The following is a 57,671-nucleotide window of genomic DNA, read 5'->3' as shown; positions in this document are numbered from 1 at the left end:
GGAGAGCGCGCTCGGGAACGTGGAGTTGTCACAGATCCACAGGTTGTCGATGTCGTGCGATCGCCCATCCCCGTCGACCACGCCGTCACTCGGATCGTCGCTCATCCGACACGTGCCGAGCGTGTGCGCCGTGCGCGCGAGCACCCTGGTGCTCCGCGCGCCGGCTGCCGTGAGGATGTCCTTCATCGTGCGGATGGCGTGGCGGTCGATGGCCTGCTCGTTGTCACCGGGCGAGAACGAGACGGTCGCACGCGGCAGACCCCATTCGTCCTCCTCCGACGAGAGCTCGAGCCGGTTGCCGTCGGCGGGCAGACACTCGGCGTTCATCCCGATGCCGGCGTTGTACCGGGACGCGTCGAGCTCGTCGACCAGCTCGGCGCCCCAGAGACCACCGCCGCGCACGAGGGTCGTCGCGTAGTTGAACGGCATGACGCCGAGGCTCTGCAACAGATACCCTCCGGCGAAGTCAGCACCTTCGGGGCGGACGAAGTCCTCGGTGATGAGCGCAGACGGGTAGCCGCGGTAGCCGCGGATCTGCTCGTCGAACCGTCCCCACACCTGCACCGCCCCGTGGGCCAGGAAGTTCCGACCCACCTGACCGCTGGCGTTCGCGAGGTCGTTGTGCAGCAGGAGCCGAGGGGTCTCCACCCCGCCGCCCGCCAACACGAGCACCTCGCAGCGCTGCCGCTTGTCGACACCGTCCTGGCGATAGACGACGCCCGTCACCCGACCGCGGGCGTCCCGCTCGATGGTGTGCACGACGGCGTCCGGTCGGATCTCCGCCCCCGCCGCGACCGCAGCCGGCAGGTAGGTGATGGCCGTCGTCGCCTTCGCACCGTGGCGCTCGCCCTGGTGGATCGAGCCGACGTTCGTCGTGGCACGTCGCAGGCCGTGGTGCGGCTGATCCCGGTCGCGGGTGATGATCGCGGCGGGTGCGTCGGTGGCCCGGATGCCGAGCGACTCCGCGCCCTTCGCCATGAGGTCGGCAGGCGCGTTGCGCTTCGGCGGCGCGTACAGATAGGTCCGCGATGGGTCCCACGGATACGGCGTCGGCCCGGAGACACCGATGGTCGCCTCGACCTCTTCGACGTAGCGCGTGAACTCCGCGTGATCGACGGGCCAGTCGCGTCCGAAACCGGTCTCGCTGCGCAGACGCAGGTCACGGGCGTCCGGCCGGGGCGTGAACGCGCCCCAGTGCACGGTGCCACCGCCGACGCCGAACCCGCTGTTGTTCGGGCCGAACGCCGTCGGAGCGTCTCCACCGCTGAACCGGCTGGACATCCAGTTGATCGTCGTCGCGTCGACCTCGTCCGGGGTGGACTCGGCAGGGTCGTGATTCGGCCCAGCTTCGAGGGCGACGACGCGAAGTCCCGCTGCAGCGAGTCGCGCGAGCAGTGGTGCGCCACCCGCACCGGTACCGACCACCACGACGTCGACGCTGTCGTCGAGGTCGTAGGTCTTCATGGTGTCCAGGTTCACGCTGCGTCCTCCTGCTGCTGTGCGGGCGCGACGCCGAGTTCGGAGGGCTCCCAATCGTCTCTGGTGCCGGCGCCCAACTCGCGGTAGCCGGCGAAGTCGACGTCTTCAGCGCCGGTCGCGAACCCGTCGTAGCCGACGCGGGCCAGCGACGCGGGATGGATGAGCCACTCCCGCGTGACGTCCACGCGCAGGTCCTCGAACCAGCGCCGCAGATCGTCTCCGTCGATGGCGCCCCCGTGGACGCCCTGGCCGTCGATCACGGCACGGATCACGGCATCCTGGTCATCGGCCGAGTCCGGCCACGCGGTTCGGAGATCATCCAATCCGGCGCGGTAGGCCTCGTCGTCCGTGAGCCCTCCGACCGGCCGCCATCCGTCGCCACCACCTGCTGCGAGGTCGGCGTCGACCCGGGCGGCGAGATCGATCCGCCCCTCGGTCGCCTGGGGAACCAGGCGATCGGCGACGGAACGGAGCAGGTCCAGCTGTTCCACGCTCAGGACGCGGGGCCGATACTCGGGGTCATCCGGCAGGGCGCGTCGTGCCAGCGCGCTGCGCACCCGCGGCGTGGTCCGCAGGGACGCGATGACGAGCCCCCACTCGGCTGGGACGATGGCGCTGTGTGCGACGATCTCGTCCCAGAACTCGGTGAGCGCGCGCGCGACCGTGACCGGACGCTCGTACGAGAGCAGATGTCCGGCTCCTGCGAGCGACACGAATCGTGCACGGGGGTAGACGTCCGAGAGCAGCTCGGGCTGCACTGCGGCTCCGAGCGCCTCGTCCTGATCTCCGGCGAGCACGATGCACGGGAGGTCGAGCTTGCCGACGGAGGACGCGATGTCCTCCTCGCTGCCCTGCTCGAGCCAGCGGCGCCACGCGACGGGCGACATGGCCTGCACGGACGCCACGGCGGCGGCCTGTAGCTCGGCCGGAAGGGATGCACCCACGTTGTCGTCGACGAAGGTCTGCGCGTCCGCCTCGGCGATGGGCCCGTCCTCGACCCATGTGAGCATCTGGTGGCGCTTGGCGTCAGGCATCGGCTCGGGCGTGGGCGGTGACGGTGCCAGGAGCACGACGCCGAGGAGCCCGAACACGGGGACGACGCCGTCGTGGACCCGGGCGGCGATCCCGGCGGCGACCTTGCCACCCATGCTGTGCGCACACAGCATCCAGGGTCCGCCGTCGGCCTGCTCCGCGATCACGGCGAGGGCAGCGTCGACCTGCGAGTCGACCGAGCCGTCCGGTGCGTCGGCCGTGTCGCCCTGTCCGGGCAGCTCGACGGCGATCATCCGGAACCGAGCGTCGAGCTCGCGAGCCACTGGTGCGACCGCGGCGGCGTCGAGCCCGAGCCCGGGAAGGAAGAAGACCGTGCACGCAGCCGCGGTCACGGGGTGACCATGCCGCCGTTGACGTTCAGCGTCGCCCCGGAGACGTAGCCGGACTCCGCCGAGGCGAGGTAGACGTACGCCGGCGCGAGTTCAGCCGGCTGCCCGGCACGCTGGTAGGTGTTCTCGTCGTCGAAGTTCGTCATCTGCTCGTCGGAGACGCCGTCGGAGACCTGCAACGCGGTCCACACCGGGCCGGGGGCGACGACGTTCACGCGGATCCCCCGGGAGGCGAGCTGCAGCGCGAGCCCCTTCGAGAGGTTGTTGATCGCGGCCTTCGTCGCTGCGTAGTCGAGGCGGTCCGGTGACGGCTTGTACGCCTCGAGCGACGCGGTGTTGACGATGCTCGACCCCTCGCCCAGGTGAGCGAGTGCCGCCTTGGTGATCCAGAAGTTCGCGAAGACGTTCGTGCGGAACGTCTCCTCGAACTGCTCATCGCTGAGGTCCTCCACCCGGTCGATGGCGATCTGCTTGCCGGCGTTGTTGACCAAGATGTCGAGGCCGCCGAGGAACTCGGCTGCCTCCGCCACGAGCCGACGGCACTGGTCGGCGTGTGAGATGTCGGCGACGATCGCCTTGCCCCGGCGCCCGGCGTCGGCGATGAGCGAGAGGACGTGCTCGGCGTCCTCCTCCTCACCCGGCAGGTGGGCGATGACCACGTCCGCGCCTTCGCGGGCGAACGCGATCGCCGTGGCGGCACCGATACCGGAGTCGCCGCCCGTGATGAGCGCCTTGCGACCCGTGAGGCGTCCACTCCCCCGGTAGCTCGCCTCTCCGAGGTCGGGCACGGGGTTCATCTTGGCCTGCACGCCGGGCTCCGACTGATGCTGCAGCGGGGGCTCGACCCGGTCGTACTGGGTCACGGGGTTGGTCAGTTCGTACTGGTCGCGCGGAGACATGACGACCACGCTAAACGAGACCTCGGCCGGAACCGGTGGGGTTGCACTCAGCGCGTCCGGTGGTGCAGTGGTTCGACGGAGGGCCTGCGTTCGGGCCGCGTGATCCTTGCGCGGAGCACGTCGTCGCCGATCGGGTCAGCAGAACGACGAGGGTCCACCCCAGCCGCCGACCCAGGCCGCCACCCGGGGATCAGGCCGGAGCTGCCGGACGCCGTCGGCGACGAGCTGCTGCGTCTCGAAGGCGGCGGATGTGGCCCAACGTTCCTCACGCCGCCTGGCCCGCCGGGATCGCACGCGGCCGAGCGACGCGCCGTCCGGGTCGACGAGCTCGACGGTGCCCACGTCTCCGGTGCCGAGGCGGTCGACGAGACCGACGATCCACGTCGGGTCGAGGATCACGATCGGGCGGTCGAACTCCCACGTCACGCGGGCGTCGACTCCGGCTACTTCACCGAGGATGCGCGGGTCTCCCCCGAGCCCCTCCGCTCCCCCGCCGTCGAGGACGAGCCGAGCCTGCGGGAAGGCGGCGAACAACGAGTCCGCCGCGACGAACCGAGCGGCCGCCGTGTGGTCGCCCCGTAGCCGCACGAGGAGATCGACCGCGGCCGACCACAGCGCCCGCGGCGCGGACCCCGCGACGGGGATCGACGAGAGGAGCCGCATGGTCTGGGCGTTCGCGCGGTCCATGCCTGAGCCGTCCCGCTCCGCCCACTCGGGGCCGTCGTGCCAAGCCACCGCGCCCGGGACATGGGCGAAGACCGCTCCCGCCTGCCACATGCGGTGCGCCCACTCCCAGTCCTCTCCGCCGTACGAGGTGAACGACTCGTCGAATCCGCCGACCTCGTCGAACATGCTCCGCGAGCAGGCGATGACCGCGCCGATCATGAAACGATAGGACCTATCGTCCGCGTCGCGCAGATCCCGACTGCGCGCGTACGCCTCGGCGAGCCATGCCGGTTCGGCGAGCTCACGGCCGGCGGCCGCCTCGACGACCGGAGCCTCCAGGGCGACCCCGGTGAAGTCGGCATGGCGACGCCGCCCCACCGTGACCGCCTCGGGCAGCAGGGCGGGCAGCCGCGTGAGCGCGCGCACGTAGCCCGGCTCTGGGACCGTGTCGGCATCGAGGAAGCACAACACCTCGCCACTGCTCGCCCGCACGCCCAGGTTGCGGACGGCGGCGAGGCGGAACCCCTGGTCCTCCTGCCGGACGAGGATCACGTTCTCCGGAACCGACACGTCACCCGGCGATCCGTCGTCGGCGACGATCACCTCCAGGAGGTGACGCGGGTAGTCCTGCGCGGCGAGGGCATGCAGGGTCCGGAGCAGCTCACCGGGCTGGTCGTAGTGCGCGACGATCACCGAGACGCGTGGCAGCGGATCAGGATGGACGTCGTCGAGGGTGTCCCACCGGTTGCCGACGACCCACGGCTGCGCACTCCCGTTCACGCGTCGCGCCACACGGAGAGCAGGGCCGCGAGCCGGTCGACGGCGACGACGACGAACTCGGGGTGGGACGCGTACCAATCGGTGTGGGCGGCACGCACCTCGGCGTCGTGGACCTCGACGCCCTCGATGATCCAGTGGTCGCGGGGCTCGTCCGGCAGGGCCCAGGCGTCGACGACCTCTGGTGCGATGGGTGCTCGCACCGCGTTGAGCAGGGGGCGTCCGGGGTCGGTGACGCCACCAGGGGCCCCCAGGGCCTCGAGGATGCGGGCGCCGAGCGGCAGCCAGATCGCGTTTCCCGGGTGGTTGACGGTGCGCGCGTGGTCGGCGGTGACCGCGTCGAAGAGGTCGGACACCGGCACGTCGGTCGCGGCCTCGCGTCGCCGCAGTTCCTGGACGGAGGCTCGGCCGATCGCGCGCACGGCGTCCGGCTGGAGGGCAGGCACGACGGGGATGCCTGCGGCGGCCGCGAGCGTCCGGACGTCGTGGTACGCCACGAGCGGCGGGTTCTCCTCGACGCCGGGGACCCGGACGGCGGCCTGGAACGGATGCAACCCCCCGAACCGCACCGGAGTCACCGTCAGCACGCTCGCGCTCGTGGCGGCGGCGACCTGTCGTGTGCCGAGCGGCAGTCCGTGGTAGTCGTCCCGCACGGGTTGCGACACCACGGTGTGCGCCGCCCCCACCACCTCGTGCAGCCGCTCCGCGTCCTCGGCGGTCATCTCGTGCACGGCCGGAACGCGCACGAACCGGCGGTCCGGCGCATCCATCACGGTGCGCAGGGATTCGGCCTGGCAGTTGCCGAGCACCACCCCGAACTCCGTCGGCAACGGCGCGAGGCCGTAGAACTCCGCGTAGTGCCTGCGGCGTGCGTCCACCGGCGACCCGGCGGGCGCAGCGGTCGTGCCCGGTTCGAGGGTGTGGCTCATGCGTCGACGCTATACCGTAGCCGTGCGTGGCGTGTTCCTGCCACATCGGGGTTGCGCCGGGACGCCGGGGTCTGCCATCAGTTTGACGTCCTCCTCGGACTCCGAACCCGCGTGCGGTCGGCCGAGGCAGGCTGATCGATGAGGAGAGGTCGCGCTGCGTGGATCAGGCGGTGACGACCGCGATGACGAGCAGCACGACGGTCACCGCGAGCACCCCCAGGGTCACGCCCCGCGTTCGGCTCCGTCGCTCCGGCGGCACAGCCAGCGGCAGCGAGACCGCCACGACCAGACCGGCGACGAAGGCGATCGGGGTACCGAAGAGCAGGCTGTAGCCGTGGACGTCGCGGTCGTCCCAGCCGAAGCGGCTCGACACCACCATCCAGATCGCCAGTAGGTACACGGAAGCGGCGGAAGCCGCGATGATTCCGGCGATCACCCGGAGGACGAGACGTGCTCGGGTGGTCGCCCGCCGTGCTTGCGGGTCGGCCATACGGCCACCCTAGAGCGGAAGCCGACGCATCGGCCAGACCGACGGAGACGGTCGGTCTGCTCAGAGCGCCTGAAGCCGCACCCGTCTTCGGATCAGATGAGGTCCGCCGTCCGACTGCGCGCGGCGTAGACGGCGGGGGTCACGGAGAACCGGGTGCGGAACGCCCCGATGAAGCTGCTCACCGACTCGTAACCGACCGCGGGTGCGACCTCCTGCACGGCGACACCCCGACCGAGCATTCCCGCCGCTGCATGCAGGCGCACGCGGACCCGCCACTCACGGAAGGTGCATCCCGTGCCGTCCACGAACGCCCGGCCGATCGTCTTCGGGCTGACACCCGCCGCCGAAGCCCAGTCGTCGAGCCCACGCGGGTCGGCGGGGTCCGCCATCAGGGCCGACGCGATGGCACGCGCGCGCGGTTCACGGGGCATGGCCAACGCCTCATCGTCGCGAGCCGCAGCCGAGAGCAGATCGATCAGCAGCGACCAGCATCGCCATCGCCGGCGCCCGGTCGGGTCGGCGTCGAGCAGGTGCGCCAGCAACGCTCCTGAGAGGTCGTCGACCCGGACGGTCCGTGCGCCGTTCCAACGGCCGCCCTGTGGGCGTAGTATCGGGTCGGCATAGACGCAGATGAGCTCTCCTGGCTCGCTGAAGCTCATCTCGTGAACCATCCCCGCGGGGATCCAGGCGAGGTGCTCTCGCCGCAGTCGCCGTCGATCGCCGAGGACCGACACCTCCATCGCGCCGGAGCTCATCCACGCGAGTTGGTCCTCGCGGTGCGAGTGCTCGTCGAACCGTGTCGTCGCGTCGACCCGCGAGCGGGAAACCCGGAACTCGCCCGATGTCCCTTCGGCGTCATCCAGTGGGCCGAGGAGCTTGATCCCGCCGTCCGCGTGATCGCGACCAGACATACAGCTGTCTCCATTCGACAAGTCCTGTCCACTCAGCGCGATAGCGCGAAGCGATTAGGCAAGGCTAACCTGACTGTCGTCATCCCGCCAGCCGAACCGATGAAGGACCCAATGACCGTTCCGAAGCACCACCGCGCCCCGAGCGCGAGGACCGCTCGCCTGCTTGCCGCGGTGAGCGCGCTCGCCCTCGTCGGCGTCGCGCTCTCCGCCTGCTCGAGCGCCTCCTCGACGACCGCCGAGAACCCGAACTACACGACCGAGCCGAGCGACTCGTTCCCGGTGACGATCGAGCACGAGTACGGCGAGACGGTCATCCCCTCGGAGCCGCAGCGGATCGTCGTGGTCGGACTGACCGAGCAGGACATCCTCCTCGAACTCGGTGTCACACCGATCGCGACGACGGAATGGTACGGCGAGCAGCCCTATGCGGTGTGGCCGTGGGCGACGGACCTCCTGGGCGATGCCGAGCCGACCGTCCTCACCACGACCGACGGGTTCGAGTACGAGAAGATCGCGTCGCTGCGGCCGGACCTGATCATCGGGACGAACGCCGGCATGACCGAGGAGAACTACGGGAAGCTCGCGGAGATCGCGCCGACCGTGACCAACGAGGAGGGCGCGGGGCTCTACTTCGCGGATTGGCGGGACCAGACCAGGATGGTCGCCCAGGCAGTGGGTCGGTCGGCGGAAGGCGAGGCGCTCATCACGGGCGTCGACGAGGCCTACGCCGCGGCGGCTGCAGCGCACCCGGAGTTCGCGGGCCTCACGGCGACCTTCTCGCAGGGTGGGCCGTGGGACGGCAACCTGTGGGTCTACCCCGACGGCCTCAACACCGACTTCCTGACGGATCTCGGGTTCACGATCACGCCCGGGTTGCAGCAGTACGTCCCGAGCGAGGGCGGACAGGCGCAGATCGCCGCGGAGAACGTCGGTGTCATCGACGCTGACGTGATCGTCTTCGCCACGGAGTCCGCGGATTCCGTTCAGGAGGTGCTGGGCTTCGGCACCACCTCGAGCCTCGACGCCGTGACCGGCGGGCGAGCGGTCTTCACCGACGGCGAGCTCGCTGGTGCGATCTACTTCCTCACCCCACTCAGCCAGAAGTACGTCCTCGAGCAGCTGGTGCCGCGCCTGGTGGACGCCGTCGCCGGCACAGCTCCGCAGAGCGTCGACGGCTGACCCGTCGGTGACCTCGCGCACCCCTCGCGGGCGCCGTTCGCTGGGGCTCGGGATCGCGGTCGCGGCACTCGCGACCGCGATCCTGCTCAGCGTCCTCGTGGGGTCCCACCCCGTGGACCCGACCGACGTCTGGCGGGCACTCACGAGGCCCGCGGGGTCCGTCACCGATCTGGTCGTCCTCGATCTGCGGATCCCCCGCACCGTGGCCGGACTCGTCGTCGGCGTCGGACTGGGCGTCTCCGGCGTCCTGATCCAGGGCCTCACCCGCAATCCCCTCGGTGATCCGGGAATCCTCGGCGTCGACGCGGGCGCGGCACTCTTCGTCGCGATCGGTGTCCTGTTCGGCGCTCGCACGCCCGTGCAGTACCTGCCGTTCGCGTTCCTGGGAGCCCTGGTCGTGACAGCACTCGTCTACGTGATCGGATCGGCAGGACGTGGTGGCGCGGATCCCGTCCGGCTGACCCTCGCCGGCGTCGCCCTTGCAGCGGTGCTCAGCGGCATCACGACCGCCATGATGCTCCTCGATCCGGTCACCTTCAGGCAGCTCCGCGGGTGGAACGCCGGGTCCTTCGTCGAGCGCGGCTTCGACGTCGTCCTGCCGGCGCTCCCCTTCGTCGTCGCGGGCGTCGTCATCGCGTTGTTCAGTGCGCGATCGCTCAACGCCCTCGCGCTGGGCGACGATCTCGCCTCCTCACTCGGCACCCGCCTCGCGACCACCCGTGTGCTCGCCGTCGTCGCGATCACCCTGCTGGCGGGAGGGGCGACCGCGATCGCCGGACCGGTCGGCTTCGTGGGGCTCATGGTGCCGCACATCGCGCGGTGGATCGTCGGTCCCGACCAGCGGTGGATCGTGGCGTACTCGATCCTGATCGCGCCGGCTGTGCTGCTCACCTCTGACGTGATCGGTCGCGTGATCCTCTGGCCGAGTGACGTCCCTGTCGGGATCGTCACGGCGTTCATCGGTGCGCCCGTGTTGATCCACCTCGTGCGGCGCGCGAAGGCGAGCGCACTGTGAGTGGGGCCGAGGCCGGACCGCGCACGGTCGTGTGGCGGAGGCGATCGCTCTCCGTCCGCGTCCGGCTGCGCACGATCGTCGTGTGCGGGGTGCTCGGTGTGGTCGCGCTCGCGTTGGTGTTGCTCGCGCTGTGTCTCGGCGACCTGCCGCTCTCGGTCAGTGAGGTCGCGTCGGCGTTCCTCGGCGGGCCAGGCGGTCTGGTGCAGACGGTGGTGCTCGAGTGGCGCCTCCCGCGAGTCCTCGCCGCGCTGCTCTTCGGCGCCGCCCTCGGACTCTCCGGCGCGATCTTCCAGTCCCTCACCCGGAACCCGCTCGCGAGCCCCGACATCATCGGGCTCACCGCGGGATCGTACGCGGGCGGTCTCATCGTGATCATCGTGATCGGTGCGGGCGCCGGCTCGGCCGCTGTCGCGGGCGGTGCCGTCGGTGGCGGGCTGATCGCCACGGCGCTGGTCTCCCTCCTCAGCTACCGTCGAGGCATCCAGGGCTTCCGCCTCATCGTCGTGGGCATCGGCGTCTCGGCCATGCTCGAGGCGCTCAGTTCCTACCTCGTGCTGCGCGCGAAGCTCGAGGTCGCGATGCTCGCCACGGTCTGGGGCGCAGGCTCGCTGAACGCCGTCGGGTGGGCCCAGCTGCTCCCGGCCGCCGTCGTCATCCTGGCCGTCACCATCGTCCTCGGGCCGCTCGGCGGCTCGCTCCGCCAACTCGAGCTCGGCGACGACGCGGCGAAGGCGCTGGGATCGCGGGTCGAACCCTCACGGCTCGGTCTCGTGGCGTGCGCCGTCGCGCTCACGGCTGTCGTCACGGGCGCAGCCGGACCCATCGCGTTCGTCGCCCTCGCCGCCCCGCAGATCGCGCAGCGGATCACCCGCACCGCCGGCATCGCGCTGGTGCCGTCCGCCCTGCTCGGGGCCCTCGTGTTGCTGGCATCCGATATCGTCGCGCAGCACCTGCTGCCGACGTCGCTCCCGGTGGGGGTCGTCACCGTGATCGTGGGTGGCGGCTACCTCGTCTGGCTCCTCGTCCACGAGATCCGCAGACGCTCGTGACCGTTCTGTCGTGAGGACCGGGGATACCCCCTCACCGCATCGATCGGCGGCCCTCTAGCCTGATGCCGAAGAGCCGAAGCAGACGACGCGACGGCGGAAACGAGTCACGATGTCGCTCCCTCCCGCTCCCGATCCCACCAGGACCGCCAAGCGCTTCATCCTCGCCGTCTTCAGCTTCGTCGGGCTGATGGCGTCCGGTGTCGGGGTGGTCTCGTGCTCGATCGGGCTCGCCGACACCGGTCACCCCGCCATGATCGTCGGGCTCGCCGGAAGCGTACTCGGCATCGCCGCCGCCTTCGTCGTGATGTGGACGGCCCTGCGCTCCGAACGCTGATCACGCCAGGCACCTCGGCTGGTCTCCTGGAAACCCCGGGTCCGTCGGACGGCGGTCGCCCGGACCAACGGTGCCGCCGGAACGTTCAGGTCGGGAACGGCGAGGCTGATACGCTCTCGCAGGTCTGCGTTCGCGTCGCCACCCGGATCGTGACCGGGCTCCCGAGGCGTCGTCACGCGCGCAGCGGGGCGTGAGGAATCGCAATGAGCATGGAAAGCGCGGCTTGGAGCTCGCTGTACAAGATCTCGAGCGCCAAGGACGGCAAGCACGGGATCTCCCGCGCGTCCGTGCGTCGGATCATGACCTTCGCGGTGCCCTACCGCGCCAAGCTGCTGGTCTTCATCGCGCTCTCCGTCGCCGGAGCGTTCCTCGCGGTGGCGACGCCGGTCCTCGCCGGGCAGGTGGTCGACGTCATCGTCGCCCGGGGCGAGGTGGCAACGATCGTCCGGCTCGCGGTCGTCATCGCCCTCGTGGCCGTGGCGGACGCCGCCGTATCGCTGCTGACGCGATGGTACTCGGCTCGGATCGGCGAGGGGGTGATCCTCGACCTCCGCACAGCCGTGTTCAACCACGTCCAGAAGATGCCGATCGCCTTCTTCACCCGGACCCGGACGGGCGCCCTCGTGAGTCGCCTCAACAACGACGTGATCGGCGCTCAGCAGGCCTTCAGCGGCACCCTGTCCGGCGTGATCACGAACCTCGTCGCCCTGATCCTCACCCTGATCGTCATGCTCAGCACCTCCTGGCTCGTGACGGTCCTCGCGGTGGTGATGCTCCCCGTCTTCCTGGTGCCCGCGCGCCGTATGGGTGGCCGCCTCGCCGCGCTGCGTCGCGAAGCCGCCGACCACAACTCGGCCATGAGCACGCAGATGACCGAGCGCTTCTCGGCTCCCGGCGCCACGCTCGTCAAGCTGTTCGGCCGACCGGACCAGGAGGCCGAGGAGTTCCGTGTCCGCGCCGCCCGCGTCCGCGACATCGGTGTCCGGACGGCGATGCTGCAGTTCGTCTTCTTCACCGCGCTGATGCTCGTCTCCGCCCTCGCGCTCGCCCTCGTCTACGGCCTCGGCGGCTCCCTCGCCCTCGCCGGGCAGCTGGACACCGGTGAGGTGGTCACCCTGGCGCTCCTGCTGACCCGCCTCTACGCACCGCTGACCGGCCTCGCGAACGCCCGGGTGGAGATCATGAGCGCGGTGGTCAGCTTCGAGCGCGTCTTCGAGGTGCTCGACCTCGAACCGCTCATCCAGGAGAAGCCCGACGCCGTCACCGTCTCCGAGGGTCCGGTGTCCGTGGAGTTCGACGACGTCCGCTTCGCCTACCCCTCCGCGGACAAGGTGTCCCTCGCCTCCCTTGAGGAGGTCTCCACGCTGGACACCCGCGGCGGCGAAGAGGTGCTGCACGGTGTCTCCTTCCGGATCGAGCCGGGCCAGACCGTCGCCCTCGTCGGGACGTCCGGAGCAGGCAAGTCCACGATCGCGCAACTCCTCTCGCGGCTGTATGACGTCGACGAGGGCGCCGTGCGCCTCGCCGGGACGGACGTCCGCGACATCGCCTTCGCCTCCATGCGGCACACCCTGGGCATGGTGACCCAGGACGGCCACCTGTTCCATGAGACCATCCGCTCCAACCTGCGACTCGCGCGTCCGGAGGCGTCCGAGGACGAGGTGTGGGACGCCGTCCGCCGCGCGCGGCTCGAGCCGCTCATCCGATCCCTGCCGGACCAGCTGGACACCATGGTGGGCGAGCGTGGCTACCGACTCTCCGGTGGTGAACGCCAACGGATGACCATCGCGCGACTGCTCCTCGCTCAGCCGCGCGTCGTCATCCTCGATGAGGCGACAGCGGCACTGGACTCGACCTCGGAGGCGGCGGTGCAGGCCGCGCTCAGCGAGGCGCTCGAGGGACGCACGGCGATGGTCATCGCGCACCGGCTCTCGACCATCCGCAGCGCGGACCTGATCCTCGTGGTCGAGGACGGCTTGATCGTGGAGCGCGGGACGCACGACGAACTCCTGGCTGCCGGCGGGCGGTACGAAGAGCTGCACCGGACGCAGTTCGCCGTCCAGAAGAACCTGTCAGCGGATGAGGACACACCGAGCGGGACCTGACCGCGGTCGCTCCGCCCGAGCCCGCATGCGGCTCGCCTAACGGAGACGCCTGCGCAGGAGCAGGGCGGCGCCGCCCGCGAGCAGGCCGGCGGCGACGACGCCGGCTCCGCCGAGCTTCCAGCCCGTCAGCGCCAGGTCTCCGTCAGCGGAGGGTCGTGCTGCGGCCGACGGGCTCGGCGACGCGATCGCCCCTGCTCCAGGACCTCCCGAGGGCGGGCCAGCGGTCGAAGTGGCCGTCGGAGGGACCGGCTCGACTTGAGCGCCGGGAACCGACCAGGTTCCCGCGGCGAACGTGACGGGCAGGGTCGCCGCCGTGACCACCGACGACGGGATGCCTGACTCGAGGACGAGGCACTCGAGCGCGAGGGTCGCGTCGCCCTCTTCGACGCCGGCGTCCACGACCTCCTGGAACGAGATGGCCATCGGCACCTCGACCGGCTGCCCGGCGGCCACCGTGACGGTCGGAGACGTGACGACGGTGATTCCTCCCGCCGTCACGGAGAGGCGGGCGGCGTCGTCCGCATCGGCGGGGCAGCCCGCGGCGAGCAACGCGGAGCCGAACGACGGGACGGCGCGCGCGTCACCTGACGTGACCGCGGCGCCGGCGGTGTCGCGCAGCGTGAGCGGTGCCGGGGCCGAGGCTGCGACGGCAGCACCGGCGCCGGCGAGGCAGAGGACCGCGCTGGCGCTGAGCGCTGCCGTGACGAGCAGAGCGCGCCCTGCAGCACGGAACGGAGAACGGCGGATGACGGGGACAGTGGAAGACATCGGGACCTTTGGTGGGTGCGGTGGGCCTCCGGGACGGGGATACCCGGCGACGCCAGGACTATCGCCCACGCACGTGAATGGGTTGTGAACGCCGGGTGTCGCCCACGGCACCGGCCGTTGGGCCGAGGTTCACCTCCGCTGCCTACGATCGGCGCGTCCGTCCGATGAAAGTGATGCCATGCCCTTCGACCCCCGCCCCGAGCAGCCCGCGCCCACCGGTGGCGCACCCTCCGTGACCGAGGAGCAGCGGGGCGCATCGGCCCGGTCCGGTCTCTCCCGCCGGTCCTTCCTGGGGGCATCCGTCGCTGCGACGGTCGCAGTGGGAGCGACCGCCCAAGGGCTCGGGAGCGCGGCCTCCGCCCAGGCCGCGCCGCTACCGTCCGCGTCGGCAGTCGTCGACCCGGACGCAATCTCCTGGCTGGTGTTCGACCACCACGTGCACTCGGTCTACTCGCACGACGCCAAGTACCCGATGACGACGATCCTCGACCAGGCGCAGCGTTTCGCGGTCGACGCGATCGCCTTCACCGAACACAGCAACAAAGGACATGCCAACGTTGGCGGGGTGTTCAACGCGGCACGCGAGATCGACACCGCGCGGGCGGCTCGCCCCGACATGCTCGTGCTGCAGGGGCTCGAGTGGTACATCCCGGGAGCCGAGCACGCGACCGTGCTGATCGCGCCCGGGCCCCAGACGACCCTCGTGTTACGCCGCTTCGAACTCGACCACGACGGCAAGCTCAACGGATGGGAGAAACCGCGCCCCGGCACCGAAGACGCCGCCGAGTGGCTCGTGCACGCGACCGACGGTATAGCCTGGCTCGGCGCCCAGAAGCGTGCCGGCGTCATCGACGACGTGATCGTCCTCGCGAACCACCCGAGCCGCCTCGGCATCGACTCGCCCGGAGAACTCCGTGCCTGGCAGGACGCCGACCCGGAGGTGTTCGTCGGCATGGAGGGCGCTCCCGGCGCTCAGGCCGGAGCGATCGCCGCGAACGCGACCGAACGCTCGCGGCGCGGCGAATACGAGAACGCCCCCAGCGAGTTCTCGTTCCCCGGCTACCCCGCGGAGGCCTATCTGACTCACGGCGGCTTCGACTGGACGACGGCTGTCGTCGGCGGTGTGTGGGACTCGCTGCTGAGCGAGGGGCGGCGCTGGTGGATCACCACGAACAGCGATCTGCACCTCAAGGAGTCCGACGCCACACGCGTCGGCGACTTCCCGACCGGGCCGGGCTGGGAGGCCGGGGCGACCCTCGCGAACTTCAACCGCGCCGGCCGTCGACCCGACCCGATCGCCACGGACACACCCCAGAACGGCGCCGACTTCTGGCCGGGCGAGTTCAGTCGGACGCACGTCGGGGCCGTCGACCGGTCGTCCGCCTCCCTCCTCGACGCGATCCGCGCCGGCCGTGTCTGGGTCGACCACGGACACCTCGTCGCCGGACTCTCCGTCGTGCTCCGTGCCACCGACCAGCCGGAGACCGGCGTCACCCTGGGCGGGACCCTCACCGTCGCAAGCGGCACCGCCCTCGAGCTCGTGGTCGACGTCACGCCCACCACGACGCCCACCTCGCGGGGCACGACGCCGAGACTCGCGCACCTCGACCTGATCCGCGGGCGTGTCACCGGGCCCGTCGCCGACCGTGACGAACAGCGCGCACCCGGCACCCGAGTCGTCGAAATGCTCGACGTCACCGACCGTAGCGATTCCCCGTTCCGTGTCGTGGTGCCGCTCGAGCCGGCCGCTGAGGACGGCTATGTCCGCCTTCGTGGCAGCGATGGCCAGGTGCACGGGGTCGGTCCGCTCGGCGCCGAGATCGACCCGCGGGCACCCCAGCCGTACCCGCTCTCCCCAGCCGACCCCTGGGCCGACACCTGGCTGTACACGAACCCGATCTTCATCAGCGTGCGCTGAGCCCGGTCGGGCCCGGTCTGTGCCAGCGGGGCTCGCCGGATCGGAAGCAGGGTTCGCCCTCGCTGACGCGATGCTCGAAGCCGTACTCAGGGTGATTGAAGACGAACCCTCCCACCTCGACGTCGTCCTGCGCCACTCTCCGCGCGCCCGTCGGTCCATCCCTCGTGGCGCATTGCGTCGCAAGCAGGTCAGCGAGATCCGTCTCACCGACGCGGATCCGAGCCGGCACCGTCAGGTCGCGCGAGACCCAGTCGAGGTCGGCAGTCGATCCCGGTCGTAGGTCGTATCGGTGTACCCGTGCGGAAGCGGTTGTCCGTCGTCGTCGAGACTCACGAACACGATGCGGTCGATCGTGAGGATACTTCGTCGGGTGACCATGTTCCTGACCTCTGCCCGCATCGTGAGGGACGTCCGCCCGAAGGCGGTCGCGCGGAGGCCCATCTCGATCAGGTCGCCCTGCAGCGCCGAGGAGACGAAGTCGATCTCCGAGATGTACTTCGTCACGGCCCTGGGGTTGCCGAGTTGCAGGATCGCGTAGATCGCCGCCTCCTCGTCGATCCACCGCAACAGACTGCCCCCGAAGAGCGTGCCGTGTGCGTTGAGATCCTCGGGCCGCACCCAGCGCCTCGACCGGAAGGTGATGCGCTCCCCGTCGTCGACTCCGTCGGCGACGGCCGAATCCTTCGAGGTGGTCACGCGTCTCTCCTAGATCACCGGAAGGATGATGTCACGAACCAGCGCATCCAGCTGGGCATCCGCCTCAAGGAACTGACGGAGGGTCCGCCGGGTCGCACCGAAATCGTCGAACTCGTCGATCGACATGCCGTCGACGAGGTAGGCCTTCCGGAACTCCGGGACGCGCTCGAGCAGCGTGTCCACGATGTGCTGCGCGACCGGCACGTCGATACGGTGCGGGTCGACGGGGATCCGGTTCTCGTTGATGCGCAGCTGCCAGTCGAACGGCGGGGAGACCACGAGATCGCCGCCGACCAGCTCGGACCACTGCAGGTGGTTGCGGAAGGCGGCCGAGAGGATCCTCGATCGGAATCCGCGCTCCGTGAAGATGCGGTGGGCCTCCTTCAACGCGGCGACGCCGGCCCACTCGAGGTACCCGGGATCGATAAGGATGCGGTCCTTGGCAACGGACGCCTTCAGCCAGTCGTCGAGCCGCCCGCCCATGATGGTGACGACGGAGCCGAACTCCCAGTTCGGCAGCCCCCCAGCGGCCCGTCGATCGAGACCACGCTCGATCGCCTCGCCGACCGCGACGGCCTGCGCCACAGTGAAGGAGACGGTCGCATTGATGCTGACGCCCCGATAGGTCGCCTCCTCGATCGCGCGAATCCCGACGGCGGTGGCGGGTATTTTCACGATGATGTTCTCTGCCAGTGCCGAGAACCGAACGGCCTGCTCGACGAGCGCCTCAGCGTCCCGGTGCAGGCGTGGATCGGTCTGGATCGACAGACGACCATTCCGGCCGTTGCTCTCCCGGAACGCCGGCTCGAGGAGCACGGCGGCCTGGATCGACAACTCCTCGACCACCTTCCAGCCGAGCTCGGCCTCCCCCGCCGCCGGGAACTCGGCAGCGAGTTCGGCGATCCGCGGCGCCCAGACGTCGAGATTCTGGGAGATGACCGCGAGGGCGATGACCGGATTGCAGGTCGCGCCGACCGCACCGAACGCGATCGACCTGGCGAGCTCGTCGGGGTCGGCGGAGTCGTTCCACAGGCTTGTGGGCGTCGAGGCCGCCGCGGTTGCGAGCGGAAGCGTGTCGGCAGGGGTGAGGGTGTCGGTCATCGAAGTGCCTCCGGGAGTCGAGTTGGCGATCGCCAGAGCTGCGGCGACGCAGTCCGATCAACATACCCGAAGTTTGACAGCATGTCCTAACAATCTGCGCGCAACCCGGCGTGACCTGACATACCCCCGTTTTGGAAAGCCCTGATATTGTCAGGACAAGTCCTCTCTCGCAATCGAAGGAGCCGCATGGCACAGCCCGAGCAGACGCTCCCCGTCGAACTCTTCCTCGACCTCGATCGATCCGGACCGGTGCCGCTGTACTACCAGATCGCAACCAGGCTCGAGCAGGCCATCCATGATGAGACACTGCCAGCGGGATCACGTCTGGAGAACGAGGTAGCGCTGGGCACCCGCCTCGGGCTCTCCCGCCCCACGATCCGTCGGGCCATCCAGGAACTCGTGGACAAGGGCCTTCTCGTCCGTCGCCGAGGTATCGGCACACAGGTCGTCCACGGAAAGGTGACGCGCAACGTCGAGCTCACCAGCCTGTTCGAGGACCTGGAGCGTACGGGGCAGAAGCCGCAGACGGACATCCTCTCCGCCGAGATTACGACGGCGGACGAGAAGGTCGCGGACGCCCTCGGCGTGGCGACCGGGAGCCCGATCGTCCACATCAAGCGGCTGCGCCGGGCGGACGGCGTCCCGCTCGCGATCCTCGAGAACTTCCTCCCCGAAGACCTCACGGACCTCAACCTCGGAGCCCTCGAGCACCACGGTCTCTACCAACTCCTCCGGGCGCGCGGCGTCACGATGCGTGTCGCCAAGCAACGCATCGGCGCACGGGAGGCGTCAGGCCCGGAGAGCGAGATGCTCGACGTCCGGAAGGGCAGCGCACTGCTGACCATGTCGCGAACAGCCTTCGACAACTCCGGTCGGGCAGTGGAGTTCGGCCAGCACGTCTACCGACCCGACCTCTACTCCTTCGAAGTCACCCTCGTCGACCGGTAGCGAGCCGATCGCGCGACCTCAACGCGTCGGAACGGCGAGCTCCCCGGTCAGGTACTGCGCGCGGCCGAAGCCGAAGGACCAGTCCTGTGGGCCGTTCTCGACATAACCGATGAAGACGTCCGAACCGTCGACGCCGGCCTCGGAGAGGCGGTCGGCCACCGCCGCGTAGAGCGTCTGCTTCGTCTCATCGCTTCGACCGCGCTGCGTGAAGATCTGGATCATGACGACGCCTTCGGAGCGTGCGAAACCGAGCCCCGCATCCTCGGCGATGATCTGGCCAGCCGAGTGTTCGGTGACGATCTGGAAGCGGTCTCGAGGCGGAATCCCGTAGACGGAGACGATCGCCTCATGGACGGCGTCTGCGATCTGCTGGATGCCCGCGGCGTCGCGGCCTGCGGCGAGGTCGATCCTGACGAGCGGCATGAGGGTCTCCTGATCGGTTCACGTTTGTTAGGACATGAGAACGCTACCTCCCCAAGTCCCGCTTGTCATTAATAAGTAAATATGTCCTGACTTACTATTGCCCTCTTGTCCGTTCTTCACTAGCTTGAGCCCTGCAATGATGCACGGGCCGCCCGAGGCCCGACCCTCGAAAGGACACAACGAAGTGAAAACCTCAGCACGACGCTCGCTCTTCGGCACGATCGCCCTTGTCGGCGTCGCCGCACTCGCCCTCTCCGGCTGCACCGCCACCGCGGGTGCGAGCAGCTCCTCGGACGCCGGTCTCGCGTCCGGCTTCGGATCGCGCGCGGACAACCGCGACGCCTACTTCTTCACCTACTACAACCCGGCGAGCGACCCGTTCTGGGCGCAGATCCTGAAGGGTGGCGAGGACGCGGCCGAGCTCGGTCACCTGAATCTGACGCACCAGACGGCCGAGGGTGACCCGGACAAGATGGTCGACCTCGTCGGCACCGCGATCGCGACGAAGCCGTCGCTGATCTTCATGCCGTTCAACGAGGGCGAGAAGTGGTCGAAGGTCGCCTGCGACGCCCATGACGCCGGCATCACGGTCATCGCCTACAACGTCCCCGCTCCGGACAGCGCCAAGGACTGCGTCTCGGGCTTCGTCGGCCAGGACTTCACCGAGGTCGGCAAGCTCGTCGGTGAGCGCCTCCTGAAGGAAGTCGACCTCAAGGAGGGCGACAAGGTCATGTTCCCGGCCGAGGAGCCCGAGCAGGACTACGCGATCAAGCGCGGCGGCGGCGTTCAGGACGCCCTGGATTCGGTCGGTGCGACGGGCGAGTACCTCCGTACCTCCGGTGCTGACGAGGAGGCGCTCAACTCCATGACCTCATGGCTGACGGCGAACCCCGATGTCAAGGCGATCGTCCCGCTCGGCGGAACCCCGCACCGCAACGTCGTCGCGGCTATGGAGGCCGCTGGGGTCTCGGTACCGGTCGTCGGCTTCGACACCTCCCCGCAGGTGATCCAGGGGATCAAGGACGGCAAGATCCTCGCGACGGCAGACCAGCAGGGATACGTGCAGGGGTACCAGTCGGTGATGCAGGGCATCCTGTCGATCGACTTCGGCCTCTCCCCCGCCAACATCAACTCCGGTGGCCTCGGGCTGATCGACAAGTCCAACGTCTCCTTCCTCGAGGAGAAGGATCTGCAGGGCGTCCGCTACTGACACTCGTCCGTCGTGTGCCGGGGATCGCTCCACGACCCTCGGCGCACGGCACCCCTCCCCGAACCGACCGCGATCCGTCGCGCACCGAAGGACCCCCATGTCTCAACCACCCACGCGCGATCCCGCGCCCATCCTGACCGCCCCGCTCTCCACGGAGAGCATCTCGCAGCCTCGTAGACTGTCGGACAACCAGCCACAGGGCTTCGCCGACCGCCTCCGTGACACGATCACCTACACCCGCGGACGCGGCGCGCTGGAGATCGGCATCATCTTCGCGATCGTGCTCCTCGGCTTCGTCATCGCCGGCATCGTCGCCCCCGACGCGTTCCCGTTCCTCTCGCCGAGCAACCTCTCCGGAGTGATCTCCCAGTCCATACCAGTGCTCGCGATCCTCGGTATCGGTGCCGGGATCCTCATGATCGCAGGCGAGTTCGACCTGTCCCTCGGCGCGAACATCGGCTTCTCCGCGATCATCTTCATCCACGTCTCAGAGGCGGTGGGCTGGGGATGGGGTGCTCTCGCCGCGATCGCCTGCGGCACAGGCATCGCGCTCATCAACGGCCTCATCGTGGTCGTCACCAAGATCCCGTCCTTCATCGCAACGCTCGGCATGGGCTTCTTCTGGACCGGGGCGAGCCTCTTCGTGAACGGCACGTCACCGGCGATCCTGTCCAGCGCGAAGGACGACACCCTGGTGACGCTCTTCGCCGGCGACTTCGGGCTCTTCCGCTCACAGTTGGTCTGGCTGCTCGTCATCGGCGTGATCGCCTGGCTCTTCCTGCACCGGCACAAGCGCGGCAACCACGTCTACGCCGTCGGCGGCAACGCTGCAGCAGCGAAGGCGATCTCGATCAACCCTTCGGCGGTCCGACTCATGGCCTTCGGCATCTTCGGCGGACTCGTCGGCTTCGCCGCGATCCTGATCGCCGTCCGCACGTCGTCGATGCAGCCGGGTAGCACGGACGACTACACGCTCATGGCCATCGCGGCCGCCGTCGTCGGCGGGACCTCCCTGCTCGGTGGCCGAGGAAGCATCGTCGGCATGATCATCGGCGCCGCGCTGATCCGGATCATCGAGAACGGCCTCATCCTGGCCAAGGCCCCCGGTTTCTACATCCAACTCTTCGTCGGGCTCATCATCGTCATCGCCGCCATCTTCAACAAGCTCATGGAAGGAAAGGCATCGTGACCATCGACGCCACCATCGACACCGCGACGCCGCTCCTACGAATCGAGGGAGTCACGAAGCGCTATGGGGCGAACACCGTCCTCAACGACGTCTCCTTCGACATCGGCCACAGCGAGGTGGTCGGCCTGCTCGGCGACAACGGAGCGGGCAAGTCCACCCTCGTCAAGATCCTGTCCGGTGTCGTCCAGATGACGTCGGGTTCGTACACCTGGGAGGGACAGCATCACGACACCGTCAACCGGGCACTCACCGAGCAGCTCGGCGTCGAGACGATCTTCCAGGACTCGGCCCTCGTCCCGCAGATGTCCATCACCCGGAACCTGTTCATGGGCCGCGAGATCACCAACCGCCTCGGACTCATGAAGATGAAGCAGATGGACGCGATCACCTCCGAGATCCTGGACACCGTCGTGACGATCGAGGGCATCAAATCGTCGAAGCAGCTCGTCGCATCACTGTCGGGCGGCCAGGCGCAAGCGGTCGCCATCGCGCGCGCCGTCCACTTCAAGCGCAGCCTACTCATCCTGGACGAACCCACCTCGGCCCTCGCGGTTCGGGCAACCGAGGCGCTGCTGAACTACCTCCGGCAGCTGAAATCGGAGGGCGTCAGCTCGGTGCTCGTCACCCACAACCTGCACCACGCCTACCAGGTCTGCGACCGGCACATCGTGATGAACCACGGTCGGAAGATCCTCGACGTCCGTCGCGAGGACACGAGCGTGGAGGAGCTCACCGCCGCGGTCGTCGAGGGCGCCGTCGGTGTCGAACGGTTCCGGGCCGGTCGCTTCTGAGCTGTCCCCGCCCGGCCGCTGCGGTCGCCCTGCTGTGACGGCGGGGTGGCCGCAGCGGTCGTCGGCCCTGATCACGTCAAGGCGTCAGGTCCGAGAAGCACGCGGATGTGCGATTCGATGAGCGCTCGGATGTCGAACGGCGGGCCCTGCATCCACCGCAGCTGGAGCCCCTCCCACGCGGCGAGCAGGAGCTGCGCCGCCTGATCCGCATCGACCTCCCTCGGCACCTGTCCCGCCTCCTGCAGGCGCTCGATGTCCGTGGCGACCACCCGCACGGACCGCTCCCAACGTCGCTGGAAGTACCCGTTCGCCGGATGCTCGGGATCCGCCGCCGCTCCGGCGAGCTCGTTGTAGAGTCGCCCGAAGTTCGTCCGCTGCACGCCGAGCGCGGCACGGTCACCCATGTCGGCGATCGCTCCGGCCTCGGCCCCTCGCTCGCGGATGTTCTCGTCGTCGTGCTGTTGGAGGGCCGCGATGAGCAGGCTCTCCTTGGTCGGGTAGTGGTAGTAGACCGTCGGCTCACTGGCTCCGGCGAGCGCTGCGATCTCCGAGACGGCGACCGCCCGGTGCCCTCGCTCCTGCACGAGCTGCAGTGCGGCCTCGCTGAGTGCCCTCCGTCGCTGATCGGACTTCGCGTACGGCCCGCGCTTCTCTCGCATCCAGACTCCTCGTCGACTCTTGAACGTCTGCCGGTGCAATGATATGTTCAACGCACCAAAGTGATAGACGACTCAGAATTAGCTTAGAGGATTGGTGGTGACGGCATGGCGATCGATCGACGGAGACTCGTGCGCCGACACAACCCCGTGATCACCTCCGCCCACCCCACCGAGGTGTTCACGGTAGGCAACGGCGACGCCGCCCTCACGGTCGACCTCTCCGGGCTGCAGTCCTTCCCCGAGGTCCACCGGCTCCGGCCCGACCCGCTCCGCGTGCCTCGCGACGGCCTCGACGCCCTCCCCGAGCAACGACCTCGCGCGTTCGACCGCGACGACTTCCAGATCCCGCTGCAGACCCAGTCCGGTTGGGGCTGGTACGAGACGCGCCCCACCCGGCCGCTCGAACTCGCCGAGGCCGAGACCACCCATGCCACCGAGCGAGGCCCGGTCCCCTACCTGGACCGCATGGGACTGCAGCGCCCGCGAGACCCGATCGCGCCTGAGTTCACCGCCGGAGCCTGGTTCCACTACAACCCGCGCCGCGCCCACCTCGGTCGGCTCGCGCTCGTCCGCCTCGACCACCCCGGGCCACTCGACCCCTCGATCATCGACGACGCCCTGACCACCCTCGACCTCTGGTCGGGTCGGGTCGACGCGGGTTACTCGGTGCTCGGGCACCGCGTCCAGGTGACCACCGTCGGCGACCCCGACGCCGATCGGTTCGCGGTCCAGGTGCGCTCGTCCCTCCTGGCCGAGGGCTGGGGCGTCGCGTGGGTGTTCGACCCGCAGCCCGATGATCTGGCCCCGTTCGAACATCCACTGGAGGAGACCACAAGCTGGGAGGCTCGGTCGCCGCAGGACTGGATCGCACGACGGACGGTCGAGGCCACCGCGTATGCCGTCCACGTGACCACGACCGGCGAGCTGCGCGAGCACGGCCCCGATGGCGTCGTGGCCGCGACGGACCGCCCCGAGCTGGACGTCGTGGTGGCGCTCCGACCCGGTCCCGCAGCGTTCGATCGCACGGAGCGCTCCACGTTCACCGACGTATGCTCCACCGCCGCCGAATGGTGGTGCCGATACTGGGAGGACGGCTCCGCGGTCGACCTCGGCGACAGCACCGACGAGCGGGCGACCGAACTGGAACGTCGACTCGTCCTCTCCCAGTACCTCCTCGCCGTCAACTGCGCCGGCCGCACACCTCCAGCGGAGACGGGCCTGACGTACAACAGCTGGTCCGGCAAGTTCCACCTCGAGATGCACTGGTGGCACGCCGCGCACTTCGCCCTGTGGAACCGTGGCGCACTGCTCGAACGCAGCCTCGACTTCTACCACCGGTCGCTCGATGCGGCTCGCGAGACGGCTCGCCACCAGGGGTATCGCGGGGCGAGATGGCCGAAGCAGACCGATCCGTCCGCCCGAGAGTCCCCGAGTAACATCGGGGTGTTCCTCGTCTGGCAGCAGCCGCACGTGATCCACCTGCTCGAACTCCTCCACGCGAGCGGCCGGGACGAGGCGTTCCTCCGCCGGCACTATCCGCTCGTCGAGGCGACGGCGACCTTCATGGCCGACGTCGTCGCCGAACGGAACGACTCCTTCACGCTCCCCCCGCCCCTGATCCCCGCCCAGGAGAGCTATCTCGCCGAGCGGGAGACGACGGCCGACCCGACCTTCGAGCTCGCCTACTGGTCCTGGGCCCTCGCTGTCGCCAACATCTGGCGGGAGCGGCTCGGGCTTGCTGAGGACCCCCGGTGGCGTCGGGTCTCCGAGGGGATGCGATCGCCGACCGTGCTCGACGACGGGACCTACGCCGCCGTCGCGACACCGCCGTTCCTGGTGCGAAAGGACCACCCGTCGATGTTGATGGCGTACGGCTGGCTGCCTCCGACCGAGCTCATCGATCCGTCGATCATGTCCGCGACGCTCGACAGCGTGTGGGAACACTGGGACCTGCAGTCGAGCTGGGGATGGGACTACCCCGTGATGGCGATGACCGCGGCACGGTTGGGCGACCTGTCGCGCGCGATCGACGGGCTGCTGATGTCGTCACCGAAGAACGTCTACCTGAACAACGGCCACAATCCACAGATGCCGGGCTTCCTCTCGCTCTACCTCCCAGCGAACGGCGGGCTCCTGGCCGCGACGGCCCACCTCGTCGCGGCCCACCGCGACGGCGCGGAACTCCCTCCGGGCTGGTCGATCGTCGCCGAGGGGTTCGAGTCGGTGCACGCCGGCATTCCCGATCGCGGCCTCGCAGCCTCTCCCTGACGCCGACCAGACCGACTCAACAACCCACACACCGACACGAGACGAGGCATAGCTTGGCAACCGGTTGACATTTACCATCCGCGGTGACGCACCGCACACCGTCACCAGCACCACCCGAACGACGGCGACCGAACGGATCGCCGGACTCCGATCGCCCGACCGGAGTCATCCCTGGCTTTCAAAGGTGAGGACCATGCACAGTTTCCAGAACACCCCATCCCCGACCGGTGGAGCGCGCAGGCGCGCCACGATCGTCGCCGGCGGCTCGATCGCAGCCGTCGCCGCCCTCCTCCTCAGCGGCTGCTCCGCCGCCGAGCCCGCAGCCGACGGTGAGGTCGAACTGACCTTCATGAACCAGTCGCGCGGCCAGGAGGCCGCCCTGACCCAGCTCGCGGAGCAGTACACGACGGAGACGGGCGTGAAGATCACGATCGACTCACCCGGACCGGCCGACTATCTCCCCAAACTGCAGGCGAAGGCGCAGTCGAAGTCCATGCCCGACATCTACTCGTCGTTCAACGCCACCGACATGGCGCCCTTCTACAAGGCCGGGTGGGCGATGGACCTGACCAAGGAACTCGACGGCGACTGGGCGGACGACTTCAGCCCCGCCGTCATCGAGATGTCGACCTTCGACGAGGGGAACAACCTGGGTGTGCCCGCCGGGATCTACACGGTGCACTGGGAGACACAGACCTACGGATTCCTCGTCAACCCGGCACTCACTGGCATCAGCCAGGACACCGCACCCACCACCGGCGCCGAGTTCGTCGACGCCCTCGCGGCCTCGACCTCTGGCGATAAGTTCAGCGTCGCGGCGTCACTCACCCCGCAGCTCATCCAGGGGCTGGCCTCGAACTGGCTGAGCGACGAGGAGATCGAGGCCACCTTCAACGGCGAGGCGAGCTGGGAGGCCGACGGCTGGCGCAACGCCTTCCAGTTCTTGGTCGACCTCAAGGACGCCGGCGTCATCGCGAACAACGCGCTGCCGGGCGGCCAGGATGACAACCCGAACGTCGAGACGTCGTTCTTCACCCAGGCGACCGGCTCCATCTTCGACGCCTCCCCCGGCGTCTCCGTCGGGCTGCGGACCAACCCCGAGTTCGAGGACTACTTCTCCCTCCCCCTGCCGAAGCTCGACGGTGCGACCCTCGACCCACGCTCCCCCGGCATCCCCGGGAAGGGCGCTGTCATCAACCCGAAGGGCGCACACCCCGAGGAGGCACTCGACTTCGTGAAGTGGCTGACCGAGCCGGAGCAGCAGAGCGTCTTCGCCGAGGTCGGACGCATCCTGCCGACGAACCCCGAGTTGCTGGCCGCAGGTGACGTGCCGCAGCAGTTGGCCGGGTACGCCGCCGGTGTCGAGGACGTCCAGGTCATGTCTGCGACGTTCACGACCGACGTCAAGACGGCCATCGTCGCAGAGGCGCAACGACTCGTCCTGGGCGAGGCGACGGTCGACGAGGTGCTGGCGAACATCCAGGCCGCACAGGACCGCACGCCATGACCTCGCAGCCGATCCTGGCCCCCGCCGCCGTGCGCGTGACCCGCGCGCGCGGCGGGGGCCGCCCCCTGCGCCGGAACCTCACCGGCTGGTTGTTCCTCGCTCCGGCGATCGCCCTGATCGGCGTCTTCACGATCACGCCGTTCGCCCAGGCGATCCTGCTCAGCTTCCAGTCGTGGGACGGCGTGAGCCCGGACACCCCGTGGGTGGGCCTCGCCAACTACGAGTTCATCGCCGGAGACGTCGTCTTCTGGGCCTCGATGCGCAACGTCCTGTTCTTCGGCATCGTGGGGTTCTTCCTCGGCAACGGCATCGCGCTCGGCATGGCGCTCGCCGTGAACCGCATCACCCGGGGCAAGACCTTCTTCCGAACGGTGTTCTACTTGCCTGGCGTGTTGTCGGTCGTCGTCGTCGGACTGCTGTTCTCGTTTATCCTCGCCCCGGGAAATGGGGTCCTGAACCGGGTGCTCGAGAGCGTCGGCCTCGGAGCCCTCGCCGAGAACTGGTTGGGTGACCCCGCCGTCGCGCTCCCCGCCGTCGCAGCGGTGTTCATCTGGTTCCACTGGGGGTTCGGGTTCCTCCTGTTCCTCGCCGGCCTGCAGGACGTGCCGAAGGAGCTCTATGAAGCAGCGGAGCTCGACGGCGCGGGCCCGTGGACCACGTTCCGATCGATCACCTGGCCGCACCTGGCCCCGGTGACGTCGATCGTGAGTCTCCTGACCCTCCTCGCGGCCCTCCAGATCTTCGGCACCGTGCAGGTGTTGACGAACGGTGGGCCCGGCTACCACACCATGGTGCCGACGCTCGCCATCTACAACGAGGCGTTCGTGAACTGGCGGTACGGCAGCGCGGCCGCGATGTCGGTCGTCTTCGGCGGCGCCCTGGTGCTGCTCTCCGTCTTCCAACTCGCCATCACCGGATGGAGGTCACGCAAGTGACGATCACCACCGACACCGACCAGCAGAGCACCCGGTCACTCACGACGGCTCGACGCCCGGGCGACCGCGGTCCGCTCCCGAAACCTCCCCACCGGCGGAAGAAGATCCGCCCGGACCAGATCGGCCTCTACGGCCTCCTGGTCGTCGCGGCCCTGACTGCGCTCCTCCCCCTGCTGTGGATGCTGTCCGGGTCGCTGCAGAGCCTCACGGAGTTGCTCTCCAACGACAGCCTCCTCCCGGCGTCCCCGCAGTGGACGAACTACGTGACCGCGTGGGTGCAGGGCGACCTGGGCACGTACCTGCGGAACAGCGTCATCTACACCGGCTGCGCAGTCGTCGGCATCCTCGTCGTCTCGAGCCTCGCCGGGTACGCGCTCGCCCGCCTCGACTTCGCCGGGAAGGGCGTCTTCACCGTCGTCATCCTGGCGGTCATGATCATCCCGGCACCCGCGATGTTCCTCGCGCAGTACAAACTCCTCATCTCGCTCGGGCTGACCAACAACCCCGTCGGCTACATCCTCATCCTGATCACCTCCGGCATCCCCATGTCGACACTCATCATGCGGAGCTTCTTCGTGAGCCAGCCACGCGACCTGGAGGAGGCGGCCTCGCTCGACGGTGCGGGGCCGGTTCGCACCTTCTTCAGCGTCATCCTGCCGCTCGCGCGTCCTGGCCTCGCTGCGGTCGCGGTCATCCAAGGCCTCGGGGCGTGGAACGAGTACCTGATGGCGCTCGTGATCTTCGACGACAACGCGCTCATGCCGATCCAACGGGGCCTCACCGCGTTCACCTCGGCCGACACCCCGCAGCAGCAGATCCTGTTGGCGGCGACGACGATCTCGATCGTCCCCGTGGTCGTGTTCTACCTGCTGGCGCAGCGGCACATCGTCAAGGGCATCGGCGCCGGCGCCATCAAGTAACCCATCACCGGAGCGGGGCGGTCGTGGATCGACCGCCCCACGGAACGAGGATCACGACCCATGCGCTCAGCATTCGCAGCAACCCCCTGGTTCGGCGGGGACTACAACCCGGAGCAGTGGCCGCGCGAGGTCTGGGACGAGGACGTCTCGCTCATGCAGCAGGTCGGCGTCACGCTCGCGACCGTCGGGGTCTTCTCCTGGGCGTTACTCGAACCGGAGGAAGGCATCTACGACTTCGCCTGGCTCGACACCGTGCTGGACACGCTGCACGCGGGCGGCATCCGAGTGGACCTGGCGACCGCCACGGCATCGCCGCCGATGTGGTTCTCCCACCGGTATCCCGAGTCCCTTCCGGTGACGGCGGACGGCGTTCGCCTGCACGCCGGTTCCCGGCAGGCGTACTGCCCCAGTTCACTGGCCTACCGCCAAGCGGCGGTCCGCCTGGTCACCGCCCTCGCCGAGCGGTACGGCGACCACCCCGCCCTCGTGCTCTGGCACGTCAACAACGAGTACGGATGCCATGTGTCGCGCTGCTACTGCGAGGCGTCGGGGAGCGCGTTCCGCCGTTGGCTGATCAGGAGGTACGGCACGGTCGACGCTCTGAACGAAGCATGGGGCACGACGTTCTGGTCGCAGCGCTACACCTCCTTCGATCAGGTCGAGCCCCCGCGCACGACACCCGCTTACGGCAACCCGTCGCAACTCCTCGACTTCGACCGCTTCAGCTCGGACGAGTTGCTCGACTGCTTCCTGGCCGAGAAGGACGTCCTCCGGCGGGTCACCCCGGAGATCCCGGTCACCACCAACTTCATGGGCCTGTTCCGCGGTCTGGACTACTGGCGATGGGCGCCACACGTCGACGTCGTCGCCGACGACCTCTACCCGGATCCGGCCGATCCCGACTCGGCCCGGTCCGCTGCCCTGGCGCGCGACCTGATGCGCTCGCTCGGGCACGGGCGCCCCTGGCTCCTCATGGAACAGGCGGCGGGCGCGGCGAACATGCGACCGAGCAACGCGCCGAAGGCCCCCGGCCAGATGCGTGCACTGTCCTACCAGGCGATCGCCCGCGGAGCCGACGGCATCCTGTTCTTCCAGTGGCGGCAATCCGCCGTCGGCGCCGAGCAGTTCCACTCCGCGATGCTTCCGCATGCGGGGACCGACACCAGGATCTGGCGCGAGATCGAGGCGCTCGGCTCTGAGCTCGGCTCGCTCGACGCGGTGACGGGTGCGCCGGTCCGCGCGCGGGCCGCCATCGTCCTGGACTGGGAGAGTTGGTGGGCGATCGAACACCGAGGGCTCCCGATGCGCTCAAGCTACCCGTCGCTCATCGCGCCGTGGCACGCGGCCTTGTCGGAGGAGGGTGTCGTGGTCGACTTCGTGCGCGGCGACGAAGACCTCTCGGGGTACGCGCTGATCGTCGCGCCGGCGATGTTCGTCGCCGACGATGCGCGGCTGGCCGCGCTCGACGCCGCCGTCCGCGGGGGCTCCGTCCTGCTCGTCACCCCGCAGTCGGCGATCGTGGACACCACGCACCGGGCACGGCTCGGCGGCTACCTGGGGTCGTTGCAGCAGACCCTCGGTGTCTGGATCGAGGAGTTCGTCCCGCTCGCCGGCGCCTGGGACCGGCCTGGAGCCATCCCGGTGCGTCCGGAGTCGACCGTCGCCCCGTCCGTCCGGGTCGAGGGTCCGGTCTTCGCCGACGGCGCCGCGATCGGCATGGAGTGGAGCGAGGCCGTTCGGGTGCACGACGCCGATGTGCAGGCGATGTTCGCCGACGGACCGCTGAGCGGTCGGCCCGCGCTCACCCGTCGGGTCAGCGGCGACGGGACCGCGTGGTACCTGGCGACGCGCCTGGGTCTCGACGACACCCGTGCTCTCGTCCGCGCGCTGGTGGCGGAGGCGGGCATCGCGCCACTCCGGGTCCACGACGAGCCGACGCCGTCGTGGGTCGAGGCCGTCCGTCGTGGGGACCTCACCGTCGTGATCAACCACGGTGCAACGCCGATCACACTGACCCTGTCCGGCATCGACCTGTTGAGTGGTGCCTCGGCGGCCGGCCTCCGTCTGGGGTCCCAGGGCGTCGCGGTCGTGAGGGGCGCCTGAGGGGAAACCCCTCGGCCTGATGTGGAAGCCGGTGCGGCACCGGCCGGTCAGCCGCGCCGGGCGCGCAGCAACTCGTCGACGGCGCGGAGCCCCTGCTCGAGCGCTCGGAGGTCCTCGGTGGCGAGGTCCCGCAGGACCTCCGAGCCGAGCTCCGGACGCGACGCCATCATGCGCAGCACCACCGCCCGGCCGAGCTCGGTCGCACGGATCCGCCGGACGCGCTGGTCGTCCGCGTCGAACTCGCGGGTGACGAGCCCCTGCTCCACGAGACGGTCGACGTGCTTCGACGTGGTCGCCATCGAGACGCCGAAGGTCTCCGCGAGTCCCCCGCCGGTCGCGCCGTCCTCGCTCGTGACCACGAGGGAGAGCACCTTGAGCTGCGCGATGGTGAGGTCGGTCTTGAGGAGCGGCTCGAGGCTCATGGGGATCGACCGGATCGAGATGGTGAGCGCCAGCGCCTCGACACTTCGGACGACCGCGTCCCGACCCCGTTCCGCTGCGCTCATGAGACCACGGTAGTGGTGACTCAGCAGATCCCCAGGACGATTTACTTAGTCAAAAGCTAAGCTTTCTCCATGACCGCGACAGCCCCGCTCCCCGAGACCGACGACATCGACCTCGACGCCCTCCGCGCAACGTACGCGCGCGAACGCGATCGTCGACTCCGCCCCGACGGCCAGGCCCAGTACCGCCGCGCCGCGGGTGCGTTCGGATACTACGCGAAGGACCCCTACACGGCCTGGCAGGAGCGCGAGCCCCGGACCGACCACGTCGAGGTGCTGATCATCGGCGCCGGATTCGGCGGTCTGCTCACCGCGGCACGCCTCCGCGACACCGGCGTCGAGTCGATCCGACTCATGGACGAGGCCGGAGGTGTGGGCGGCACCTGGTACTGGAACCGCTACCCCGGCATCCACAGCGACGTCGAGTCCTCGGTCTACCTGCCCCTGCTCGAGGAGATCGGGACCGTCCCGAACTGGCGGTACTCCCCGGGCGAGGAGATCCGGCAGCACGCCGACGCGATCGCCGAGCACTACGGGCTCCTTTCCGACGCCCTGTTCCAGACCCGCGCGACCGGGCTCACCTGGGATGACGACGGCGGCCACTGGATCGTCGAGACGGATCGCGGCGACCGCATGACGGCGCGGTTCGTCATCACCTCCTCCGGCACACTGACGCAACCGAAGCTCCCCGGCATCCCCGGCATCGAGACGTTCCGCGGCCACACCTTCCACACGAGTCGGTGGGACTACGCCTACACGGGCGGGAGCGCGGACGGCGGACTCACCGGTCTCGCGGACAAGCGGGTCGCGGTCGTCGGCACCGGGGCGACGGGCATCCAGGTGATCCCCCACCTCGGCCGCGACGCCCAGGAGCTCATCGTGTTCCAGCGGACGCCTTCGACCGTCGACGTCCGCGACAACCGGCCGACGGACCCGGGCTGGGCGGCGTCGTTCCGTCCCGGTTGGCAGCGCGAACGGATGGACAACTTCATCGCTGTGCTCTCCGGCGAACCGGTCGAGGAGTCGCTCATCGACGATGGCTGGACGGCGACGGCGGCACTGCAGCGGAAGGTGCTGTCGGGGCGGGTCGACACCACGATCCCCGACGACGAGCGGGAGCTGCTCGAGGAGCTCCAGGACGCCGCCACAATGAACCGCATCCGAGCGCGGGTGGACGCGGTCGTCGAGGACCCGGCCACGGCCGCCGTCCTGAAGCCGTGGTACCGCTACATGTGCAAGCGTCCGGCCTTCAGCGACCACTACCTGCAGACGTTCAACCGCCCGAACGTGACCCTCGTCGACACCGCCGACCACGGCGGGATCACACGCATGACCGAGCGCTCCGTGGTGGTCGGCGACACCGAGTACGAGGTCGACTGCGTCATCTTCGCCACCGGGTTCGAAGCCGGGGTGTCCGGCGTCGTCTCAGGCACCCTGCCCGTCGTCGGATGCGACGGTCGGAACCTCCTCGAGGCCTGGGGCCGCGGACCGCGGACACTGCACGGGTTCATGACCCACGGTTTCCCGAACCTGTTCCAGCTGGGCCCGATCCAGAACGCGACCTCGGTGAACTTCGCGCACATCCTGCGCGACCAGGCCGAGCACATCGCTGCGGTCGTCGAGCAGGCACGCGCGGCGGACGTCGTCCGTGTCGAGCCGACGGCGGAAGCGGAGGAGGCCTGGGTGCGGACCATCGCCCGGACCGCCCGAGACGTGACCGCCTACCAGGCCGCCTGCACGCCCGGGTACTACAACGGGGAGGGGACGCGGTCGATGACCGGCGCCTCGTACTCGGGCAGCCCGCTCCAGTTCCGACGATTGCTGGCCGAGTGGCGGGCGAACAGGCTGCACGAGGTGCTCGTGACCGCCGAGACCGCGACCGCAGGCGCGAGCCGATGAGCGCCGACACCGCCGTGTGGCGACGCCGCGACGTCCGGGTGTTCGGCGGCCTCGTCCTGGCGACGACGCTGGCCGGATGCACCACCGCCACCACCGCGCCCGCCGCCTCGTCGACGACGAGACCTGCAGGGGCGACCACCATCACCGCCACCGAACTCCTCCAGGTCACCTCACCGCACGAACTCACGGGGATGACACTTCTCGAGGGCCCGACGTTCGGACCCGACGGCGACCTCTACGTGGTGGACGTCACGGCACCTCCCGGCGGACCGAAGGTGCTCCGGATCGACACCGAGTCCCTCGACGTCACGCCCGTCCACACCGATTCGACGAGCGCCTACACCTCCGCGCAGTTCAGCCCCGTGGACGACCGGCTGTACCTCACGGACTTCATCGGTGGCCGGATCGACAGCGTCACGGCGGACGGAGGCGACCTCCGGCAGTTCTTCGCGGGCGACGTCGACGGGGCGCCGATCCACCCGGACGACGTCTCCTTCGACGAGGCGGGGCACCTCTACGTCACGGACTCCGCCGGATACGACCGGCCGTACTGGGAGGCGTCGGGCCGGCTCATCCGTCTCGACGGTTCGACCGCGGAGCCGAGCGTCCTCGCCGACGGGCTCGCCGCCCCCAACGGCGTCGCCTTCACGCCCGGCTTCGACGGCCTCTGGGTGACGCACAACACGGGGAACCAGATCGACTTCGTCCGGCTGGATGAGACCCGATCGCGGGTGGCGGTGGCGTTCCCGGCGCTCTACATCGACGGCGGGACGACGCAGGTCGACTCGGCCGCGGTGGACGCCGACGGCAACCTCTACCTCGGTCTCCACGGGCGGGCCGCGGTGCTCGTCTACAGCGACACCGGCGAGCACCTCGCCACCGTGGAGATGCCGCACGACGAGGACGGGGTCGGATCGGCCACGAACCTCGCCATCGAACCGGGGACCACCGACGCGTACGTGACGGTCAGCGGCGAAGCCGGCGGGTACGTCTACCGCTTCACCGCGCTCGGCGAGGGCATCCGCCAGTCGAACGGCGGCTGACGGACGCCACTCGACCCACCTACCGGATGCCCTTCACCTTCGTCAGGATGATCGACCCGCCGAGCAGGGCGAACACCCCGCCGACGAGATACAGGAGCGTGTAGTTCTTCACCCCGTCCACCGCACCGATCGCGATGATCGCCGGGGCCAGGAGCGGCGCGATCGCGCTCGGCAGCTTCTGCGCGAACGACACGACCGACATGTAGCGGCCGGCCTCGGAGCGGTCGGGAAGGATCGCCAGGACGATGGCCTGGTCGACCGCTCCGAACGCCGCCAGGGCGAGGTTCATGATGACGGCGCCGATGACGAGCTGCGGGAAGGAGAACGCGGTGGCCTCGATCACCGCGCCGACCGCGAAGAGCAGCGCTCCGATGAGGACGAAGAGCTTCCGTCGCCCCAGCTTGTCCGACACCCATCCGCCGCCGAGCGCTCCGACGACGGCGGCGACGACTCCGAGGAGGCCGATGACCGTCACGGCGCCGGCGATCTCGGAGACCGGCAGCCCGAGCCGCTGGGCGTAGAAGAAGGTCGCGAAGCTCGTGTTGAAGTACAGGCCGATGAAGAACGTGAAGCGGCCGAGCCAGTTCCACCCGAAGTCCGGGTACTTCCGCGGATTGAAGGCGTAGCTCGAGAACACCTTCTTCAGGGAGATGCGGTCGTCCGGCAGCGCCATGCCCCGCGAGTCCGGGTCCTTGCCGAGGAGGACGAACGCGAGCACGGTGACCGCTCCGACGACACCCGGCAGCAGGAACACGAGCACGGTGCTGATGTCGACCACGGCGTAGACGATGCCGATGCCGAGGATCGGCGCGACCTGGGCGGTCAGGCCGGTGAGTCCGGAGATCTTGCCGCGTTGCTGTTCCGGCACGAGGTCCGCCTGGAGGAACATGATCGCCGCTCCCACGTTGGCCCAGCCGAACATGGCGATGATCCACCCGATGATGAGGACGGGCACGCTCGGGGCCACGGAGATGACGAGCAGACCGACGAGCCCGAAGACGATCCCGCCCAGCATGAACGGGCGACGGCGACCGAGCCGCGAGCGGGTGCGGTCACTCCAGATGCCGATGAGCGGTGCCGTGAGGATGAACACCGCCTGCGCGAGTCCCGTCGCATACCCCAACACCTCCTCATGGCCGGGCACCAGTTCCTGGATCCGGAGGGCCAGCGAATAGGACAGCGGGACGATGAACGCCATGGACGATCCGAAGTTCGCGAGCATCATCGTCACGATGAAGCGGGCGCTGACTGGACGGGTCGGGCCGTCGGGCGTCGGGAGGTTGGTCGTGGTGGGACCTGCGGCGGTGCCGGAGGTCATGGGACGCGCCGTGGCAGCGGCGATGGTGATGCGTGAGGACTCCTCTGGAGTGAGCTCGTCGTTGATGCCCATGGGTTCCTTCTTCGGTCGGGTGGTGCGGGATGTGGTGCGGGGTCGGGATCACCCGCGGCGGCCCTCACCCCCGAGGGGCCGCGCGCGGATGGACGGGTCAGCGGTCGTCGTCGGGTCCGTCGGTGGCGTGCCCGGGCTTCGACCCGTCGAGCCCCGTCCAGCGACGCCGCAACGAGAACGCGGCGCCCTTCGGTTTGCGGTCGCGGGTGAAGACGCCCTTGCGGTTCCCGTCGACCCGGTGGATGCCGGGTGACGTCTGGAAGTCGGCGAAGTTCCACACGTGCTCGCCGATGAACTCCGGGATGCGGTCGAAGACGCGGTGGTTCATCGCGAGGTAGTCGGTCTGGTACTCCTCGCTCCAGGGCAGGTCCCACACGGAGTGCTGGCCGGGCATCGTGTCGGCGCCGTACTCGGACATCATGATCGGCTTCCCGAACCGCTGCGCCCATCCACGGAGGTCCTGCTCCAGGTAGTGCTCGGCCGTGGCGAGGTCCCCGGTGAACACGTACCAGCCGAAGTAGCGGTTGATGCTGAGGACGTCGAAGAGGTCGGCGATGGTGTCGTTCTGCGCGTTCGCGAACATCACCGCCGCATAGGTGAGCGGCCTCGTCGGGTCGAGCTCGCGGGCGAGCTCGACGAGCGGTTCGAAGTACTCCCGCGCGCCCTCCTCGTTCGACGCCGGCTCGTTCGCGATGCACCACATGACGACGCTCGGGTGGTTCTTGTCCCGGTCGATCAGTTCTCGGAGGTGCTGCGCGTGGATCTCGCGCGTCACCCCGCCGAAGTTCTCCGGCGCGAAGGTCGGGGTGGGCGGGATGCCCGTGAGGCCGCCCTGCACGCCGAGGTTGAGCCCGACCGCGGCGGTCTCGTCGATCACGACGATGCCCTGCCGGTCGGCGAACTCGAGCACCTCTTCGGCGTAGGGGTAGTGCGAGGTGCGGAAGGAGTTCGCGCCGATCCAGTCGAGGAGCTGGAAGTCGTGGACCAGGTAGGCGTTGTCGTGTCCCTTGCCGCGGATGGCGGTGTCCTCGTGCTTGCCGAACCCGGTGAAGTAGAAGGGCTCGCCGTTGATGAGGAGCTGCGCCCCGCGGACCTCGACCGTGCGGACGCCGAACGCCTGCGTGTAGCTGTCGACGAGGGTCTCGTCGTCGAACAGTTCCACCACGAGGTCGTACAGGTAGGCCGCGCCGGGCTGCCAGCAGGTCACGCCCGGGATGGTGAGGATGTCGGACTCCCCCGCACCGGCGGCGACCTCGGTTCCGGCGGCGTCGAGCACCCGCACGCGGACATCGGCCGGCGCCGTGGTCGCGACGCGGTACGTGACGATCCCGTCCGCGCCGTCGACCTCCGTGACGACGGTCACGTCCTCCACACGGACCTTGGGTGAGCTGTACAACCAGACTGAGCGCGCGAGCCCCGCGTAGTTGTAGAAGTCGTGGAGCACCGCCTGCTGCTTGCGGCCGTCCGGCGCCTCGCTGATGATGCCCGGCGGGATCGTGTCGTTCGTCAGCTGGTTGTCGACAGCGACCGTCAGGCGGACGCTCGCCCCCGCCTGGACCCGGTCGCTGATGTCGATCTCGAACGGTGTGTAGCCACCCTGGTGCTCCCCGACGAAGGCGTCGTCGACGTAGACCCTCGCGGCGTGGGTCGCAGCGTCGAACCGGAGCAGGATGCGTTCGCCGTCCCACCCGCGCGGGACGGACACGGGCCGCTGGTAGTAGACCCAGCCCACGTGGTCGCGGATCTCGGCGGACGTGAACTGGTCGTTGTAGCTCGCGGGGACCGCGACCTCGAGCGACCCGGGGAGTCGCTCGAGCCACGCCTGCTCGCCGGCGGCGGAGTCGAGCGCGAACGACCACAGGCCGTCGAGGTTCGAGAGGTCACGGGTGGGGGTGAACCGGGGTTTCAGCATGGGGTTCCTTCTTCGCGACGATGCGAGGTGGTGACGGTCGGTGGTGCGGATCGGGTCGGGACCGGGCCGGACTGATCGGGGCTGAGCGGGTCGGGGTCAGTGGAGCGCGCTGTAGGAGAACCGGGTGACGGTTGCGTCGCCGCCGAGCGCCTCGATCCCGATCACGCGACCCGTGAACCCGCCGGCGACCTCGGTCGAGCAGTATCGGCCGTCGATGTCGGCGAGCACGTCCGGCTCGCTGCCGACGCCGAGGACGATGCGGTCGGGGCCGGTGCGCGCGCCCGGACGCTGTTGCGGGTTGGCGACGGCGCGGACGGTCAGCGGCTGACGCCGGTCGACGCCGGTCCGCTCGGCGATCACCTGGTCGAGGGGGCCGATGACGACCCGGACCGTCACGCGGTCGCCGACCCGCTGCACCACGGCCTGGTGCGCGTCGTCGATGCGGACGCCGAGCGCGATGTCGCCCTCGGGCGCGGCCACCTCCACAGCCCACTGTTCATCGCGTGCGCGGACCGCCAGCAGGTGCTCGGCGTCACGGCTCGCCGCGGGTCGCCCCGCCGTCAGGTGCAGCGCTCCGTCCCGGACACTCGCGAAGGACGCCGGGGCCACGCCCGGGGCGATCCACCGCGGGTGCAGGGTCGGTGCGTCAAAGGTGTCCACGAACGAGGTCTCCGGGGTCGACTCCGGGAAGCGGTCCTCCACGACGACGGGCCAGTCGTCTACCCAATCGATGCCGACGAGGAAGGTCTCGCGGCCGTTCGTGTGCCACCGCGGGAACGATCCACGCAGCCGGACCCCGAGGTGGACCATCGCCCAGCTGCCGTCCTCGGCCTCCACCAGGTCGGCATGACCGGTGGACTGGACCGCATGGGTCGTGCTGCGGTGCGACAGGATCGGGTTCGCCGGGTTCCCCACGAACGGTCCGTCGATGGCCGCTGATCGCGCGACGGTCACCATGTGGCCAGGACCGGTGCCGCCTTCGGCGACCAGCAGGTACCACCAGTCTCCGCGCTTGAACACATGCGGACCTTCCGGATGCGTGTCGCCGGTTCCGATACCGCGCCAGAGCACCACGGGTTCGGACAGGACCCGACCGGTCGACGGATCGACCTCGACCTGGGAGATGCACCCGCGCATCACGTCGCCCCACGTGAGCCTGCAGACCCCGTCGTCACCCCAGGCGAGGTCGGGGTCGATGCCGATCAAGCCTTCCGTGTAAACCGGCTCGCTCCAGGGCCCCTCGGCACGTTCGGCGTGCACGATGAGGTGCCCCTTGGTGATCTCGTCGACATTGGTGGTTGTGAGCCAGAACCGGCCGTCATGGTGTCGCAGGGTGGGAGCGTAGATACCGCCGCTGGCGCCTTCGACGCCGGTCCGCACCGTCAGCTGACCCTCTCGAGTGAGAACGTTGCCGAGCTGGTCCCACGAGCGGAGATCGGTGCTCGTGAATATGGGGACGCCGGGCGAATACTCGAAGCTCGAGGTGGCGAGGAAGAAGGCCGCGCCGACCCGGCAGACGGACGGATCGGGGTGATAGCCGGGGATGACCGGGGTGTTCGTCATGCGAGTGGATTCCTTCCTCCTCCGCGACGGTGCGAGGGGCTCGTGGTGCTATTTTGACTGAGCAAGACAAAATCTGTCAACCGATTGCCAGAACTTGCCATTGCGGGCGCAGCACCGGCAATCCGACGCAGGACGGACAGAGGACGACATGGATGATCCACAGGGCAAGCTCGCCGAGGAGACACCGGCCCGGGCGGGCGGGCGACGCCTCGCTCCGACGATCTACGACGTCGCGCGCGCGGCCGGCGTCAACGCGTCCACGGTCTCCAGAGCGCTCAACAAGCCCGGGCGGGTCAATCGCGCGACGGAGCAGCGCGTCCGCGCGGTCGCCCTGGAGTTGGGCTACCGCATCAACCCGATGGCGCGTGCACTCCCGACCGGCCGCACCGACACCTTGGCGATCCTCATCTCCGACATCACCAACCCTGTCTACTTCGACCTCGTGCGCGGAGCAGAACGCGCGATCGCCGCCACTGGACAGACACTCGTGTACGCGGAGTCGCAGGAGTCCGGGGAGGTCGAGCTCGCCACCGCCGGTCGCCTGCAGTCGGCGGTCGACGGCCTACTCCTCGTCGCCTCTCGCCTGCGCGACGACGAGATCAGCCGGTTGGCCGCGACGAAGCCGGTCGTCCTGGCAAACCGCGCGGTTCCGGACCTCCCCTCCATCACCCCCGACGTGACCATGGGTGTTGCGCAGGCGATGGGACACCTCGCCGACCTCGGGCACCGCTCGATCGGCTATCTGGCGGGACCGGCCGTGTCCTGGATGAACCGCACCCGGTGGAGCAGCATCTTCGGTTCGGCACGTGCGCGCGGCCTGTCGATCGCGATGTTCACCGCCGGCCGACCGACTATCGAGGGCGGTGAGCATGCCCTGCCGAAGATCATCGCATCCGGCGTGACCGCGGTCATCACCTACAACGACCTCATGGCACTCGGACTGCTGCGGGCGTGCAGGACGGCAGGCGTCACAGTGCCCGGACGACTCAGCGTCGTCGGCTTCGACGACATCTTCGGTGCCGATCTGACCACTCCCTCGCTGACAACCGTGCGCAGCCCCCTCGCCGCCATCGGCGAGGCCGCCGTCCACCGGCTCGTCGCCGAGGTACGGGGAGAGCACAGGGTGGACGACAGGCCCGGCCTCACGACCACGCTGATCGTGCGCGAGTCGACCGGTCCGGTCGAGCGGATCTGACGCGGGGACGACGATGCGGGGCCTGTGCGGACAAGCCCCGCATCGAGTTGTCAGGCTTCGGTGACGCCGACGGTGTCGAGCGCGTTCAGCCGGGCGACACCACCGAGCCACGCGAGGCTCGGCTTCGGCGTGCGGACGAAGGTCTCCCGGTCGATGGCGATGAGCCCGAACGTCGGCTCCCAGTGACCCCACTCGAAGTTGTCGAGCAGTGACCAATGAAGGTACCCACGCACGTCGACGCCATCATCCATTGTGCCGCTGAGCCCCTCGAGCGCCTCCCGGGTGTACCGGATGCGCTGCTCGTCGTCGGCGGTCGCGATACCGTTCTCGGTGATCAGCACCGGCACACCACCGGTGACCTCCCAGGCGTGACGGACGGCCATCGCCAGCGAATCTGGGCGATATGCGGTGCCGACGAGGGTGTTATTCGGGTGCGGCGGGTGCGGCACGAGTCCGCGGGCATCGACCTGCTGACTCGAGTAAGCCTGCACGCCGACGAAGTCGTCGCCGCGGCTGCCCTCCCAGTAGACGTCCTCTTTGCCGTACCGGATCTCGAGCAACTTCTCCTCACCGCCCGGGGCCGCGGTGAGCGCGCCGGCGGCGATGGTCCAGCCGACCTTCGCGCCAGTGCGCTCGCGCACGATCGCCCGCGCCGCATGATGAATGGCCGTGAACGTCCGTCCGATCTCCGGATCGGCGTACGTCAGGAAGTCGCTGTGCGACTGCTGCTCCGACTCCCCCTCGGCTTCGACGGTCGGGCTCTGCCACTGCCCGCCGGCCTGTTGCATGCGGCGCATGGCGGTCATGATCGCGGCCTGCATGTTCGGTTCGTTCATCGTGACGACCCACTCGACACCATCGAGGATCGTGGTCGCCTCTGCAACGTAGGTCTGGAACCGCTCCGAGGCGTCGGGCGCCAACCAGCCGCCTCGCTCGGCGAACCATTGGGGTGTCGTGAAGTGCTGCAGGGTGACCACCGGGGTGACGCCGTGCTCGAAGCAACACTCGATCATGCGCCGGTAGTGGGCGAGCTCCGCCCGCGAGATGTGCCCCTGCACCGGCTCGATCCGTGACCACTCGAGGCTAAAGCGGTAGGAGGTGAGCCCGGCCTCGGCGAGGAGGGCGATGTCCTCGCGGTAGCGGTGATAGCTGTCACAGGCGTCGCCGGACAGTTCCATGCCCGGCATGGACTGCTCGCGCGCCCACCAGTCGCTGTTCACGTTGTTGCCCTCGATCTGGTGGCCGGCGGTCGCCGCGCCCCAGAGGAATCCGTCGGGGAAGGTCGTCGTCATGGTCGTCGATGCTCTCTCGTTCGTGGTGCGATGGTCAGATGGAGGCGACCGAAGCTTCGGCCACCGGAGTGCGGAACGGGCGGCGGGCGCTGAAGCGGCCGGGGCCGGCGTGGAACTCGGTACCGTCGGGGAAGCTGATCCGGGCTGTGGTCGCAGCCGGGATCACCGCGTCGATGAGCAGTTCACCGCCCTCCTGCCGCCAGTGGAGCGTGATCGTCCCGTTCGGCGACTCGTGGGAGCCCTTGGCCCAGGACAGTTCGGCGCCGGGGACGGGTGCGATGATGATGGCACCCCAGGCGATCGAATCCTCGGCCTGCCGGAGTCCGAGCGTGTACTCGTGGAGGAAGCGCGCGAAGGTCCCCTTGCTGTAGTGGTTGAGCGACTCGTGTGCGACACCGTCCGCGTCGATGCCCTCCCAGGCCTCCCAGATGGTGGTCGCACCGCGGTCGACCATGGTGAGCCAGGACGGCTCCGTGCGCTGCATGAGCAGCTCGTAGGCCACGTCCGCACGGCCACCCTCGACGAGCACGGGGAGCAGGTCCCCCGTCGAGAGGAACCCGGTGCCGAGGTGGGTGTCGGCTCGCCGGATGAGCTGCACGAGGCGGTCCAGCGCGGCGGCTCGACGGTCTTCCGGCAGCAGCCCGAAGGACAGTGCCCGGACGTAGGCGGCCTGCGTGTCGGTCTCGGTCGTGCCGTCTGGCCGGAGGTAGGCGGCCTGCCAGGCCGAGCGGACCTCCTCGGCGACCAGCGCGTAGCGGTCCGCCGCATCGTCCTGGCCGAGGATCGCCGCGATCTGCGCGAGCGTGGACGTGGAACGGAAGAGGTAGGCCGTTCCGACCTCGCCCTTGTCAGCCATGAACCAGGCCATCGGATCGTCGACGATCGGGTCGATCACCTTGCCGTCGGCGTCGAGCTCGCGCGGCTCTGTCCACTCACCCCAGTGGAACGTGCCGTCCCAGAGGAACTCCTCGAACGCCTCGGGCTCCGGCGAGCGCTGCTGCCGCGCGTGGTGGCGGGTCTCCCGGGCGCTGTCGATCGCCCACTCGACCCATCGGACCATCGCGTCCCAGTTCTCCGCGAGCACCTCGGTGTCGCCGTAGCTGCGGTACAGCTCCCAGGGCACCGCGACGATCGCGTCGCCCCAGCCCGCGGAACCGGTCATCATCGCGAACTGGTCGTCGAGGCGTTGTTTGATGCGGCGGCCGTCGGGAGAGAAGTTCGTGATGCGGCCGTCGTCGAGCTGGTCGTCACGGACGGAACGCAGCCACTTCCTGCTGAACCCACTGACGTCGCGGAGCCGCGTGGCCGTGGAGACGAACACCTGGTAGTCGCCGCTCCAGGCGAGCCGTTCCCGCGTCGGACAGTCCGTCGGGACGTCCACGGCGTTGCCGAGGAAGCTCCACTCGGCGAGTCGATGGAGCGCTTCCAGGTCGACATCGCTGCACGAGAACGTACCGGCTTGCGCGAGGTCGGTGTGCACAATCTGCATCGAGACCGTCGCCGGGTCGAGCGGCGCACCGTGTCGCACGATCCGTGCGTACTGGAAGCCGTGGACGGTGTGACGCGGTTCGAAGACGGCCGGCGTCTCCCCCGCGACCACCTCGTCGTGCTGCCGGAAGACCCGTGCCGGTTCGCCCGGACGGTGGGAGTCGAGGTGGGTGGTCGAGAGGTCGCCGTCGGCGCCGATGACCTCGCCGTAGTCGATCTCGGTCCGGGTACCCCGGGGCCCGAGGTCGTCGAGGCGAATCCACCCGGAGGCGTTCTGGCCGAAGTCGACGACCCACACGCCCTCGCGGAGCGCTCGGACGGTTCGCGGGGCGCGAGACTCGACCACCTTCACCGGCGGCGCCGGCGACCAGTCGATCGGCGGCGGGTCGATGACGGCATCGACGAGCACCCGGGTGGCCGGTATGTCGGCGGCCTCCGCATCGGCGGCCGTGAGGTCGACCGTCTGGCCGTCCATGAGGTCGGCCCGGGTGATGGTGGACGGCCGGCTCTCCCAGCGGTCGTCCGAACGGACGACGAGGGCGCTCCCGTCGGCGAAGTCGACGTGCAGCTCGGCGCGGAGACCCAGGACGGAGCCCCAGCCCGACGGGATGCGGAACGCCCCCACCTGACCTCGGTACCAGCCGTCGGACAGGTCGACGTCGAGACGGTTGGTGCCGGTCACCAGAGCGTCGGCGACGTCGAAGGCCTGGGCGTACAGGGTGCGGTCGTACGAGGTCGAGCCCGGGGAGAGCTCAGCCCGGCCGGCACGCACCCCGTTGACCGCCGCGGTGTAGACCCCGAGCGCGGTCGCGTAGAGCCGCGCGGACCGGACCTCCCGATCCACCGGGAACGCGACGGACAGGAGGTGGGCGGGACGGTTCCCGTAGCCGGGGTCTTCTGCTTCGACCGGCGAGATCCAGGCCGCCTCCCAGTCCTCGTCCAGCAAGCCGACCTCGAAGGACGCCGGCTCCGACCACTCGGCGGCCTCCTCGGTGGAGCGCACGCGCCACTCGACGCGCTGACGACTGGACAGCGGCGACCACGGCCAGTCGAGGTAGCGGTGCCAGTCCGCGAGCACGACCGGTTGCCGAACCCCGTCGATCACCGCCTCGAGCTCGAAGGCACCGATCGCACCCGCTCCTGGCTTCCAAGAGAGCCGCGGCGTCGCCCCGGTGACGACGAATTGGTCGCCGCCGCTGTCGACGGTGAGATCGTGGGGTGTCGTGTGCATGCGGTGGCTCTCTGCTCAGTGGTGCTGGACGGGGTGTCGACGGCGCGGCCGCGCCGGGTCAGCGGACGGCTTTGACCTTGGTGGAGACGATGATCCCGCCGAGGAGCGCGAGGACCGCACCCGTGAGGTAGAGGATCGTGTAGTTCTTCTCCGCGCCGGTCGCACCGAGGGTGATCACGACCGAGGCGAGCAGCGGCGCGACGGCACTCGGGATCTTCTGGGCGAAGGCGACGACCGCCATGTACCGGCCGGCCTCCTCGCGGTTCGGCAGGATGGCGAAGATGATCGCCTGGTCCACCGTCGCGAACACCGCGATCGCGGTCTGCATGAGCACCGCACCGATGATCAGCTGCGGCAGCGACCACGCGAACGCCTCGGCCAGGGCACCGGCGACGAAGAGGAGCGAGGCGATGAGCACGAACAGCCGCCGACGCTTGAGCTTGTCGGAGAGGAAGCCGCCGAGCAGCGCCCCACCGGCCGCGGCGACCACACCGAGCATCCCGATCGTGGCGACGACCCCGGCGACCTCGCGGACCGGGAGGTCGAGCCGCTGCGCGTAGAAGAAGGTGCCGAACGTGGTGTTGAAGTAGAGGCCGATGAAGAAGACGAAGCGACCGAGCCAGTTCCAGGCGAAGTCCGGGTACTTGCGCACGTTGAAGCCGTAGCTTCGGACGACGGAGCCGACGGTGACGGTGTCCGTCTTCGCGAGGTGCTTGGAGCTCCCCTCCGGCTTGATGAGCGGGAAGATCGCGAGGAGGACGGCGCCGATGACGCCGGGGACGAGGAACACGAGGAAGGTGCTGGACGACACCGCGTAGGCGACGCCGATGCCGAGGACCGGCGCGATCTGCGTCATGAGCCCGGTCAGTGCCGACACCTTGCCGCGCTGCGACTCCGGGAGCTTGTCCGCCTGCAGCGTCTGGATCGCTGCGCCACAGATGGACCAGCCGGACATGCCGAGCACCCAGCCGGCACCGACGATGAGGAGGTCGGGCGCGAGTCCCATGACGATGAGGCCGATGAGGCCGATCCCGACGCCGAGGAAGATGAACGGCGTGCGGCGGCCGAGGCGTGAGCGGACGCGGTCGCTCCAGATGCCGACCATGGGGCTGATGACGAGGTAGACGAGCTGGGCCGTCCCGGTGATGTAGCCGAGCACCTCCTCGTGACCCGGCGCGAGCTCGGAGATGCGGACGGCGATACCGTACGACAGCGGCACCATCATGGCCATGGACGCGCCGAAGCTGGCGAGCATGAGCCAGAAGATGTAGGAGCGGCTGACCGGGGTCTGCGGTTCCTGCACGGTGGCCGGGGCGGCGTCGAGTCCGTCGGGTTCGGGCTGCGCGCCCGGGGTGGGCTGGGCCGCGGCGAGACCGGCTGCGGCGCGGGCGGTGGGATCGGGTTCGTTCGGGGACACCATGACTCCTTCATCGGGTGTGTCGACCGGCTACGGTGCTGGTCTGCGTCCGGGCGACAGCGGTGTGCGACTCCGGCAAACTGTAACCACCATGGTTACTGTTTGGAAACAGTAACCATCGCGGATACAATTGGCAAGTCCCGGGCAACACCTGTCCGATCGACGCGAGGAAGGCCGAGCATGACGACGAGCACGGCGACGAACATCGCACCGGAGGGGAACCCGACCCGCGGTCGACGTGGCCCCCGCGGCCCCTACGCGACGACACCGGCCCGCCGCGCCGAGATGATCCGGGCGGCGTCGGCGAGCTTCGCCGAGCACGGCTACGAGCGGGCCTCACTGCGGGACATCGCCTCCCGCGCGAGCGTCACGCACGCCGCGCTCCTCCGCCACTTCGCGACGAAGGACGACCTCCTCCTGGCCGCCCTCGCGCAGCGGGACGCCGACGACCTCGAGCTCGCCCAGCGCATCATGCAGTCCAGACTGCCGGCGGACCGCGTCCTGAGCGCGGTGCTCGAGGAGGACTTCGCCCACCCCGAGCAGCAACGCAACTGGCTCGCGATCACCATCGCGGCCACGAACCCCCACCACCCCGCGCACGACTTCTTCATGGCCCGCCGAGCCCGCATGCGCGAGCACTTCACCGACAAGCGGCTCTCGACGGCCGCCGACGGGGAGCAGCTCACCGCCGATGACAAGGTGACGATGACGCTGGCGATGATCGACGGTCTGCGCATCCAGGCGCTCCTGGACCCGGAGCGCGAGACCCTGCCGCTGCTCGAGGCCTTCATGCGCCTGATCGCGTCCCCGGAGGACGGCGCCACCACGACGGTGTGAGGTCAGTGGGCCGGCGAGTCCACACCGCTCGTGCGGATGACGTCGAAGCCGCGGAGCGCCTCCGCGACCGCCTGGGCGGGAGAGGCGTCGCGATCGCCGGCCGCCCACCAGGCCAGCGCCTCGTCGATCGCCGCCTGTACCGCGGCCCCGACGGCTCGCGGCACGATGTCGGAGGACGAGGCGCCGAGACGCCGCGCGACGAACTCGATCGTCTGTTCGCGCCAGCGTCGATAGGTCTCCGGCCTCGTCTCACGCAGCTCCGGGGTCGTCGCGATGAGGCGCATCCGGGCGCGGCCGACGGCGAGGGCGTCGGCGTCCTGATCGAACACGTCGAGCACGACGGCGGTGATGGCGTCGGCGATGGGCAGTGAATCGCCGGCCGTCGCGAAGCCGTGAGCCAGCGCATCGATCGCCCCCTCGATGCCACCCCACACGATGTCGGCTTTCGTCGGGAAGTACCGGTGCAGGGTGCGGACACTCACCCCGACCTCGTCCGCCAGCACGCCCATCGTCGTGCCCTCGTACCCGCGGCGGTAGAGCACGTCGAGCGCTCGGGACCGGAGTTCGTCAGGTTCGGAGACGGGCGGGCGGCCGGGGCCCCGTTTGGCGGTCATGCACCCACGCTAGCGCCCGCGCGCAGGTCGTTTTATGACATACTCTGCCAATACCGTTGCCACGACATGGAGGTCGTCATGCCCTACCCCTTCCCCGATGTCTCCGAGACCCCGCTCGCAGACCTCCTCTCCCTCGCCGGGCGACGCGCCGTCGTCACCGGAGGCGCGCAAGGACTGGGCAAGGCCATCGCCGTCCGACTCGCGGAGGCCGGCGCCGACCTCCTCATCGTCGACCTGCATGAGGACGCCGCGCGCACCGCGGCCGACGAGCTCCACGCGCGGTTCGGTGTCACGGCCCTCGGAACCCGCGCCGACGTGAGCGACGCCGCAACCGTCGCGGCCGCCGCAGACCTCGCCGTCACCGAGCTCGGGGGGATCGACGTCTGGGTGAACAACGCCGGCGTCTTCCCCAACGCCCCGGTGCTCGAGATGGACGACGAGACCTGGGACCGGGTCTTCGCCGTCAACGCCCGCGGCGTCTTCCTCGGGGCGCGCGAAGCGGCACGACGCATGACGGCGGACGGGTCCGGCGGCGTCATCGTGAACATCGTCTCGACCGCCGGCGTCCAGGTCGCCTTCCCGGGCATGTCCGCCTACGTGAGTTCGAAGCACGCGGCGCTCGGACTCACGAAGTCGCTCGCGGTCGACCTCGCTCCGCTCGGCGTCCGGGTCCTCGGTGTCGCGCCGAGCTTCGTACCCACGGAGGGGAATCTCGCCGTCGCGGCCGCCGCCGCCGAGGCCGCCGCTGCAGCCGGCGTCGAGCTCCCGAAACTCGATGTCATGAACCAGAGCCTCATCGGACGCTTCGGCACCCCGGACGACATCGCGCGCGTCGTCCTCTTCGCCGCGAGCGACCTGTCCATGATCATGACCGGCAGCACCCTGCTGGCGGACGCAGGAGAGACCCTGTAGTTCCTCAGGCTTGGAGCCGACGGGCCCACCCATCTCACCAGATCAGAGCACTCACTAGCGCTTGTTGGCAGAATGTCCTAACATTAGGACACATTCTCACCCGGTTCAGCGTCGACAACCGGCCCATCGGGGCCGGAGGCGGGAACACGCAAAGGAGCGAACAACGTGTCTCATGGTGGAACGATCACCAATGCCGTGAAGGTGGCCCTGCCGCCACTCGGCAACGGCCCCTACAACCGACGCCTCGGCCTCGTCGCCGTCATCGCGACCTTCGGCGGGCTGCTCTTCGGCTACGACACCGGCGTCCTCAACGGCGCTCTGTCGTTCATGATGGAGTACTTCGGCCTCGACTCCTTCCAAGAAGGACTCATCACCTTCACCCTGCTGATCGGTGCCGCCGTCGGCGCCTTCTTCGGTGGGCGTCTGTCGGACCGCCTCGGTCGCAAGCGCAACATCCTCATCATCGCCGTCCTGTTCTTCATCGGCGCCGGCGGCTGCGTCATCGCCCCGACCTACGAGATCCTGCTCGTCTTCCGCTTCATCCTCGGCCTCGCCGTCGGCGGCGCCTCGGTCACGGTGCCGGTCTACCTCGCCGAGGTCGCGCCGTTCGAGAAGCGCGGCAGCCTCGTCTCCCGCAATGAACTGATGATCGTCGGCGGGCAGTTCCTCGCCTTCGCCATCAACGCCATCATCGGCAATGTGTGGGGCTCCAACGACCACGTCTGGCGCTACATGCTCGCCATCGCCGTGATCCCCGCGTTCGTCCTGTTCTTCGGCATGCTCCGGATGCCCGAGAGTCCGCGCTGGCTCCTCGCTCGCGGTCGCGACGACGAGGCCCTCGAAGTACTCCGGCAGGTGCGCTCCGAGGAGCGGGCCGTCGCCGAGATGGAAGAGGTCCGCCAGCTCTCCGTGATCGAGAAGGACGAGCAGTCTGGCACGTTCATGGACATCGTGCGGACCCCGTGGATCCGACGCCTCCTCTTCATCGGCATCGGCATCGCCGCCTACCAGCAGCTCACCGGCATCAACTCGATGATGTACTACGGCACCCAGGTGCTCGAGGCGGCCGGCTTCACACGGAACGCCGCGCTGAGCTTCAACGTCCTGAACGGTGTGATGTCCGTCACGGCGATGCTCGTGGCGCTCTCCATCATCAACCGCTTCAACCGTCGCTCGCTGATGCTGTTCGGCTTCATCGGGACCACGACGATGCACCTGCTCGTCGGCGCCATCGGCCTGGGGCTCCCCGAGGACAACCCCGTTCGCCCATGGCTGCTCCTCATCGCGATCCTGCTCTTCATCGGGATCATGCAGGGCACCATCGGCCCCCTCGCCTGGCTCATGATCGCCGAGATCTTCCCACTGAAGATGCGCGGCGTCATGATCGGCATCACCGTCCTGGTGCTCTGGTCCACGAACGCGATCATCTCGCTGGCGTTCCCCTCGCTCGTCGAGTCGCTCGGTTTCGGAACGTTCCTGCTCTTTGCAGCGGTCGGTCTCCTCGCCATCCTCTTCGTCGCGACGAGCGTCCCGGAGACGAAGGGCAAAAGCCTGGAGTCCCTCGAGGACCACTTCAAGGAGCAGTACAAGACCTTCTGATCCGCTTCCGTCATCCGCCGAACGGCCCGCCCTCATCGAGAGGACGGGCCGTTCGGTCGCGCCGGGCGCCACCCGTCGACGTCGTGCGCGCTTCGTCTGCCGGCGGCGTCAGACGGACGAGACGTCGACCCACGCGCCGAGCCGGTCGCTCTGCCGCGCCGCCTCGAGGATCGCGAACGTCGCCAGCGAACCCTCGACAGGGACGGGGAACCCGCCCGACCCGGAGTCGACGGCGTCGCGGACACCCGCGTAGAAGTCCTGCCACCGGCCGTCGGCCCGCGGGTACGGCCGACGCTCACCACCGACCGTCGTCAGCCTGCCCCAGCGCTCGCGCGGCTCGACGCCCCACCCCCGGTCGCCCGGTCGCAGACCGGCGAGCACCTGCTCGGTCTGGATGTCGAGTCCGTCCAGGGTGATGGTCCCGGAGCTTCCGGTGACCCGAAGGCGCGGACGACCGTCCGGTTGGAGGACGTCGGACGCGACGATCGACCGGACACCGTTCCGGTGCTCGATGACCAGATCGAACGCGTACTCGTAGGCGTCAGCGGGTCGACGGTCGATCGTCGCGAACACCCGGTCCGCCGGTCCGAGGGCTTCGCGCACCTGGTCCACGACATGACTCCCGAGGTCGAGGAGCTGGCCGCCCCCTGACCCGTCGGCAGTCGCCTCGGGCTCCCAGCGGTCGAGCACGTTCTCGACCGTCCGGAGGTCACCGACCGCTCCGGAACGGACGATCGCCCGCAGCGTCCTGGACTCCGAGTCCCACCGCCGGTTCTGGAACACGCTGAGCGGCACACGCCGCTCGGCGGCGTAGGAGACGAGCTCGCGGGCCTCGGTGAGGCTGACGGCCATCGGTTTGTCGACGATCACGGGTACGGCCGCGTCGATCACCTGTTTCGCGAGAACGATGCGCCCCGACGGCGGCGTCGAGATCGTGACGAGGTCGACGCCGGATGCCAGCAACTCGGCCACGGTGTCGAAGGCGGGGACGCCAGGATGATCCGATGCCAACTCCGCGCGTCTCGCCGGCGAACGGGTCACCACACCGGCGAGGACGCCCTCGCCGAGTGCGGCGACGAACGGGGCGTGGAACGTGCGCCCGCCGAAGCCGTATCCGACGAGGCCGAGTCTCACGCGCCGGCTCCCGCTCCCTCACCCGAAGCGGCCGCACGGCCGGCGTCGACGAGCGCACGCAGGCGGTCGAGCTGGAACCGCGAGACCTCGTCGGCGCGCTCGTCCTCGGCGAAGACATTGGAGACGACGATCGCGTCCTCGCGATCGAGGAAGCCCGTGCGTCCGAGCGTCGCGAAGAGTCCCGTCCAGTCGACGTCGCCGTCGCCGATCGCGAGGTGCTGGTGCACCCGTGCCGCGTTGCCCGGCGGGTTGCTGATGTACCGGAGGCCGTGCGACCGGTGGTGGTCGAAGGTGTCGGCCGCGTAGACCGCGCCGAGACGCGCACCGATCTCGGGCAGCAGCGTGGCTGCGCGGTCGCCGTAGTGGAAGGTGTGCGAGGCGACGTAGACGAAGCCGACGGATGACGAGTTCAAGCCCCGGATGATCCGCCAGGCCTCGAGCCCGTCCTCGACGAAGTCGTCGGGGTGCGGATCGAAGTTGATGCGGACGCCCTCGCGCTCGGCAAGCGGCAACAGGGTCTCCATCGAGCGGTAGAAGGCGGCCTCCGAGTCCTCGCTGCGCTCCGGGCGTCCGCTGAACTCGGTGTTGAGGGTGTCGACGCCGAGTTCCACGGCGAGGTGGATGATGCGCGAGAAGTTGCGGACGGCAGCCTCCCGCTGCGGCTCCTCGGGCGAGGAGACACGTTGCACCGGCAGGAGCGCAGGGATGGTGATCCCGGCGTCCGCGACGCGCTTGCGCAGGGCGGCGACGAGGGCGTCGTCGGCCTTGGGGTAGCGGAAGAACGGCCCGAAGTCGGCGTGCGGCGTCAGCTGCAGGTGGTCGTACCCGAGCCGTGCGGCGATGTCGGGGAAGTCGAGCAGCCCGTGGTCGTGGTGGTACGGGGTCGGGTCGAGAGCGATGCGGACCATCGGGGAACTCCTTCGTCAGTGCGGCCGGCCGGTGCCGCGTGGGACCCCGGCCGGACGCGGATCAAGCGTAGAACGCGGGGCGCTCGGGAACGGCGATCGGCACCGGGCCGTCGGTGGTGAGGGCCGCGACTCCCGCCTCACACGCGAGTGCCACCTTGTAGCCGTCCCAGGCGTTCGGCCCGTCGACGAGGGTGCCCGCGCGGACCGCGTTCACCCAGCGCTGGACCTGCTCGTCGTAGGCCGCGGCGAACCGCGTCACGAAGCTCGTGTGGTCGGCGACGCTGAAGCGGCCGTCCTTCCACTGCTGGAGACCGGAGGGCTGACCGATCCTCGCGATGCTCTCGGCGAAGACCGCCTCGGTCGCGACCTGATAGCCGAACTGGACGCTCACGTTCATCTCGACGTCGACGAGGACTCCGTTCGCGAGCTCGATGATGACGAGGATCGGCTCGCGCAGGTGGTCAGGGCTCAGCCGGTTGCGACGCGGGTACTTCACCTCGACGCTCGCGACGGTCGAGCCGGCCACCCACGGCAGCACGTCGAACTCGTGCACGACCGAGTCGGTGATGAGCATCGTCTGCGTGTAGGTGTCGGGGACGACCGCGTTGCGGTGGACGCCGCGGAGCATGAGGAGCTCGCCGGCGTCGCCCGACTCGACGAGGGCGCGCAGCTGCTGGTACTCGGCGTCGAAGCGACGCATGAACCCGACCTGGATGTGCGGACGGTCGAGCTGCTGTTCTGCCTCGAGCACCCGCCACGACGACGTGGAGTCTGGCGTCAGCGGCTTCTCGCAGAGGATCGGGAGTCCGGCGGCGAGTGCCGGCAGGAGTACCGGCTCGTGGAACTGGCCGGGGGTCGCGATGAGGACCGCGTCCACGGCCCCGGCCGCGATCGCGTCCTCGATCCGGTTGAACGCCTGGGCACCGGGCGCATTGGCGGCCGCGGCTGCGGCACGTCCGGCGTCGGGTTCGATGATCGCCGCGACGACCGCACCACTCACCCGCTCGGTGATCCGTCTGACGTGGTCGGCTCCCATCAGGCCGGCTCCGACGATGCCGACCCGGAGGTCGCCCGTCCGGGCGTCGGTCCCGGTGGGACGGTCGGTGGTCTGGGTGGGGGTGCTCATGGCGTCGGTGCCTTCCGTGGAGTCTGACTGGTCGAAGTGGGTTCAGCTGACGCGTGCAGCGGCGGTCTCGCCGAAGATGTGCTCGCGTGTGCGCTTGGCGATGGGGAACGGGCGATCGATCGAGCAGCCGTACATGTCCTGCTCGACGATCCCGAAGATCTGCGGGTCGAGTGCCGCGACGCGCTCGATGATCGGGCCGAGCTCCGGTACGCCGAACGGCGGCTCGACCATGATGTCCTGGGTGACGGCCTCGGCGAACGGCACGTCGTTCTTCAGGACGTCGAACAGCAGGCTTGTATCGACCTGCTTCAGATGCAGGTAGCCGATCCGCGACGGGTGGTCGTCGATGAGCTTGAGGCTGTCGCCGCCGTAGTAGGAGAAGTGGCCGGTGTCGAGGCAGAGGTTCGTGTACCGCTCGTCGGTCTCGGCGAGGAAGCGCTCGACCTCCCTGGTCGTCCCGACGTGGCTGTCGGCGTGCGAGTGGAACTGCTGCTTGATCCCGAACTCCTCGAGGAGGGCCTTGCCGAGGCGATCGTGACCAGCGGCGAGCTTCGCCCACTGCTCGTCGTCCAGTGTGCGCGCCTCGAGGACCTCACTCGTCGCGTCGCTCCGCCACAGGTCCGGGATCACGACGAGGTGCTCGGCCCCGAGCTTCGAGACGAGGCCGGCGATGTCGAGCGCCTGGTCCCAGGCCCGCTTCCACTGGTCGTCGCCCTTGTGAAACCCAGTGAAGACCGTTCCGGCCGACAGCTTGAGACCACGGGAGCCGAGTTCATCGGCGAGCCGGTTCGGGTCCGTGGGGAGGTAGCCGTACGGACCGAGTTCGATCCACTCGTATCCGGAGGCGACGACCTCATCCAGGAATCGCTCCCACGGGACCTGCTTCGGGTCGTCGGGGAACCAGACGCCCCAGGAGTCGGGAGCGGTGCCGATGCGGATCGACGGAGTGGTGGTGGGTTCTGACATCGGGTTCCTTCGATACTCGTTCGTGTGTCTGTCCGGCGCTCAGCCGAGCAGCGGCTTCTGGGTGGCTTTGATCTCGGCGTACTCCTCGTAGGCACGCTGCGTGCTCGGCAACTCCGAGACCGCGGGGACGGGAACGTCCCACCAGCCTTCGCCGTCAGGCGCGTACAGCAGCGGATCGCTGTTGATGTGGATGAGCGTCGTCCGGTCGGAGGCCTTCGCCGTTGCCATGGCCGCCCTGAGGTCGTCGATCGACGACGCGCCAGGCTGGACCTCGATCACGTCGACGCCGTAGCTGCGCGCATTGGCCGCGAGGTCGACGGGCAGGATCTGCTCGCCCTGGAAGTTGCGGGCCTCGGCGTCGAGGCTGCGGTACCAGGTGCCGAAGCGCTCGGATCCGACCGTCTCCGAGAGGTGTCCGATCGAGGCGTACCCGTGGTTCTGGATGAGGACGACGATGAGCTTGATGCCCTCGGCGACCGCGGTCACGAGCTCCGTGTGCAGCATGAGGTACGACCCGTCGCCCACCATCACGACCACGTCGCGGTCGGATCCGCTCGCCTCGGCACCGCGCTTCACCCCGAGCCCGCCGGCGATCTCGTACCCCATGCAGGAGAAGGCGTACTCGACGTGGTAGCCGAGGGCGTCCCGCACGCGCCACAGTTTGTGGAGGTCGCCGGGGAGCGAGCCGGCCGCCTGCACGATCACGTCCTCAGGGTCGGTGCTCGACTGCACGACACCGATGATCTCGGCCTGGCCGGGGAGCGCGAGTCCGGACGGCACGAAGGCCTCGTCGACGACCGCGTCCCATGCCGCCTTCTCGCGGCGGACGGTCTCTGCGTGGTCGGCGTCGACGCGGAAGCCCGCGAGCTCGGTCTGCAACGCTTCGAGCGTCTCCCGCGCGTCCGCGACGACGGCGATCTGCGTGCCGTGCTTGTACGCGTCGAAGCTCGCGACGTTGACGTTGACGAAGGTCACACCCTCGGCCTGGAACGCCGTGCGGCTCGCCGTGGTGAAGTCGCTGTAGCGCGTCCCCACACCGATCACGACATCGGCTTCCGCCGCGAGACGGTTGGCCGCCGTGGTCCCGGTGGCGCCGATCGCGCCGGCGTTCTGGGGGTGGTCCCACACGAGTGAACCGCCACCGGCCTGCGAGGTGCCGACGGGGATGCCGGTCGCCTCGACGAGCAGCCGCAGCGCCTCCTCCGCGTTCGAGTAGATCACTCCCCCGCCCGCGACGATGATCGGACGCTTCGCCCCGCGGATCGCCGTGACGGCGCGAGCCAGTGCCGAACGTTCCGGCAATGGACGGCGCAGGTGCCACTCGCGGTCCTGGAGGAACTCGATCGGCACCTCGACGGTCTCCGCCTGCACGTCCTCCGGCAGGGCGATCGTGACCGCGCCGGTCTCGGCCGGGTCGGTGAGGACACGCATGGCGGCGAGGGCGATCGAGAACAACTGTTCGGGCCGCTGCACCCGGTCGAAGAAGCGGGACAGCGGACGGAACGCGTCGTTGACGGTGATGCCGATGTCGTGCGGCAGTTCGAGTTGCTGGAGGACCGGGTCGGCGACGCGCGTCGAGAAGGTGTCACTGGGCAGCAGCAGCGCCGGAAGCCGGTTGGTCGTGGCGAGGGCCGCACCGGTGAGCATGTTCGCGGCACCCGGGCCGACCGAGGCCGCACTCGCGAACGTGCCGAGGCGTCGGTGCATGCGGGCGTAGCCGACGGACTGGTGCACCATCGCCTGCTCGTTCCGCGCCTGGAAGTACGGCATGAGGTCGGGCTCGAGCGCGTTCGCCTGCTTGAGCGCCTGCCCGAGACCCGCGACGTTCCCGTGTCCGAAAATGCCGAACATGCCGGGGATGGTCCGCTCACGGTGGTCGCCGTCCACGGTCCACTGGTGACCGAGGAACTCGACGAGCGCCTGGCTCACCGTCATCCGCTTCGTCCTGGGGTTCGTCGCCATCACTGCTGTCCTTCTGCGTCGGTGCGGGTGTTCGTCAGAGATGCTGTGGGACCGACGTAGGGCAGCCGCGGGTCGATGTCCTGGCCCTCCCAGCTCTGGCGGATCCACGCGTGTGCGGGGTCGTCGCTGATGTTCCAGACCCGTTCGTGGTCGGGTCCGGCCATGACGTTCAGGTAGTAGAGGTCGTACCCCGGCGCGGCGACGGCAGGACCGTGGTATCCGAAGGGGACGAGCGCGATGTCACCGGTGCGGACGATCGCGGTGATGTCGATCTCCCCGGCGGGCGAGGAGTAGGTGGCGAACATACCGAACGGGTCGGCGGACGCCGGTGCCGTCAGCCCCTTCGACACGGCGGACTCGAAGTAATAGATCTCCTCGAGTCGCGACTCCTCGCCGGGCACCGACTCGTCGTGCTTGTGCGCGGGGTACGACGACCAGTTCTCCGCGGGGGTGACGACCTCGCAGACGATGAGCTTCGCAGCGTCGAGCGCGTCCGGCGTGCCGAAGTTGTGCACCTGTCGGCTGGACCGCCCAGCACCGCGCAACTCGACGGGCACCTCGTCGGCGCGCACATGGCGGGTCGGGAGCGCGGTGCTCGCGGGTGCCTCGGCGACGGCGACCCGGCCGGAACCGCGCAGCGTCCCGGCCGTCCCGACGCCGAGGTAGAGGACATCGGTGGGGCCGTCGAAGACGGACGCTCGACCGCCGAGCACCGCGGTGTCGGCGTTCCCCTCGCCGTCGGACCACTGCACGGAGAACGAGCCGGCGAGCGGGACGACGAGGCGTTCCACCGCCCCGGCCGGGAGCCCGAGCTCGTCGTCACCCGAGAGTTCGGCGACGCGGAGACCGGTGTGCTGCCAACCCTCGGTCGCCCCGTCGACGACGCTCTCCCAGCCGTCGCGGGAGAGGTCGCCCTGCTCGTACATCCACTGCATGATGTTCACTCCGTCGTGTGTGATTCGATCTTGCCGCTCGGCCCTGCCCTTCGACAGCATCCGGAACCGCTTGTCGAAGGGCGGTCGGGCCGGGAGCCTCAGTTCTGGGGGAAGCCGAGGTTGATGCCGCCGTGGGAGGGGTCGAGCCAGCGGGAGGTGATGGCCTTCTGCTGGGTGAAGAACCGGACGCCCTCGGCGCCGTGGGCTTTGGTGTCGCCGAACAGGGAGTCCTTCCACCCGCCGAAGGAGAACGTCGCGACCGGCACGGGGATGGGCACGTTGATGCCGATCATGCCGACCTGGATCTCGTTCTGGAACCGCCGGGCGGCGCCGCCGTCGTTGGTGAAGATCGCCGTCCCGTTCCCGAACGCCCCGCCGTTGATCAGCGCGACGCCCTCTTCGTAGGACTGCACGCGGACGACGGCGAGCACGGGTCCGAAGATCTCCTCGGTGTACACCTTCGACGTCGTCGGGACGTTGTCGATGAGGGTCGGGCCGAGCCAGAACCCGTTCGGGTCGCCGTCGATGGGCGTGTTGCGGCCGTCGACGACGATCGTCGCGCCGTCGGTTTCGGCGATGTCGAGGTAGGAGGCGACCTTGTCGCGGTGCACCTTCGTCACCAGTGGCCCCATGTCGCAGTTCCGTCGGCCGTCACCGATCCGCAGGGTCGCCGCGCGTTCGGCGATCTTGGCGATGAGCTCGTCCGCGACGGGCTCGACCGCGACGACGACCGAGATCGCCATGCACCGCTCGCCCGCGGAGCCGAAGCCGGCGTTGATCGCGGAGTCGGCGACGAGGTCGAGGTCGGCGTCGGGCAGCACGAGCATGTGGTTCTTCGCCCCGCCGAGCGCCTGGACGCGCTTACCGTGTGCGGTGCCGGTCTCGTACACGTACTTCGCGATCGGGGTGGAACCCACGAAGGAGATCGCGCGGACGTCGGGGTGGGTGAGGAGCCCGTCGACGGCCTCCTTGTCACCGTTCAGCACCGTGAACACGCCGTCGGGGAGCCCGGCTTCCTTCCAGAGCTTCGCGAGCCAGATCGCCGCGGACGGGTCTTTCTCGCTCGGCTTCAACACGACCGTGTTCCCGGCCGC

The 57,671-nt window shown here is 69.3% G+C and carries 48 protein-coding genes (1 of these 48 running past the window's edge); 21 read left to right on the top strand and 27 right to left on the bottom strand.

All coding sequences use genetic code 11. The annotated features are described in order from the left end of the window. The 7 genes from BIU99_RS04735 to BIU99_RS04705 form a co-directional block, all read right to left on the bottom strand. Window positions 1–1,479, bottom strand: the 5' portion of a protein-coding gene (locus tag BIU99_RS04735) for a GMC oxidoreductase (RefSeq protein WP_254773569.1). The gene continues 69 nt to the left of window position 1, outside the view; 1,479 of the gene's 1,548 nt are visible here — the first part of the coding sequence; the start codon lies at window positions 1,477–1,479; the stop codon falls past the left edge of the window. Next, complete coding sequence (locus BIU99_RS04730; protein ID WP_071259943.1) at window positions 1,476–2,864, bottom strand: alpha/beta fold hydrolase; 1,389 nt, start codon at window positions 2,862–2,864, stop codon at window positions 1,476–1,478. The genes BIU99_RS04735 and BIU99_RS04730 overlap by 4 nt, the downstream gene beginning before the upstream one ends. Next, a complete protein-coding gene (locus BIU99_RS04725) occupies window positions 2,861–3,760 on the bottom strand; it encodes an SDR family oxidoreductase (protein ID WP_071260344.1) in 900 nt (299 codons plus the stop codon). The genes BIU99_RS04730 and BIU99_RS04725 overlap by 4 nt, the downstream gene beginning before the upstream one ends. A 135-nt stretch (window positions 3,761–3,895) precedes the next feature. After that, entirely contained in the window at window positions 3,896–5,206 is a 1,311-nt protein-coding gene (locus BIU99_RS04720; RefSeq protein WP_071260342.1) for a glycosyltransferase, read from the bottom strand. Further along, complete coding sequence (locus BIU99_RS04715) at window positions 5,203–6,132, bottom strand: WcbI family polysaccharide biosynthesis putative acetyltransferase (RefSeq protein ID WP_071259941.1); 930 nt, start codon at window positions 6,130–6,132, stop codon at window positions 5,203–5,205. The genes BIU99_RS04720 and BIU99_RS04715 overlap by 4 nt, the downstream gene beginning before the upstream one ends. 163 nt (window positions 6,133–6,295) lie before the next feature. Beyond that, window positions 6,296–6,622: a hypothetical protein gene (locus BIU99_RS04710; protein ID WP_071259939.1), complete on the bottom strand. Its 327-nt coding sequence runs from the start codon at window positions 6,620–6,622 to the stop codon at window positions 6,296–6,298. A 92-nt stretch (window positions 6,623–6,714) separates the two neighbouring features. Continuing rightward, the gene (locus tag BIU99_RS04705; protein WP_071259937.1) at window positions 6,715–7,533 is read right to left on the bottom strand and encodes an AraC family transcriptional regulator; all 819 of its coding nucleotides are present in this window, start codon (window positions 7,531–7,533) and stop codon (window positions 6,715–6,717) included. A 111-nt stretch (window positions 7,534–7,644) separates the two neighbouring features. Between BIU99_RS04705 and BIU99_RS04700 the strand changes: the two genes are divergently transcribed. The 5 genes from BIU99_RS04700 to BIU99_RS04680 all read left to right on the top strand — a co-directional run bounded on the left by BIU99_RS04700 (window position 7,645) and on the right by BIU99_RS04680 (window position 13,215). Then, the gene (locus BIU99_RS04700) at window positions 7,645–8,712 is read left to right on the top strand and encodes an ABC transporter substrate-binding protein (RefSeq protein ID WP_071259935.1); all 1,068 of its coding nucleotides are present in this window, start codon (window positions 7,645–7,647) and stop codon (window positions 8,710–8,712) included. A gap of 7 nt (window positions 8,713–8,719) precedes the next feature. Continuing rightward, the gene (locus BIU99_RS04695) at window positions 8,720–9,727 is read left to right on the top strand and encodes an iron chelate uptake ABC transporter family permease subunit (protein WP_175484350.1); all 1,008 of its coding nucleotides are present in this window, start codon (window positions 8,720–8,722) and stop codon (window positions 9,725–9,727) included. Then, a complete protein-coding gene (locus tag BIU99_RS04690) occupies window positions 9,724–10,776 on the top strand; it encodes an iron chelate uptake ABC transporter family permease subunit (RefSeq protein WP_071259933.1) in 1,053 nt (350 codons plus the stop codon). The genes BIU99_RS04695 and BIU99_RS04690 overlap by 4 nt, the downstream gene beginning before the upstream one ends. Window positions 10,777–10,885: 109 nt before the next feature. Continuing rightward, a complete protein-coding gene (locus BIU99_RS04685) occupies window positions 10,886–11,110 on the top strand; it encodes a hypothetical protein (protein ID WP_071259931.1) in 225 nt (74 codons plus the stop codon). A 203-nt stretch (window positions 11,111–11,313) separates the two neighbouring features. Next, window positions 11,314–13,215: an ABC transporter ATP-binding protein gene (locus BIU99_RS04680; protein ID WP_071259929.1), complete on the top strand. Its 1,902-nt coding sequence runs from the start codon at window positions 11,314–11,316 to the stop codon at window positions 13,213–13,215. A gap of 36 nt (window positions 13,216–13,251) precedes the next feature. Here the strand turns inward: BIU99_RS04680 and BIU99_RS04675 are convergent, their stop codons facing one another. Beyond that, window positions 13,252–13,983: a hypothetical protein gene (locus tag BIU99_RS04675; protein WP_071259927.1), complete on the bottom strand. Its 732-nt coding sequence runs from the start codon at window positions 13,981–13,983 to the stop codon at window positions 13,252–13,254. A gap of 178 nt (window positions 13,984–14,161) precedes the next feature. On the opposite strand from BIU99_RS04675, the gene BIU99_RS04670 reads away from it, so the two are divergent. Next, window positions 14,162–15,901: a PHP domain-containing protein gene (locus BIU99_RS04670; protein WP_071259924.1), complete on the top strand. Its 1,740-nt coding sequence runs from the start codon at window positions 14,162–14,164 to the stop codon at window positions 15,899–15,901. Between the two features lie 231 nt (window positions 15,902–16,132). Here the strand turns inward: BIU99_RS04670 and BIU99_RS04665 are convergent, their stop codons facing one another. Both BIU99_RS04665 and BIU99_RS04660 read right to left on the bottom strand, forming a co-directional pair. Continuing rightward, entirely contained in the window at window positions 16,133–16,597 is a 465-nt protein-coding gene (locus BIU99_RS04665) for an acyl-CoA thioesterase (RefSeq protein WP_254773568.1), read from the bottom strand. A 9-nt stretch (window positions 16,598–16,606) separates the two neighbouring features. Next, entirely contained in the window at window positions 16,607–17,698 is a 1,092-nt protein-coding gene (locus tag BIU99_RS04660) for a transaldolase family protein (protein WP_071259922.1), read from the bottom strand. Window positions 17,699–17,884: 186 nt separating this feature from the next. On the opposite strand from BIU99_RS04660, the gene BIU99_RS04655 reads away from it, so the two are divergent. Beyond that, complete coding sequence (locus BIU99_RS04655; protein ID WP_071259919.1) at window positions 17,885–18,646, top strand: GntR family transcriptional regulator; 762 nt, start codon at window positions 17,885–17,887, stop codon at window positions 18,644–18,646. A gap of 18 nt (window positions 18,647–18,664) precedes the next feature. On the opposite strand, the gene BIU99_RS04650 is transcribed toward BIU99_RS04655, so the two are convergent. Continuing rightward, window positions 18,665–19,069, bottom strand: coding sequence for a tautomerase family protein (locus BIU99_RS04650; protein WP_071259916.1), 405 nt, complete (start codon window positions 19,067–19,069; stop codon window positions 18,665–18,667). 184 nt (window positions 19,070–19,253) lie between these two features. Between BIU99_RS04650 and BIU99_RS04645 the strand changes: the two genes are divergently transcribed. From BIU99_RS04645 to BIU99_RS04635, 3 genes are all read left to right on the top strand, one after another. Beyond that, window positions 19,254–20,279, top strand: coding sequence for a substrate-binding domain-containing protein (locus tag BIU99_RS04645; RefSeq protein ID WP_071259913.1), 1,026 nt, complete (start codon window positions 19,254–19,256; stop codon window positions 20,277–20,279). A gap of 97 nt (window positions 20,280–20,376) precedes the next feature. Next, window positions 20,377–21,468 (top strand): ABC transporter permease, encoded by a 1,092-nt coding sequence (locus tag BIU99_RS04640; protein WP_083397202.1) that lies wholly within the window; start codon window positions 20,377–20,379, stop codon window positions 21,466–21,468. Further along, complete coding sequence (locus BIU99_RS04635; protein ID WP_083397201.1) at window positions 21,465–22,259, top strand: ATP-binding cassette domain-containing protein; 795 nt, start codon at window positions 21,465–21,467, stop codon at window positions 22,257–22,259. Before BIU99_RS04640 ends, BIU99_RS04635 begins: the two co-directional genes overlap by 4 nt. 71 nt (window positions 22,260–22,330) lie before the next feature. Here BIU99_RS04635 and BIU99_RS04630 read toward each other — a convergent pair whose 3' ends face one another. Next, window positions 22,331–22,918 carry a TetR/AcrR family transcriptional regulator gene (locus BIU99_RS04630; RefSeq protein WP_071259911.1) on the bottom strand — a complete coding sequence of 196 codons (588 nt, stop codon included), beginning with the start codon at window positions 22,916–22,918 and terminating at the stop codon, window positions 22,331–22,333. Between the two features lie 105 nt (window positions 22,919–23,023). Here BIU99_RS04630 and BIU99_RS04625 point away from each other — a divergent pair, with 105 nt between their 5' ends. The 5 genes from BIU99_RS04625 to BIU99_RS04605 all read left to right on the top strand — a co-directional run bounded on the left by BIU99_RS04625 (window position 23,024) and on the right by BIU99_RS04605 (window position 30,651). Beyond that, window positions 23,024–25,186, top strand: a complete 2,163-nt coding sequence (locus BIU99_RS04625) for a hypothetical protein (RefSeq protein ID WP_071259909.1) — start codon at window positions 23,024–23,026, stop codon at window positions 25,184–25,186. A gap of 193 nt (window positions 25,187–25,379) precedes the next feature. Beyond that, window positions 25,380–26,693, top strand: coding sequence for an ABC transporter substrate-binding protein (locus BIU99_RS04620; protein ID WP_071259907.1), 1,314 nt, complete (start codon window positions 25,380–25,382; stop codon window positions 26,691–26,693). Next, window positions 26,690–27,628 carry a carbohydrate ABC transporter permease gene (locus BIU99_RS04615; RefSeq protein WP_083397200.1) on the top strand — a complete coding sequence of 313 codons (939 nt, stop codon included), beginning with the start codon at window positions 26,690–26,692 and terminating at the stop codon, window positions 27,626–27,628. Before BIU99_RS04620 ends, BIU99_RS04615 begins: the two co-directional genes overlap by 4 nt. Beyond that, complete coding sequence (locus BIU99_RS04610) at window positions 27,625–28,548, top strand: carbohydrate ABC transporter permease (RefSeq protein WP_083397199.1); 924 nt, start codon at window positions 27,625–27,627, stop codon at window positions 28,546–28,548. The genes BIU99_RS04615 and BIU99_RS04610 overlap by 4 nt, the downstream gene beginning before the upstream one ends. 60 nt (window positions 28,549–28,608) lie before the next feature. After that, entirely contained in the window at window positions 28,609–30,651 is a 2,043-nt protein-coding gene (locus BIU99_RS04605; RefSeq protein ID WP_071259905.1) for a beta-galactosidase, read from the top strand. Window positions 30,652–30,698: 47 nt separating this feature from the next. Here BIU99_RS04605 and BIU99_RS04600 read toward each other — a convergent pair whose 3' ends face one another. Beyond that, on the bottom strand, window positions 30,699–31,157 hold the full coding sequence (locus tag BIU99_RS04600) for a MarR family winged helix-turn-helix transcriptional regulator (RefSeq protein WP_083397198.1): 459 nt from the start codon (window positions 31,155–31,157) through the stop codon (window positions 30,699–30,701). A gap of 69 nt (window positions 31,158–31,226) precedes the next feature. Between BIU99_RS04600 and BIU99_RS04595 the strand changes: the two genes are divergently transcribed. After that, a complete protein-coding gene (locus BIU99_RS04595; protein WP_071259903.1) occupies window positions 31,227–33,053 on the top strand; it encodes an NAD(P)/FAD-dependent oxidoreductase in 1,827 nt (608 codons plus the stop codon). Next, window positions 33,050–34,096 carry an SMP-30/gluconolactonase/LRE family protein gene (locus BIU99_RS04590; protein WP_083397219.1) on the top strand — a complete coding sequence of 349 codons (1,047 nt, stop codon included), beginning with the start codon at window positions 33,050–33,052 and terminating at the stop codon, window positions 34,094–34,096. The genes BIU99_RS04595 and BIU99_RS04590 overlap by 4 nt, the downstream gene beginning before the upstream one ends. Window positions 34,097–34,115: 19 nt before the next feature. Here the strand turns inward: BIU99_RS04590 and BIU99_RS04585 are convergent, their stop codons facing one another. The 3 genes from BIU99_RS04585 to BIU99_RS04575 all read right to left on the bottom strand — a co-directional run bounded on the left by BIU99_RS04585 (window position 34,116) and on the right by BIU99_RS04575 (window position 38,961). Further along, window positions 34,116–35,486, bottom strand: coding sequence for an MFS transporter (locus BIU99_RS04585; RefSeq protein WP_071259900.1), 1,371 nt, complete (start codon window positions 35,484–35,486; stop codon window positions 34,116–34,118). A gap of 97 nt (window positions 35,487–35,583) precedes the next feature. Beyond that, entirely contained in the window at window positions 35,584–37,398 is a 1,815-nt protein-coding gene (uidA, locus tag BIU99_RS04580; protein ID WP_071259897.1) for a beta-glucuronidase, read from the bottom strand. A 96-nt stretch (window positions 37,399–37,494) separates the two neighbouring features. Further along, window positions 37,495–38,961, bottom strand: coding sequence for a glycoside hydrolase family 43 protein (locus BIU99_RS04575; RefSeq protein WP_071259895.1), 1,467 nt, complete (start codon window positions 38,959–38,961; stop codon window positions 37,495–37,497). Window positions 38,962–39,109: 148 nt separating this feature from the next. Here BIU99_RS04575 and BIU99_RS04570 point away from each other — a divergent pair, with 148 nt between their 5' ends. Continuing rightward, a complete protein-coding gene (locus BIU99_RS04570) occupies window positions 39,110–40,156 on the top strand; it encodes a LacI family DNA-binding transcriptional regulator (RefSeq protein ID WP_071259892.1) in 1,047 nt (348 codons plus the stop codon). 50 nt (window positions 40,157–40,206) lie between these two features. Here the strand turns inward: BIU99_RS04570 and BIU99_RS04565 are convergent, their stop codons facing one another. Genes BIU99_RS04565 through BIU99_RS04555 form a run of 3 tightly spaced genes read right to left on the bottom strand, consistent with a single transcriptional unit; the run spans window position 40,207 to window position 45,587 of the window. Further along, window positions 40,207–41,448 (bottom strand): glycoside hydrolase family 1 protein, encoded by a 1,242-nt coding sequence (locus tag BIU99_RS04565; RefSeq protein WP_071259889.1) that lies wholly within the window; start codon window positions 41,446–41,448, stop codon window positions 40,207–40,209. 34 nt (window positions 41,449–41,482) lie between these two features. Next, window positions 41,483–44,167, bottom strand: coding sequence for an alpha-L-rhamnosidase (locus BIU99_RS04560; RefSeq protein WP_071259886.1), 2,685 nt, complete (start codon window positions 44,165–44,167; stop codon window positions 41,483–41,485). A gap of 58 nt (window positions 44,168–44,225) precedes the next feature. Then, window positions 44,226–45,587 (bottom strand): MFS transporter, encoded by a 1,362-nt coding sequence (locus tag BIU99_RS04555; RefSeq protein ID WP_071259883.1) that lies wholly within the window; start codon window positions 45,585–45,587, stop codon window positions 44,226–44,228. A gap of 177 nt (window positions 45,588–45,764) precedes the next feature. Between BIU99_RS04555 and BIU99_RS04550 the strand changes: the two genes are divergently transcribed. Next, complete coding sequence (locus tag BIU99_RS04550) at window positions 45,765–46,421, top strand: TetR/AcrR family transcriptional regulator (RefSeq protein WP_071259881.1); 657 nt, start codon at window positions 45,765–45,767, stop codon at window positions 46,419–46,421. A 2-nt stretch (window positions 46,422–46,423) separates the two neighbouring features. Here the strand turns inward: BIU99_RS04550 and BIU99_RS04545 are convergent, their stop codons facing one another. Then, entirely contained in the window at window positions 46,424–47,035 is a 612-nt protein-coding gene (locus BIU99_RS04545) for a TetR family transcriptional regulator (protein WP_071259879.1), read from the bottom strand. 78 nt (window positions 47,036–47,113) lie between these two features. On the opposite strand from BIU99_RS04545, the gene BIU99_RS04540 reads away from it, so the two are divergent. After that, window positions 47,114–47,947 (top strand): SDR family NAD(P)-dependent oxidoreductase, encoded by an 834-nt coding sequence (locus BIU99_RS04540; protein ID WP_071260326.1) that lies wholly within the window; start codon window positions 47,114–47,116, stop codon window positions 47,945–47,947. 165 nt (window positions 47,948–48,112) lie between these two features. Next, window positions 48,113–49,546 (top strand): sugar porter family MFS transporter, encoded by a 1,434-nt coding sequence (locus BIU99_RS04535; protein ID WP_071259877.1) that lies wholly within the window; start codon window positions 48,113–48,115, stop codon window positions 49,544–49,546. 108 nt (window positions 49,547–49,654) lie between these two features. On the opposite strand, the gene BIU99_RS04530 is transcribed toward BIU99_RS04535, so the two are convergent. The 7 genes from BIU99_RS04530 to mmsA all read right to left on the bottom strand — a co-directional run. Continuing rightward, window positions 49,655–50,680 (bottom strand): Gfo/Idh/MocA family oxidoreductase, encoded by a 1,026-nt coding sequence (locus BIU99_RS04530; protein ID WP_071259875.1) that lies wholly within the window; start codon window positions 50,678–50,680, stop codon window positions 49,655–49,657. Next, window positions 50,677–51,588: a sugar phosphate isomerase/epimerase gene (locus tag BIU99_RS04525; RefSeq protein WP_071259873.1), complete on the bottom strand. Its 912-nt coding sequence runs from the start codon at window positions 51,586–51,588 to the stop codon at window positions 50,677–50,679. Before BIU99_RS04525 ends, BIU99_RS04530 begins: the two co-directional genes overlap by 4 nt. Window positions 51,589–51,649: 61 nt before the next feature. Further along, the gene (locus tag BIU99_RS04520; protein WP_071259871.1) at window positions 51,650–52,714 is read right to left on the bottom strand and encodes a Gfo/Idh/MocA family protein; all 1,065 of its coding nucleotides are present in this window, start codon (window positions 52,712–52,714) and stop codon (window positions 51,650–51,652) included. A gap of 42 nt (window positions 52,715–52,756) precedes the next feature. Then, the gene (locus BIU99_RS04515; RefSeq protein ID WP_071259869.1) at window positions 52,757–53,680 is read right to left on the bottom strand and encodes a sugar phosphate isomerase/epimerase; all 924 of its coding nucleotides are present in this window, start codon (window positions 53,678–53,680) and stop codon (window positions 52,757–52,759) included. A gap of 39 nt (window positions 53,681–53,719) precedes the next feature. Next, a complete protein-coding gene (gene iolD, locus BIU99_RS04510) occupies window positions 53,720–55,642 on the bottom strand; it encodes a 3D-(3,5/4)-trihydroxycyclohexane-1,2-dione acylhydrolase (decyclizing) (protein ID WP_071259867.1) in 1,923 nt (640 codons plus the stop codon). Continuing rightward, on the bottom strand, window positions 55,642–56,577 hold the full coding sequence (gene iolB / locus BIU99_RS04505; RefSeq protein ID WP_139205355.1) for a 5-deoxy-glucuronate isomerase: 936 nt from the start codon (window positions 56,575–56,577) through the stop codon (window positions 55,642–55,644). Before iolB ends, iolD begins: the two co-directional genes overlap by 1 nt. 98 nt (window positions 56,578–56,675) lie before the next feature. Continuing rightward, window positions 56,676–57,671: CoA-acylating methylmalonate-semialdehyde dehydrogenase (gene mmsA / locus BIU99_RS04500; protein ID WP_071259863.1), on the bottom strand; the 996-nt coding region annotated here is incomplete at its 5' end.

Origin of the sequence: Plantibacter sp. MMLR14_011, assembly GCF_001865025.1 — a bacterium.
Taxonomy (GTDB): Bacteria; Actinomycetota; Actinomycetes; order Actinomycetales; family Microbacteriaceae; genus Plantibacter; species Plantibacter flavus_A.
This window is presented reverse-complemented; position numbering and strand designations above follow the sequence as displayed.

What these genes read in the sequence shown, in the direction of transcription:
- BIU99_RS04725 (WP_071260344.1), bottom strand. Translation starts at nt 3,760, where the DNA reads ATGTCTCCGCGCGACCAGTACGAACTGACCAACCCCGTGACCCAGTAC.
- BIU99_RS04715 (WP_071259941.1), bottom strand. Translation starts at nt 6,132, where the DNA reads ATGAGCCACACCCTCGAACCGGGCACGACCGCTGCGCCCGCCGGGTCG.
- BIU99_RS04710 (WP_071259939.1), bottom strand. Translation starts at nt 6,622, where the DNA reads ATGGCCGACCCGCAAGCACGGCGGGCGACCACCCGAGCACGTCTCGTC.
- BIU99_RS04705 (WP_071259937.1), bottom strand. Translation starts at nt 7,533, where the DNA reads ATGTCTGGTCGCGATCACGCGGACGGCGGGATCAAGCTCCTCGGCCCA.
- BIU99_RS04700 (WP_071259935.1), top strand. Translation starts at nt 7,645, where the DNA reads ATGACCGTTCCGAAGCACCACCGCGCCCCGAGCGCGAGGACCGCTCGC.
- BIU99_RS04685 (WP_071259931.1), top strand. Translation starts at nt 10,886, where the DNA reads ATGTCGCTCCCTCCCGCTCCCGATCCCACCAGGACCGCCAAGCGCTTC.
- BIU99_RS04680 (WP_071259929.1), top strand. Translation starts at nt 11,314, where the DNA reads ATGAGCATGGAAAGCGCGGCTTGGAGCTCGCTGTACAAGATCTCGAGC.
- BIU99_RS04675 (WP_071259927.1), bottom strand. Translation starts at nt 13,983, where the DNA reads ATGTCTTCCACTGTCCCCGTCATCCGCCGTTCTCCGTTCCGTGCTGCA.
- BIU99_RS04670 (WP_071259924.1), top strand. Translation starts at nt 14,162, where the DNA reads ATGCCCTTCGACCCCCGCCCCGAGCAGCCCGCGCCCACCGGTGGCGCA.
- BIU99_RS04660 (WP_071259922.1), bottom strand. Translation starts at nt 17,698, where the DNA reads ATGACCGACACCCTCACCCCTGCCGACACGCTTCCGCTCGCAACCGCG.
- BIU99_RS04655 (WP_071259919.1), top strand. Translation starts at nt 17,885, where the DNA reads ATGGCACAGCCCGAGCAGACGCTCCCCGTCGAACTCTTCCTCGACCTC.
- BIU99_RS04650 (WP_071259916.1), bottom strand. Translation starts at nt 19,069, where the DNA reads ATGCCGCTCGTCAGGATCGACCTCGCCGCAGGCCGCGACGCCGCGGGC.
- BIU99_RS04640 (WP_083397202.1), top strand. Translation starts at nt 20,377, where the DNA reads ATGTCTCAACCACCCACGCGCGATCCCGCGCCCATCCTGACCGCCCCG.
- BIU99_RS04630 (WP_071259911.1), bottom strand. Translation starts at nt 22,918, where the DNA reads ATGCGAGAGAAGCGCGGGCCGTACGCGAAGTCCGATCAGCGACGGAGG.
- BIU99_RS04625 (WP_071259909.1), top strand. Translation starts at nt 23,024, where the DNA reads ATGGCGATCGATCGACGGAGACTCGTGCGCCGACACAACCCCGTGATC.
- BIU99_RS04620 (WP_071259907.1), top strand. Translation starts at nt 25,380, where the DNA reads ATGCACAGTTTCCAGAACACCCCATCCCCGACCGGTGGAGCGCGCAGG.
- BIU99_RS04615 (WP_083397200.1), top strand. Translation starts at nt 26,690, where the DNA reads ATGACCTCGCAGCCGATCCTGGCCCCCGCCGCCGTGCGCGTGACCCGC.
- BIU99_RS04605 (WP_071259905.1), top strand. Translation starts at nt 28,609, where the DNA reads ATGCGCTCAGCATTCGCAGCAACCCCCTGGTTCGGCGGGGACTACAAC.
- BIU99_RS04600 (WP_083397198.1), bottom strand. Translation starts at nt 31,157, where the DNA reads ATGAGCGCAGCGGAACGGGGTCGGGACGCGGTCGTCCGAAGTGTCGAG.
- BIU99_RS04595 (WP_071259903.1), top strand. Translation starts at nt 31,227, where the DNA reads ATGACCGCGACAGCCCCGCTCCCCGAGACCGACGACATCGACCTCGAC.
- BIU99_RS04590 (WP_083397219.1), top strand. Translation starts at nt 33,050, where the DNA reads ATGAGCGCCGACACCGCCGTGTGGCGACGCCGCGACGTCCGGGTGTTC.
- BIU99_RS04585 (WP_071259900.1), bottom strand. Translation starts at nt 35,486, where the DNA reads ATGGGCATCAACGACGAGCTCACTCCAGAGGAGTCCTCACGCATCACC.
- uidA (WP_071259897.1), bottom strand. Translation starts at nt 37,398, where the DNA reads ATGCTGAAACCCCGGTTCACCCCCACCCGTGACCTCTCGAACCTCGAC.
- BIU99_RS04575 (WP_071259895.1), bottom strand. Translation starts at nt 38,961, where the DNA reads ATGACGAACACCCCGGTCATCCCCGGCTATCACCCCGATCCGTCCGTC.
- BIU99_RS04570 (WP_071259892.1), top strand. Translation starts at nt 39,110, where the DNA reads ATGGATGATCCACAGGGCAAGCTCGCCGAGGAGACACCGGCCCGGGCG.
- BIU99_RS04565 (WP_071259889.1), bottom strand. Translation starts at nt 41,448, where the DNA reads ATGACGACGACCTTCCCCGACGGATTCCTCTGGGGCGCGGCGACCGCC.
- BIU99_RS04560 (WP_071259886.1), bottom strand. Translation starts at nt 44,167, where the DNA reads ATGCACACGACACCCCACGATCTCACCGTCGACAGCGGCGGCGACCAA.
- BIU99_RS04555 (WP_071259883.1), bottom strand. Translation starts at nt 45,587, where the DNA reads ATGGTGTCCCCGAACGAACCCGATCCCACCGCCCGCGCCGCAGCCGGT.
- BIU99_RS04550 (WP_071259881.1), top strand. Translation starts at nt 45,765, where the DNA reads ATGACGACGAGCACGGCGACGAACATCGCACCGGAGGGGAACCCGACC.
- BIU99_RS04545 (WP_071259879.1), bottom strand. Translation starts at nt 47,035, where the DNA reads ATGACCGCCAAACGGGGCCCCGGCCGCCCGCCCGTCTCCGAACCTGAC.
- BIU99_RS04540 (WP_071260326.1), top strand. Translation starts at nt 47,114, where the DNA reads ATGCCCTACCCCTTCCCCGATGTCTCCGAGACCCCGCTCGCAGACCTC.
- BIU99_RS04525 (WP_071259873.1), bottom strand. Translation starts at nt 51,588, where the DNA reads ATGGTCCGCATCGCTCTCGACCCGACCCCGTACCACCACGACCACGGG.
- BIU99_RS04520 (WP_071259871.1), bottom strand. Translation starts at nt 52,714, where the DNA reads ATGAGCACCCCCACCCAGACCACCGACCGTCCCACCGGGACCGACGCC.
- BIU99_RS04515 (WP_071259869.1), bottom strand. Translation starts at nt 53,680, where the DNA reads ATGTCAGAACCCACCACCACTCCGTCGATCCGCATCGGCACCGCTCCC.
- iolD (WP_071259867.1), bottom strand. Translation starts at nt 55,642, where the DNA reads ATGGCGACGAACCCCAGGACGAAGCGGATGACGGTGAGCCAGGCGCTC.
- iolB (WP_139205355.1), bottom strand. Translation starts at nt 56,577, where the DNA reads ATGCAGTGGATGTACGAGCAGGGCGACCTCTCCCGCGACGGCTGGGAG.